Source organism: Kitasatospora sp. NPDC059973, assembly GCF_042737525.1.
GTDB lineage: Bacteria > Actinomycetota > Actinomycetes > Streptomycetales > Streptomycetaceae > Kitasatospora.
In genome coordinates, this window is sequence record NZ_JBHWUI010000006.1 from 15893 (window position 1) to 72522 (window position 56630).

Consider the following 56630-nt stretch of genomic DNA (forward strand, 5'->3'; position numbering starts at 1 on the left):
GGTCCTGTCAGGACCAGGCACGACGATCGGCCGGCGCGGGGCGGTCGTGCGGGGGAACCGGTCGGTCGGCCCGGTCCGCTGCCGGGGCGTCGCCGGCCGGGCGGCCGTCGGCCCAGGTCAGGGTGGAGACGAGGGAGCGGAAGGCCGCCCGGTAGGTCCGGGGGCTGGTCCCCGTGTGGTGCTGGAAGTGGTGGCGCAGGTTGGCGGGCGTGCCGAGCCCCGTGCGGGTGGCGATGCGTTCGACCGGCTCGTCGCCGCGCTCCAGCAGGCGCTGCGCGAGCTGGATGCGCGCGCGGAGCAGGTACTGCAGCGGCGGCAGCCCGGTCTCGGCCCGGAAGCGCCTGGTCAGGCCGCGGACGGTGAGTCCGGCGTGGTCGGCGAGGTCGTTCAGCGTCAGCGGGCGGTCGAGGTGGGCCTCCAGCCAACGGAGCGTCGGCCCGAGCCGGGAGCCCCCGGGGTCCGGTGCGCGAGCGGTACCGGCGGTGGCCGCCGACCCGGTGGTGGCCGCCGGCCCGGCAGGCCCGTGCAGCTCCAGGAAGACCTGCCGCTCCGTCTCGATGGCGACCGGCTCGCCGTGGTCCAGGGTGATCAGCCGCAGGCAGAGGTCGACCCCGCCGAGCACCCCCGCCGCGCTGTGGAACGGCGCCGCGTCCGTGACCGAGCCCTCCGGATCGACCTCGATCCGGGGGTGGCGCGCGGCCAGTTCGGCGGCGTACCGGCGGCCGGTCGCGGCCCGCCGCCCGTCCAGCAGCCCGGTGGCGGCGAGGGTGAACGTCCCCGTCCCGATCGCACCGATCCGGCTGCCCCCGGCCGCCGCGGCCCGCAGCGCGTCGACGACCCCGGGCGGCGGCTCCGCGCGGAAACCGTCGTGGCCGGGCACCAGCACGGTGTCCGCACCCGCCAGCCCCTCCAGACCCCACGGTGTGTCGAGCCGGAACGGTGCCGGCGCCCCCGTCGTACGGAACCCGGGGCCCGCGCAGTACCGCACCTCGTACCCGACGTGCGGGTGGTGGCGCGCGGCGGCGCCGAAGGAGATCCCCGGCGCGGTGAGCTGGTGGCCCGGTACGCCGTCGAGGGCGAGGACAGCGATCACTGGCATGTCCAGAATTTAGCCGAGGGTGACATCGGAGCCGCTGTTCCGGGCGCGGGCCGGTGCGAAGGATGGGCGGTACGCGGCACCCGCACCGCCGGGGCGCCCGCGCCCACCTGATCCGAACACCCCGAAGCGCGCTCACGCGCACCCCGAACGAAGGACCTGCCATGCCCGCTTTCAGCTCCCTGGCCCGCCGAGCGGCCCGCGTCGCCACCGTCGCCCTGGCCGCGACGGTGTGCGCCACCGCCATGACCGGCAGCGCCGGAGCCATCGTCAACGGGACGGACGCCACCGGGCGCTACCCGTACATGGCCTCGATCCCGCTGACGGCCCCGACGCACGGCCTGCTCGACGGCGTCTGCGGGGCGACGCTGATCCACCCCCGGTGGGTGCTGACGGCGGGCCACTGCGTCGACACCCGGCCCGAGGTCGGCGTCGTCCTGGACGGCACCGTCCGGATCGGCTCGGACCGGCGCACGTCCGGCGGCACCGTGCGCACCATCGAGCGGACGATCACCCACCCCGGCTACGGGATCGGCACCGGTGGCGGCGGAGCCAACCAGGACGACCTCGCGCTGATCCGGCTGGACCGCCCGGTGAGCGAGCAGCCCGTCCGGATCGCCGACCGCGTCGCCCGGCCCGGCACGCCGACCCGGCTGCTCGGCTTCGGCAGCGTCGCCGACGTGGACACCCCGCAGCGGGCCGAGTTCGCGAACCGGCTCCAGCAGTTGGAGACCCGCCGGGGAGCCGTCGACGAGTGCGCCCCCGGGCGGGCGGGGTGGCTGCGCCTGTGCACGGTCAGCCAGGTGCCGGGCGCGATGGCCTGCTTCGGGGACTCCGGCGGCCCGCAGCTCCAGAAGGGCCGGGGCGGGCGCTGGGAACTCGTCGGCACCACCTCGGGGGACGGCGACACCGACCCGACCTGTTCGACCGGCCCGGGCCTCTACACCAGCGTTCCGGCGTACGCGGACTGGATCCGGCAGACGATCCACCAGAACGGCTGACCCCCGGCGGCGGCAGCACCCGGCGCTGCCGCCGCCCGGCCCCCGGCCGCCAGGGCAGTATGGGAACGCCGCCCCACCGGTCGCCGAAGAGTCGGAGAGAGCCGACCACGTGGCACGAACCGAGTTCTACGACGATCCCGGCGCGCCGGAGCCGAACCGGCTGGTGGTGGCGGCGTCGGCCGTGGTGACCGACGAGGACGGGCGCGTGCTGCTCCAACGGCGCACCGACAACGGCCTGTACGCGCTGCCGGGCGGCACGATGGACCTCGGTGAGTCGCTTCCCGGCGCCGCGGTCCGGGAGGTCCGCGAGGAGACCGGGCTCGTCGTCGAGATCACCGGGCTGGTCGGCACCTACACCGACCCCCGGCATGTGATCGCCTACTCCGACGGCGAGGTGCGGCAGCAGTTCAACGTCTGCTTCACCGCCCGCGTCACGGGCGGGGAGCTCCGGATCTCCGACGAGTCGACCGACCTGCGGTTCGTGGCTCCGGACGACATCGGGGACCTGCCGATGCACCACACGCAGCGGCTCCGGCTCCGGCACTACCTCGACCACCGGGCGACGCCCTACCTGGGGTGACCGCCGGGAGGGTGGCCACGCCGCCCCGGGCTTCGGGTACATTCCGGGTATGTCGGTCATCGCCGTCCTCGTGCCCGACGGGCTGCCCGGACACCACCTCACCACGCCGGGGCTGGTGTTCGGGACGGCGGCGCGTGAGCACCCGGGGGTCGCCTACGAGGTGCGGTTGTGTGCCGCGCCCGGGCCGGTCGGGATCGGGCTGCCGGCGCCGCTGGGCATCACCGTCCCGCACGGGCCGGAAAGCCTCGCCGACGCCGACATCGTGCTGCTGGCGGGGCGTGACGGCGCCCCGGCGGAGCCGCCGTCCGAGGTCCTCGACGTGCTGCGGGCCGTCGCCGCGCGGGGCGGCCGGATCGGCGCGATCGGCACCGGGGTGTTCACCCTCGCGGCCACCGGCCTGCTCGACGGCCGGCGCGCCACCACCGGTTGGCGGCACACCGCGGAACTGGCCCGGCGGCACCCCCGGATCGAGGTCGACCCGGTCGGCGCGGCGGTGGCCGACGGCCGCTTCCTCACCTCGGCCGGGATCTTCGGCGGGCTGGACGTCTGCCTGCACCTGCTGGCCCAGGACCACGGGGAGCGGACGGCCGGCGAGACCTCGCGGGAGCTCCTCACCCCCCTGCTGCGGCACGCGGACCGCGTCCAGGAAGGCATCGACCGCGAACTCGCCGACAGCGCGGGCCTCGAACCGACCCTGCGCTGGCTGAAGGCCCGCCTCCACCTCCCGCTGACCCCCGCCGACGTCGCCGCGCACGCCGGAATCAGCGTCAGCAGCCTCCACCGCCGGTTCCGCGCCCAGGCCGGCGTCAGCCCGCCGCAGTACCTGCTCCGGCTGCGCCTGGACCGCGCCCGCGAGCTGCTCACGGAGACCGACGAGCCGGTGGAACGGGTGGCGGCGCTGGCCGGTTTCGCGTCGGCCGCGAGCCTGCGGCAGCACTTCGCCCGGCTGACCGGCACCACGCCGCGCTCCTACCGCGCACGGCACCGGGCGGCCGCCGGGGCGCCCGCCCCCGGGTCTACCCCGTAGCCAGGACCCGCGCGAGCGCCGCCCGCCCGGCCGGACCCCAGGTCCGCTGCCCACCGGGGAGGCCGCGCTCCCCGGCCAGGCCGATGCCGATCAGGGAGAGGCAGCGCAGCAGCGCCCAGCCCCGTGCGCGCAGCACCGTCGCCGTGTCCACCTCGGCCGCGGTGGCCTCGGCGTAGGCGTCGAAGAAGCCGTCCGCCGCGCCTTCGGGCAGGAGCAGCCAGGCCGCCGCGAGGTCCGCCGCCGGGTCGCCGGCGCAGAGTTCGCCGAAGTCGAGCACGCCGGACAGCGTCCCGTCCGTGACGACGACGTTCGCCGGGTGGAGGTCGCCGTGCAGCCAGCGCGGCGGGCCCTCCCGGTCGGGCGCGGCGACGGCCTCCGCCCAGACCCGCCGGACGTCTGCCGCGACGTCGGCGGCGACGAGGTGGAACTGCGGCTCGAAGCCGCCGACGGCCTCCCTGGGCGGAGCGCCCCGGTTCGAACCGGGGAACGCCCCGGCGGGCGCCTCCCGGTGGAGCGCCGCGAGGAACTCCGCGAGCACGCCCGCCGCGTGGTCGCCACGCTCGATCGGCGCCCGGTCGGCCGGCTCGCCCGGGACCCAGCGCACCACGCTCCACGGCCGGGGGAAGAGCGCGGACGGCTCACCGGCCCGGACGTGGACCGGGATCGGCAGGGGCAGCCGCGGGGCCAGCACGGACAGCCACTCCCGCTCCTTGCGCAGCAGCTCCGGCGCCCGTTCCGTGCGGGGGATCCGTACGGCCAACTCCCCGCCGAGCCGCCACTGCTGGTTGTCCCACCCGGCGTCCACCCGGCGGATGTCCAGCCCGGCGAGGTCCGGGTGCTGCTCCCGCAGGAGTTCCCGCACCAAGGTCTCGTCGATCGCGAAGTCGGTCATGCGCGGCCCCGGGTTCCTGTGCTGTGGAGGGCCATTGTGCCCCGGGCGGGGGAGTCCGATCGCCTCGTTCGGGTGGTGTCGGGGCGATTCCCTGGCGGAGGTGGCGAGTTGGGTATTACCGTGCGGCCATGACCGAGCTCGTCCGCCGTCGTCACGTCGACTACGGCCGCCTGTCCAGCGCGAGTTGTCCGCTCGACCGCTGACGTACGGCCTGCCGCGCGCGCCTCTGCCGTGCCCCGCGCTGTCGCCGTCCGGTCCCCGTCGGTCGCCGCGGTCTCCGTGAGCGGGCCCGATGTCCCGAAGTGCCCGAGGCGGCCACGCCGTTCCGGCAGACCCGCCGGTGCCCCGCGCCCGGGCGCCTCCCGCGGTGAAACCCTGTCCTCACATGTCCTCGAATGTCCTGGAACGTCATCGAACGTCCTGAACATCCTGAACGTCCTCGAAGGAGACAGTCATGACCGAAGCCGGTGCCGCCACCGAGCACTACCTCCGCAACAACGCCGCCTACGCGGTCGACTTCCAGGGGCCGCTGCCGCTCCCGCCGGGCCGCCGGAGTGCCGTCCTGGCCTGCATGGACGCGCGGCTCGACGTCTACGCGGCGCTCGGGCTCGACGAGGGCGACTCGCACGTGATCCGCAACGCCGGCGGCGTCGCCACGGACGACGCGATCCGCTCGCTGGCGATCAGTCAGCGGCTGCTGGGCACGCAGGAGATCATCCTGATCCACCACACCGACTGCGGCATGCTGACCTTCGGCGACGATGCCTTCCGGGAGTCGATCCGGGAGGAGACGGGCATCAAGCCGCCCTGGGCGGCCGAGGCCTTCGCCGACCTGGAGGCGGACGTCCGGCAGTCCGCCGCCCGGATCCGGAACAGTCCGTTCGTCCCGAGGACCGACGCCCTGCGCGGGTTCGTCTTCGACATCGCGACCGGGAAGCTCGCGGAGGTGGTGCTGTAGCGGGGTGAGCGGTCCCGGTGCCCCGCCGTCGTGCCACGTCGCGCGGGCGGGGTGTGCACGTCGCGCGCGGAGTGTGCACGTCGCGCGGGCGGGGTGCCGGGGCCGTCACCAGGCCTGGGCGGCCAGCCAGTCGGCGATCGCGCCGCCGATCGCGTCGGGCCGGTCCTCGGGGGCGTGGTGCCCCGCCGGGCCGCAGTGCTCGACGGTCAGATGGCTGATGTGCTCCCGGCTCCAGGCGATCATGGCCTCGTCGATCAGCAGGGTCGGCGAGGAGTCGAAGGTCAGCAGCAGCTTGGGCACGTCCGTGCTGTCCGCGAGCCAGGCGCCGTAGGCGGTCATCCGGGCGACGACGTCGGCCGGCTCGCCGTCGATCGGCATCATGCGCGGCCAGGCGAGCAGCGGGCGCCGGCTCGCGGGGGTGGGGTAGGGGGCGCGGTACGGCCGGACGTCCGCCTCGGCGAGCGGGGTCAGCACGCCGCCCGTGAACGCGGTCTCGATGAGGACGTTCTGTTCGAGGACCAGTCGCTCGCCGACCCCGGGGTGCGGAACGCCTCGAAGCGGGCGCGGGCGGGCGCGGGGAGTTCCGCGGCTGCGAGGGGCTTGGGCATGGTCTCCAGCAGGACCACGCCCCGTACCCGCTCGGGATGGCGGGCGGCCCGGTCGAGGGCGAGTGCGCCGCCCCAGTCGTGGCCGACCAGGACGACGTCCCGCAGGTCCAGCGCGTCGAACCAGGCGTCCAGGTAGCGGGCCTGGTCGGCGAAGTCGTAGGCGATGTCGGGCTTGCCGGAGGCGCCCATGCCGATCAGGTCGGGGGCGAGGGCGCGGGCGCGGCCGGCGACGTGCGGGGTGACGCCGCGCCACAGGTGGGAGGAGGTCGGGTTGCCGTGCAGGAAGACCACGGGCGGGTGGCCCGGGCCGCTGTCGGTGCCGCCGGCGGGGGCGCTGTCCGTGTAGGCGATGTGGGAGTCGATGACGTCGACGGTGGGCATGGTCGGTTGGTCCTCTCGCGGTGCCGCGTGATTCGTTTGCCGCATTAACGTTCGTAGCACTAACGGTTTCGATACGCTCCCCACCGTATGTCGTTAGTGCGACTAACGCAATGAGTAGAATCAGGGCCATGGACACCCAGGGCGCCAAGGGCCCGACCCCGAGCCGGACCCCGACCCCGACGGGCGCCGCTGCCGCCGTCCGCGACGACGGCCCGGCCGACCATCCGGCGCCTGCCCGGGTGCGCGCGCTGCCGAGCAGGCTGCTGGCGATGAACGCGATGTACGCCGACCGCCTGGTGGGCGACGGCCTCGCCGCCGAGGGCGCCCGCAAGTGGCACTTCGTGGTCCTGGTCGCCCTCGCCGAGGCCGGCCCGGCCAGCCAGTCGACGCTCAGCCGGCGCACCGGCGTCTACCGCAGTGACATGGTCGCCGTCGTCAATGACCTCGCCGACCGCGGCTTCGTGGAGCGCACGCCCGATCCCGACGACCGCCGCCGCAACGTCGTCACGGTCACCTCGGAGGGGCGTGGCTATCTGCGCCGCCTCGACGCGATCGTCGACGCGGCGCAGGAGGAGCTGCTCGCGCCGCTGAGCGCCGCCGAGCGCGGCACGCTGACCGAGCTGCTGGCCAGGCTCCTGGACCACCACGCCAAGGTGGCGCCGCCCGCCGGCTGAGCGCGCCCCGGGCCCGGCCGGTCAGAGCAGGCCGAGGTGGTCCAGGGCGAGATAGGCCGCAGCGGCGTCGGTCAGCTCGCGTCCGCACCGAGACCAAGCAGGCCCCGGAGGACGAGAAGCGGCTGCGGAGGACCATCACCAAGCTCAAGGAGCCGGTTACCGACCTGACGGAGGAGAACACCGGGCTGAAGGGCCAGGTCACCCAGCTCGCCCTCGCGGGAGCCTTCCTGACCGGCGGTTGCGCAAGGCCGAGGAGCAGGCGCGGCTGCCCGACAACGTCCTGCGCTTCCCCAAGCACTGACCGGACCGGTCGACGGTCGGCCCGCTGGTCCCGGCAGCACCGCTGTCGGGACCAGTCAGGATCAGGCGGCGACGGTGAGCTCGCTGCGGGTCCGACGGAGGAAGTCGCGGACCGCTGTCTCGCGGCGCCAGGGGGTAAGAGCGGCGTTGAACTCGCGAACGTAGTCCTTGGCCCGGCTGGACTGGACGCGGGCGAGGATGTCGACGGCTTGGTTGCCGAGTTCCAGGCCCTGGTCGAGGTCCTTGCTCTGGAGGTGGGCGGTTCCGACGATCGCCAGGCGCATCCCGACCGAGCGGGTGAACACCCCGGGCTGCATGGCGGCAGCCTGAGCGTTCCAGGCCAGGGCCTCCTTGGGCTTCTCAAGATCGCGGAAGACCTCGGCGGCGTCGGCGGAGAGCCGGGCGTGGTGATAGAAGTCGATCCACGCCGGCTCGTCGGCGCGGTCGCGGGCTCGGTCGAGCAGTATCTCGGACGCCGCCAGAGCGGAGGCCGCCGCCTTCGCGTTGTCGTCGCGGGCATGGGCGCGGGCCTCGATGAGCTTGGTGAAGGCCAGCACCCGGGGGGCGGCCTGGCCGTTGGCGCGCGCGAAGGCGCCCTGGGTCATGTCGATGGCCTCGCTGGGGAAGCCCCGCAGCAGGGCCTGCATCGCCATGGTGGTGAGCACATAGCAGCCGAGCTGCACGTCGCCGCCGGCCCGGGCGAGGCGGAGGGCCTGGATGAAGTGGCGCTGGGCGACGTCGTGCTGGCCGATGTCGAAAGCGGTCCAGCCGGCCAGGCGGGACAGCTCGGCGGTCACCGAGAACAGCTCGCGGCCCACCTCGTCGGAGAACGTGCCGGACAGCAGCGGGGCGGCCCGGTGCTGGAGGCAGTCGGTGACGGAGTTTGCCTTCCAGCTGCCGCCGCCGTACTTCGAGTCCCAGCGGCGGGCCTCGTCGGCGGCGTCGCGGAGCTCGTCCAGGTCGGCCCGGCCGACGCGGGCGCCGCCGCGGTGGTCGGCACGGTCGTCGGCCGGGCTCACCAGCCACCGGGTCACCGGGGTCGTGAACGAGGCGACGGCGAAGCTGGATCCGGTGAGGAAGTCGCGGCGGTTCACGGAACTCCAGAACGAAGTGGCGACGCGCACGGCGTCGGCGGGCTCTCGCGGGAAATCCAACCCCACCGCGGCGCCCGGTGTCTCCGCATCCGCCATACCGATCTCCGCCAACTGCACGGGCCGGCCGAGCCGTTCGCCGATCGCCCGTGCAAGGAGCTTGGGCACCGGCCAGTCGGGGACCATGCCCCTGCGGCACCAGTTCGCGACCGAGGTATGCGTATATGTGGTGGTCAGCCCGGCCTCGTCGGCCAGCTGGTTCACGCGGTGGGCCAGCGACTTGTGGCTGGCGCCCTCGCATTGTTCGATCATCCGGGCCAGCGCGTCGTTCGGCGGCTTGGCCCGGCGGGTGGTCGACGCCACAGCGTCCCCCTCAATCCGTTCCCCGGCCGGGCACGGGGAGTCGTACTCGACTGGGCACGAGAATTCGTACGCCCGGCACCTGACGCCGGATCACCGAGGCAAGGGCGCCGCGAACGCCTTCCTCGCCACCAGAATCTCCTTCATCAACGCGATGGCAGAGCTCTGCGAGAAGACCGGCGCCGACGTCCGGCAGATCGCCCTCGCCCTGGGCTATGACCACCGGATCGGAGCCAAGGGCATGCGGCCCGGCCTCGGGTTCGGCGGTGGCTGCCTGCCCAAGGACCTGGCCGGCTTTACCCACCGCGCCGAAGAACTCGGCGCCGACACCGGTCTGCTCCGCCAGGTCGCGGCGATCAACCGGCGCCGGCGCGAGCACACCGTCGAGCTCGCCCGCGAGGCCCTCGGCGGCACCGTGACCGGCAAGCGGATCGCGGTCTGGGGCGCCGCGTTCAAGGCCCACACCGACGACATCCGCGACTCCCCGGCCCTCTCGGTCGCCGACGCCCTCCAGCGGGCCGGCGCCGAGGTCATCGTCCACGACCCCGCCGCGATGGAGAACGCCCGCAGGGCCTACCCCCAGCTCGACTACGCCGACGACCCCACCGGGGCCGTCACCGGCGCCGGGCCGCTGCTGCACCTGACCGACTGGACCCAGTACTCCGACGCCGACCCGGCCGACCTCGCCCGGCACATCGCCGTCCCCAAGGTCATCGACGCCCGCGGCAGCCTCGACGCGAACCGCTGGCGCGCGGCCGGCTGGACCTTCCGCGCCCTCGGCCGTCCCTGATCCGCACCGGCCACGCGGCTCATCCACAGACTCCCGGCCCGGCCGCCGCACACGGATGCACGGCGGCTGGGCACGGGCCTGGCACCATCCGAAACAAGAGATCAAGGAGGAGCACCATGAGTGACCCCCTCACCAGGTCGCGCGGCGCCGAGCTGCTGGCCGGCGCTCTCTCCGAGTTCGCGGCCGACCTCGCCGCCCCTCGTCCCGGCAGCGACGTCGCCTCCATTTCAAGACAGCGTCGCGACGCTGGACGGGCAGGACACTTACACCGTGAGGCGAGGCCAGCTCCTCCAGTGAGGGCGAGGTTGTGCAGCCTGGCTATTCCGAGCATCGCCGTGTAGACACTGCCGATCCCGACGCCGCCGTGATCACCAGCCACGTGAAGAGATCGTTCCACACCCGTGGACCTCGGAGAGCCGCGCATCAGCCTCAGCGGCTCTCCCGTGGCTCCAGGGAACCCACCTGTTCCATGCGCCGGATCTCCCGCTCTGCCGCTTCCAAGTGCCCGAGGTCGAGGGCCATCGCGGCACGCCCGGCGATGTAGAAGATGTCCTCGCGGATCCGACAGTCCAGCCCCGGTTGGCGGCACAAGGCCAGGAACCCCACCTCGAGACTGAGTTCGATGCGGCCCATCTCGTCCCGGACGTGGACCGGGAGTGCGGCGTGCCGGAGATCCTTGGCGTAGTCACGCGTCTGCCGGTCGGCCTCGTCAGGCCGGCCTTCCACGGGACGATAGGGGTGACCGGCCCACTCCGTGTCAGCCCACCAGACGAGTTCGTCCAGGCACTCCGAGGCGACCACCAAATCCGGGGGCGAGGCGGAGAAGGCCGCGTCGGCGCCGGCAACCAGCTGGGCGAGACGGCGTCGCGCGTCGTCGTCACCCGCCACGCACATCGCGACGAAGCCCGACAACACGTCGAGCCTGCGCGACACCTCCGCCCGCTGCCAGATCTCGTACAGTCCCGCCATCCACCATTCCCTCTCCACCGACCGCGTCTCCGCGCCCCGAACCCTACGACGCACCCCTGTCAGCCGGTCCAACGATTTTCCCGGGCTCAACGAACGAACCTCATGCAGGCTCGGTGCAGCGCGCGATCACGCGGCGAGTGCGTGGGCCCGCTGAGACCAAGCTGTCGCCTCGTCATACGGTGTGCCGGTCTTGAGGCAGCCGTGCAGAATGCCGACAAGCCGGTTGGCGAGTTGACGCAGGGCGACGTTGAATTCGATGCCGCGGGACCGTTGCTTCTCGTAGGAGGCCCTGGCACCGGCGGAGATCCGAAGTGCGGAGAAGGCCTGGGCGATCAGCGCGTCGATGAGCCGGTCGTTACGGACGTGCTTGGCGGTCACGACCTTCTTTCTGCCGGAGGCGCGGGTGATCGGGCTGGTGCCGGCGTGGTTCTTGCGGGCCTTGGCGCTGGCGTAGCGGTGCGGATCGTCGCCGAGTTCCGCGAGTACCCGGGCGCTGAGTATCGGGCCCAGCCCGGGCTGGGAGCGGATGATCTCAGCGTTGGGGTGCCGGCCGACGTGGTCCTCGACCGCCGTCCGGCAGTTGGAAGTCGACCCGGTCGACGGACCGGCCGAACTTGCCGAAGACGGTGGCGCGTTCGAGCTCGCGCCAGGGTGGGGTGGGGGTGTCGGTCGCCGTGGCCAGGACTGTACGGCCCCGGCCGGGTGACTCGGCGGACGACGGCGAGCGGGTGCACGGTGGCGGGCGGGCGACGGCGGGTGGCGGGGGCGGGCAGGATGGGCGGATGGACACGGTGACGATCAGCGACGAAGACCGCCGGCTCCTCGGAGCCTGGACCGCCGACTGCGCCGAGCGCGTCCTGCCGCTGTTCGAGGCGCGGGCCCCCGCCGACACCCGCCCGGGCGAGGCGATCGACGGCATCCGCGTCTTCACCCGCGACGGGAAGCGGACGGGGCGGCTCCGCGCCGTCGCCCTCGCGGCGCTCGCAGCCGCGCGTGACGTCGCCGACCCGGCGGCCACGGCGGCCGCCCGCGCCGCGGGCTACGCGGCGGCGAGCCCCTACATCCACCCGCTGGCCACCCCCCACCAGGCGAAACACGCCCTCGGCCCGGCGATGTACGCGGCGCACGCGCGGGAACTCGCGGCGGCCGGCGACCGGGCGGCCGGTGATGCGGAGATCCGGTGGGCGATCGAGCACGCACCGCCCGCCGTCGGCGCGATCCTGCGCCAGCTGCCGCCCTTCACCCCCGGCCGCAGCCGCCTGGACGCCTTCCGCGACCGCCTCGAAACCGAGCTGCGGGGCTGATCGGGGGCCCGGCCCTGGGGGCGGACGGCCGCTCGGGGGCAGGCCGGGCCGCGGAAGGTGCCGAACAACCAGCAGCGGGAGCGGTGTTCGGCGCGGTCCGGCTACGGGCCCTCGATGCCGACGACGGTGCCGAACGGGTCGCGCAGCTGGGCGATCCGGCGGCCCGGCGCGATCGTCAGCGGCCCGCGGTGGTGCGTGCAGCCTGCCGCCAGCAGCCGTTCACGGACGTGGTCGACGTCGTCCACGCCCCAGTACACGACCGGGCTGCCGCCCCGGCGATTGAGCGCGTCATCCGCGGGGTGGAACCCGACCTCGACCCCGGCGATCTCCACCCAGGCGTAGACGGACCCGGTGTCGCTGACGTCCGTGGTCACGGGCACGCCCAGGAACTCCCCCCACCAGCGGGCCGACGCCGCGGGGTCGAGCGCGAAGGTCATCACGGTGGTGACGCTCTTGAACACCGCATGCCTCCAGGGAGCTCGTCCACCCGTCCGGGAGCACCGCCGGCGTCGACGCGGAGCACCATCGTGTCAGACCGGGAGAGCGGGCCCCGCCGGTGCCGGTGCCCTGTGTACCGTGGAACTCCGCCGCCGACGCGGCTGACACGATCCGGCGGGGGAGCACCTGTGGAGCAGCGTCCGGATGCGGCTGACGGTCTCGGCATGTTCGGGTGCGGCCTCGTCCTCATGCTCCTCGTCTGGCTGGCCCTGGCGGGTCTCGCCCAGCTGCTCGGACTGGCCGACCGCATGAACTGGGTGGGATGGCTGATCGTCCCCCCGGCCGGCATCGGCGGTGTCCTCCTCGGTCGCGCGTACTTCGCGCGTCGCGGCCGGTCGTAGCGGCTCCGGCGGTTCGGTCGGCGCGGCCGGAAGCCGACCGTGCCGTGCGTCCGGTCGTCGTCATCGGTTGGGGGTTGCCCGGGTCGCTGGTTAGCGTGGCGGTATGACTGAGAACCCGGGAGCCGCTGACTGGCGCGCGGTGAATCGTGCCAACTGGGACGAGCGCGTCCCGATCCACACCGCCGGGGCGTTCTACGACGTGCCCGGCTTCCTCACCGGCAAGGACCCGCTGCGGGACTTCGAGCTCGCCGAGGTCGGCGACGTCACCGGGAAGACGCTGGTCCACCTGCAGTGCCACATCGGCCTGGACACGCTGGCGTGGGCCCGGCGGGGCGCCACGGTCACCGGGCTGGACTTCTCGGCGCCGGCCGTGGCCGAGGCCGAGGGGATCGCCAAGGAGATCGGCGCGGCCACGGCCCGCTTCGTCACCGCCGATGTGTACGACGCCGTCGAGGTGCTCGACGGCCGCACGTTCGACATCGTCTACACCGGCCTGGGCGCGCTGTGCTGGCTCCCCGACATCGACCGGTGGGCCCGGACGGCGGCCGCGCTGGTCGCCCCGGGCGGATTCCTCTACCTGGCCGAGTTCCACCCGTTCGCCGACATCATGGCGGAGGACGGCCGGACCGTCGAGACGGACTACTTCCGGCGCGACCCGATGGTCTGGGACGAGCCCGGTACCTATGCCGACCTGGGCGCGGCGACCACCGCCAACGTGACGATCGAGTGGCAGCACGGGATCGGCGAGGTGCTCAGCGCCCTGGTGGCGGTCGGCCTGCGGGTGGAGTTCCTGCACGAGCACGACTTCACGCTGTTCCCCCGCTTCCCCGTGCTGGAGTCGGAGGACGGCGCCTACCGCTACCCGGCCGGGCAGCCGCGCGTGCCGCTGATCTACTCGATCCGCGCGACGAAGCCGGTGTAGGGACGGGCACGAGCGCCGGCGCAGTCGGCCGGCTGGGACCGGGCGGCGAACCGAGCGGTCCTTCGGCCAGGCTCGGGGCATGGTCTCGGTGTTGCAGAACGTGGCGATCGACTGTGCGGATGCCTGTGCGTTGGCTCGGTTCTGGAGTGAGGTGCTCGGCCGTCCGCCGCATCCGGGAGGACAGGCCGGGTGATCCGGAAACCGAAGTGATGCTGCCGGAGGGCCCGCTGTTGCACTTCAACCAGGTGCCGGAACCGAAGACGGTCAAGAACCGGCTCCGCCTGTGCCTGCGTCCGGAGACCACGCGCGAGGAGGAGGTCGAACGCCTGCTGAACCTCGGGGCCATCCTCGTCGATGACCGCCGGGAGCCCGAAGGTCCCGGCTGGGCCGTCCTCGCGGACCCCGAGGGCAATGAGTTCCGCGTTCTCCGCGGTGCGTCCGACCGGGCGGCGATGTCCTCCTGAGGCTGGAGCAGGCAGCCGTCGTGGGCCTTGCTCGCGGCGGGCTGGGCCGTCTCGATGGCCAGGACTCCAGCCCTCCGAAGCCCCCTGACAGGGCTGAGCCGGCGCTCAAGCCCCATGGAGCGTGGCGCCGTCCGCCGGGCCTTCCAGGGCCGCCCCGACCGGTGTGTGAGCCGAGCCGGAATCTGTGGGAAAGACGCCGGGGCCGCGCTCGGTCGAGCGCGGCCCCGGGGTTCTCGGTGCGATGTCAGTAGGTGGAGGTGTAGAGGGTGTAGGCGACGTCGGCGCGGCCCGCGTAGGCGTTGCTCAGTGCGAAGACGTGGGTGCTGGGGCGGAAGACGCCGAAGGTGGTGCGGCCGGTGCCGAGCCAGTCGCCGACGACGGGGAGGTCGCCCTTCTCGCCGTAGGTGGCGGTGGAGACGCTGCCGTCGTCGTGGCGCAGGATGAAGAGGTTGGGGTCGCCGGCGTTGCGGCCGGGGCGGAGGACGCCGAACTGGGCGTGCTGGACGCCGTCCCAGTCGCCGACGACGGGGAGGTCGCCGGGGTCGCCGAAGCGCAGGGTGGTGACAGTGCCGTCGTCGTGGCGTACGGCGAGGAGGCCGGCGCTGGGTCGGTAGACGGCCAGCTGGTCGTTCCGGCCGCGGTCCCAGGCACCGACCACGGGGACGTCCCCCGGATCGCCGAACTGGACCGTCGACACCGAGCCGTCACCGTGCTTCAGGGCGAAGGTGGAGGTACTGGGACGGTAGATGCCCGACTGGCACTGGCAGGTGTTGTCCCAGTTGCCGACGACGGGGAGGTCGCCCGGGTCGCCGAAGCTCCAGTTGCTGGAGGGCGTCGAGTCGGACTTGTTGTACGAGAGCGCCCAGCGGCCGTTGTCGAACAGGCCGTTGTGGCTGGTCGGGCCGCCGAAGTAGCCGGTGAACGGCACGCCCGCCTGCGGGCCCGCGACCCGTACGGCCCGCGAGCTGCTCGCGGAGCGGCCGTGGTCGTCGGTGACGGTTTCGGTGATCGTGTAGGTGCCGCCGACGCCGTACTCGTGGGTGAGGGGCGCGGGCGTGTTCGGGCCCTGGACGACGGCGGGGGCGGTGCCGTCACCGAAGTCGAAGACGTGCCGGGCGACCGGCCAGGGGCTGGTGGTCTGGGCCGCCACCGTGACCTGGGCGCGGGACCGGTCGCCGTTGCCCCAGGTGAACTGCGCCCTGAGGTCCGGGACCGGGGCGATGGTGACCTTGCTGGTGGCCGTGCGGACCAGGCCGGATTGGCTGGTGCCGGTCAGCGTCGCCGTGTAGGTGGCGGCGGCCGGGTAGTCGTGGTCGGGGAAGCTGAACCCGGACCGGACGGCGAGGGGCGCGCTGCCGTCCCCGAAGTCCAGCGTTCCGGTGCCCGACCAGCCGGCCGAGAAGTCGCCCCAGAAGGACGCGTTGAGCGGGTGGTCCCGTACGGGCGCCGGGCGGCCGCTCAGCTCGACGTGCAGCGGGTCCTGGAGTTCGATGGCTCCACGGTCCCGGAAGCCCGCGGGGGCGGTGTCGGGGAGGGGGTGGTCGGCCGGCGCCCGGTCGTAGAGGTCGGTGGCCAGCATGCCGGGGGCGGTCGGGTCGGCCGCGTCCGTCAGGCCCACCGTGCCGGCCGGCTCGTACTCCATCGCCTGGTTGAACTGCGGGTTCGCGTCGTTGTCGTGCGCGCCCTGCCCGGTGGCCCGGAAGGCCTCGGGGGTGGCGTAGGACGTGCCGCCCCAGGAGTAGGAGACCGGGCTCGACCGCAGGACGGAGTTGTAGTCGACCTTGGTGCCCTGGGTGGAGCCGGCCGACACCACCAGCGGGGTCGCCGTGGGATAGGTGCCCGTGCACTGGGAGGCGGGCCACTTGTAGAGGATGTTGTTCTCGACCACGGCCCCGGTGGAGGTGCCGGCGAGCTCCAGGTCGGTCTGGCAGTTGCGGGCGAAGGTGTTGCCCACCACGATCGTGCCGGGCGCGTCGGTGGCGATCACGCCCCGGCCGGTGGCCTCCACGATCTGGTTGGTGGTGACGACGGTGCCGCTCACCCCGGCCTCGACGGCGACGCCGGCGACGGGCGCCCCGTAGGACCGGGTGCGGCTGACCGTGACGTCCGCGCTGGTCCCGGTGACCCGGATGGTCGGGGTCGCCTCGGGGTAGGCCCGGACGCCGTTGAAGACCGGGTTGCCGCCGGACACGTCGTTCCGGTCCAGGACGATCCGCGCGGAGTCCTTGACGAGTACGGCCTCCTGCGGGGCGGCGAGGCTGAGGCCGGTCAGGGTGACGTCGTGAACGCCCTCGAACACGAAGGCGTGCGCCGCGGGGGTCTCACCCTGGCCCCACGAGTCGGTCCCCACGAGCGAGGACGGCGTGTCGTAGGGGATGCCGCCCTTGAAGACGATCGGCTTGCCGGGCAGACCGGAGCGCTTGATCGTGACCTGGCCGACGAGCCGGAGGTTGGGTGCGATCTGGACGGTCTGCCCCGGTTCGGCCACGTTCGCGGCGGCCTGGACGGTGCAGAACGGCTGCGCCTGGGTGCCGGTCCCGCCGTCGGAGCAGTTCGCGTTGTAGGCGTTGTTCACGTGGAGCACGGCCGCGCTCGCGGCGTGGGCGGTGAACGGCAGCACGGTCCCGGCGACCGCGGAGCCGGCGATCGCGGCGGCCAGGCCGACGCGACGGGATATTGCCACGGGCGGAGTTCCCCCTGATATGACACGGCGTGAGGTGCGGCGCTGTCCCGACTGGCGCGCCGACAGAAGGCCCTTCCCAGGCAGACTGCAGGAAAGGGCGGCACAAGTATCCACGAGCCCTTCACGCCGCCTCAACCGGGTATCCCGTCGGTGCGGACGACGTCGGTGGGACACCGGGAAGCGAAGACGGTGCAGGTGGAGTCGGTGCGGCCGCTCGGGCGTTGCCGGGGCGAAGCAGTGGGCGCGACGGTGCGGCTCAGGGCCTTGGCGGGAACCTGGCCGGTACTCGATCCGTGCGACCAAGGCGGTGCAGGAGGGCGGACCCCCGCGCCGGTCGGAGCGGGGACGCCCCCGGAAACGGCGCTGCCGCGCCGCCCGGTGGTCCGGGCGGCGCGGCAGGCTCTCCGTCTGCGCGGAGCGGGCCGGGGCCGAGGGCTCAGGCCGAGAAGTAGCCGATCAGGTCGGCGACCACGTCGGTGGCGCCCCACTGGTTGGTGAACGACACCCGCCCGTCCACCACGGGCACCATCACCAGCGCGGACACGACTTCGCCCGGCCGGTAGTTGATGTTCGAGGCGTCCGGACGCTCCGTCCCGTGCGGGTAGACCGTCAGGAAGCTGGTGTCGGTCGGCCACACCACGGTGACGTTCATCAGCACCTCGGTGACGCCGGTCGAGGGCACCCCCTCGACCCCGGCCACCTTCAGGCTGACCACGTCGCCCGCCCCGCCCAGCGCGCCGATCCGGGCGCCCTCGCCGGTGCGGGTGTCCATCAGCCGCACCAGGTCGGACGCCGAGTAGGTGGCGCCCTTGGCGGAGTAGTACCCGACGACGTCGACCCCGAGGTCGACCTCGCCCCAGGCGTTGTACAGGTCCACCTTGCCGTCCGCGCCCACCGGGACGGTCACCAGGTTGGAGACGTTCTGCCCGGTGGTGAAGTTGACGTTCGACGCGTCGGGCACCCCCTGGCCGTGCGGGTACGCCGTGACGTACCCGGTCCGGGTGGGGTTGACGGCGGTCACGCTCATGACGACCGCCGTCACGCCGGTGGTCGGGACGCCGGCGACCCCGGTCACCTGGAGCGGCACCACGCCGCCCCAGCCGACCCGGCCGGCTGGCGCGCCGACGCCCGAGACGGTGTTGAGGATGCGCGTCGGGTTGATCGGGCTCAGCAGGGAGCCGGCGCCGCCGTCCGTGTAGTACCCGGCGATGTCGACGCCGAGGTCGACCTCGCCCCAGGCGTTGCGCAGGTCCACCTTGCCGTTGGACAGCGGCACGGTCACCAGGTTGGGCACGTTCTGCCCGGCCGCGAAGCTGACGGTCGGCAGGTCGGGCACCGGCCGGCCGCTCGGGTACACCGAGATGGCGCTGTTCCGGGTGGGGTTGACGGCCGTCACGTTCATCACGACCGCGGTGACGCCGGTGGCCGGGACCCCGCCGACGCCGGCGACCTGCAACGTCACCACACCGCCCTGACGGACCCGGCCGGCGGGGGCTCCGACGCCCGAGACGGTGTTGAGGATCCGGGACGGCGGGACGGGGACGAACCGGCCCTTGGCCGCGGCCTGGGCGGCCTTGACGGTGAACGCGTTGGCGAGGACCGTGCGGTAGCCGTCGGCCTGGATGTCATAGCTGCCCGGCGCGAGGCCGTTGGTGTCCACCAGGACGTGCAGCGAGGTGCCGTCGGCGTTGACCGAGAGCGGGGTCACGAGCGGCTGGGTCGGGCTGCCGTCGCGGCGCAGACCCAGCTTGCTGCCCAGGGTGAGGCCGCTGCCGCGGATCTCCACCTGGACCCGCGTCCCGGCGGCGCCGGTGGCGGGGTTCACCGCGCCCACCGTCAGGGGGTTCGCCGGACCGGTGCAGTTGGGGTACTCGCAGGTGCCCTGGAAGCTGTACTCGATCGGCGTCGCGGCCCGGCCCGGACCGATCACCAGGATCGCCCGGCCGCCCTCGGCGGAGGTGGTGCTCTGGCAGCGGGCCCCGAACACGCCGGAGTTGTTGCCGCACTGGTAGCTGAGGTCGCCGGTGGTCCACTTGCCGGGGCTGAGCAGCCAGACGAACGGCTGGACGCCCGAGGTCGCGCTGGTGACGCCGGACACCGTGAAGGACTGCGAGGGCTGCATGTCGATCACCGCGCAGTACGCGGTGGACGACTCGGTGAACACCCCGCTGCGGGTCGGGAACCCGGCGATCGACGCCTGGTGCGCGGTGCACTCCGGCGCCCAGCCGCTCGACGTGCCGACCGTCCAGGTGTCCACGTTGGCGTGGATCGCGGTGCCGCCGTACCCGGCCGCGACCACGACCATGGTGTACGAGGTCGAGCCGGTGAGCTGGCAGGGGTTCACGGCGCCGGCCCACTGGGTGCAGACGTACTTGCCGTCGGCGTCGATGACCTGCGACTCGACCGTGCCGTCCGAGGAGCGCGCCGACAGCCACAGCTTGTCCGTGGCGGCGGCGGTGACCCGCACGCACCGGGCGTCCAGCGCCGAGGTGAGCTCGATCGGGAGGGACGGTCCGCCGAAGGCGGTGGACGCCGGGCCGAGGCAGTTCGCGGTGGGCGAGATGTCACGCCGCACCACCTTGTAGGTGTCGCCCCAGGTGCTGTTGGTCAGCAGCGCCGTGTACGCCACACCGGGGGTGAACCGGCAGTTGAAGGCCGAGCTGCTGCCGGTGGAGCAGACCACGGTGCCCTGCGGGTCCACCACCTGCACCGAGGCGTTGACCCGGTTGGCGGTGTTGGTGTAGTCGAACTGCTCCGCGGTGGAGTGCCGGTCGGCCGGCAGGCCCAGGCAGGCCTGCTTCACGGTCGCGGTGAGCGTGAACTCCGCGCCCCAGCTGCCGTCGTAGGGGCTCTGCGGCCAGGCCAGGCAGCCGGCGGTGTCGCCGGTCCGGTGAACCACCAACTGGTAGGCCTGGCCCGGCGTGCCGGTCAGCACCACGCGGAACGGCGCGGTACCGGTCAGCCGGCAGATCGCCGACGGGTAGCCCTCGTTGACGCACTGCTTGGCGCCGGCCGCGTCGAAGACGGCGGCGGTGGCGTACCCGTCCGTCGTCGGCGGCCGGTTGAGCAGGTAGACGCCGGTCCCGGTGGCCGTCGGCAGGGTCAGGCAGTCCGCCCGGCCGCGCGCGCCGAAGGTACCCGCGGCCGCGCCGGAGACCAGTCCGTCGTCCTTGCCGGCGGTGCAGCCCCGGGTCTCGCTGTCCGAGCGGAACACCATGCCGAACGCCGGGTTCTCGAACGTCCGGGCCTCAAGTGCCCAGGTGTAGGTCCCGGGTGTCAGGTCGCAGCCGACGCCCTGGTAGCAGTCGCCGGTGAGCCGGACGCCGTCGGCCGTGTACAACTCGCCGGACAGGGTGGTGCCGTCGGCCGTGACCGGCGCGAAGGAGTACTTGCCGGCGGTGGGGACGTGGAGGAGGCGGCAGCGCACCGTCGAGGTGAGGTCCGGTGCGGACCCGAACGCCTGCGGTTCGACCGTCAGGCAGCCCTCGGCCGGGGCGAGTCGCTCCACGGCGAGGTTGTAGGCCACCGAATCGCCCCAGGTGCGCTGCACCAGGACCCGGAACGGTGCCGGGCCGGCGAGCTTGCAGACGACCGGGTCGCCGAAGCCGTGCGCGCACAGCTCGGTGCCGGTGGCGTCGAAGACCTGCTCGTTGGGCAGGCCGGAGACGTACGTCCGCAGCGTGTCGCCGGCGGCGAGGTCCAGCGTGTAGCAGTCGCCCGCGGAGCCCTGGGGCAGCGTGCGGGAGAAGGCGTTCCGCGCGCCGAGCCTGCGGTCGGCGGCGGTCACCGCGGTGCAGCCGGCGCCGGAGAGCAGCGGGAGGTAGGACAGCGAGACGCCGTTGGACCGGAAGTCGCCGTTGCGGACCGCCAGCGTGTACGTGCCCGCCTGGCCGGTGGCGCAGCGCAGCACGGTGGAGAGGTTGGCGCAGCTGACGGCGGTCCCGTCCGGCGCGGTCAGCTGCGGGTAGACCGGCGAGTAGACCGCGACGGCCTGGACGAAGACCACGTCCTTGGGCTGCGCCAGCGTGAAGGTGACGGTGGCCGTCTTGTCCGGGTCGATCGCGCAGGTGGCGACCGTGCCGGGAGCCAGCGACGCCGGACAGGGACCGGTCGGGTCGGCCTCCTTGAGCGCTTGGACGGCGGCGTCGCGCGCGGCCTTCGGGTCCACCGCGGGCGGTGCCGGGGCCGTCGGGCCGGCGGTGGGCACCGGCTCCGCGGTGGTGCTCGGGCTCTGCCCGGCGGGCTCGCCCGGTGCGGCGGTCGGCGTGGTCGTCGGCGCGGCCGCCGGCTCGCTCGCGGACGAGGTGGCCGCGGGCGGATTCACCGCGGCGGCGGCCGGGTTGATCTGGCCCATCAGCGTGGCCAGCACGGCGAACAGCAGGACGGCCGGCGTGGTGGTGACCGCTCGTATCCGTCGGTGTCGCACACGTCTGCCTGACGGCAGCATGCTCATCTCTTCCCCCATCTCAGGACGTGCCTGACTGACTTCCATGGACCGCTGCGGGAGCTCAGCGCAGCCGGGAGTCTAGCGAGCCGGACCGACATCGTGATCATGGGCTCCGGCAGGGACGAGGGTGCCACGGGAGCCCCGCGTGCGCGACGGGATTAATCCGGCCGGGCCGGCCTGGCGCGCCGTGCTGTCGCTGTCGTCGGCGGACCCTTGAGGCGGGAGTTCAGGGATGCTCTGACGCCCCGTCCGCGGCCACCTCCGTGAGCCGCCGGAACCGCCCCGGGCCGGGCCCCGCGCCGTCGCGGTGCCCGGCCCGGGAGCGGTCAGGTGTTGGTTCAGTGGCGGGGCGAGGACGACGGCGGCCGCGCCGACGCCGACCAAGGCCAGGGCGCGACCGGCTTGGCGGCGCAGGCCCGGTCCTGCGCCGGTGTCGGGCAGCGGGCCCGGTGAGGGCGAACCCCACGCGGTGGGGGACGGGGCGGGTGTGGGTGTGGGGGTCGGGCGGCCTGATGCCCTTGGTCTGCAGGAGGTAGTGCTCCTCCCAGCCGTCGTCCAACCACCAGGCGCCGGGGACGTGGTGGATGCTCCCGTCGTGGCGGTCCACCAGGTAGTGGCCGCCGTTGCCGACGGGGCGGTCGTGCACGTCGCGGGCGCGGAGGTGCTCCGCCGTGTTCCAGAAGACGAGCCAGCCGACCGAGTGTTGCTGCACCGAGTAGACGACCCGCTCGGGTGCCGGCTCCTTCCAGGGCCACGACGACTACTCGTCGGCCAGGAATGACTCGACGAGTTCGACGGCGCGCTCCTCGGAGATCACGCCTTCATCCTTCACCACGGGTCAACCGGGCTATCGTCGGCGGGCCCTGCCCGGGGCGGGCAGGGCCCGCCGCGTCGGTCAGGCGGTGAAGTTGGGGGAGTGGGCTTCGATGGCCTTCACGAAGGCGCTCCACTCGGCCTGGTCGAAGGCGAGGTGGGGGCGGGTGAGGTCCTTGTCGTCACCGAGCCAGACGTCGCCGTTGGGGAAGCGGGCGATGATCACGCAATCCCCGTTGCCGTCACCGGAGAAAGGGGACTTGACCCAGGCGGCGGTGGCGGGATCGTGGTCGTAGGGGTTGTGCTTCTCGCTCACGTCAGCTCTTCCAACTTACGTTCAAGGGCGGCGATGGTGTCCTCCGGAGACAGCGCGTGCCGCTTGACTCGGCCGATGACTCGCTCGGCCCGTCGTACGTCACGTCCCGTTCTACGCGGGAGCATACCGCCGACGGCCTCGATGAATACGAAACCGTTTTCGGGGTCGTCAGGGAAGCGCATCAGGGTGATTCCGGACGAGAGGATGCCGGGGCGCCCCGCGCTCAGAGGCACCATGCACAGGGCGACGTTTGGGTAGCGGGCGACCTTGATCGTGTGTCGGATCTGCTCGGTCAGGGTTGCTCGATCGCCGGCCACGAGAAGGGCGACTTCGCCGAAATAGGCTTCGAACGTCAGCACCGGATCCTGCGTCAGGCGACGTTGGCGAAGGATCCGGACCTCCGCTCCCGCCTCGACGCGTTCCTCATTCGGAGAGTCGAGCCCGGCGGCGATCATCTCCTTTGCGTAGCGCTCCGTCTGAACCAGGCCGGGGAAGGCCGAAGGGAAGTAGTTCAGTATGTGCGACGCGTCGGCTTCGAGAGCAAGGTACTCGGCGAAGGCCGGGGTGATGGCCTCGGCGTAGTCGAGATCGCGCCACCACTGCTTGGGCGGTCCTGCGCCAAGGAGGTTCTCGAAGTCTTCCCTCTCCTGGCCCGTGACACCGACGTGGTCCAGCAGTGTGGCCAGGTCGGCGGCCGTGATCTGTTGCTGGGCCCGTTCGATCCTGCTGAGCCGACCGGGGCTCCATCCCTTCAGGCCAGTCGTCATGCCGGTCAACGTCTTGTTGTTCTCCAGCCGCCAGGCGCGCAGTTCATCGCCGAGGCGGATCTGCCTGATTGCTGACAGGTCCTTGCTCAAGTCGCGCCCCTCCGTTCGGGTGTGGGCGACCAGTCTCACCAGATGGAGGGTGCGGACTCAAGTCCATTTCAAGATCAATTAATTTCTTCGAGCATTGCGGTTGCGGTTTCGAATTCGCATCCCCCACACTCAACGTGACCGCACGAACACGCTCCTGACGGGGTGTTGAGATGCGAAGGGGCGAACTATGTCCACTTTGAGCAGACCTGTCCTCCAGACCTGGGAAGCAGTCCTCACCGAGCACGCGGGCTCGGTGCGGACGGCTCGCCATCAGGTCCGTCAACGACTCACCGAGTGGGGGTGGCAGGGCGAGCGCGTCGACGATCTCGTCCTGATCACCTCGGAACTCGTCACCAACGCCGTGGTGCACGCCTGCCAGGGCCACGGTGAAGTCCGGATCTACCTCCAGGAGTTCGGCGGCGATTGCCGCCTGGAGGTGTGGGACCCGCGTTACGACCTGCCGCTCCAGGAGCGGCGGCCGCGCCGCTTCAACGAGGGCGGGCGCGGGATCGAGCTGGTCCGGGAGCTGGCCTTCGACTTCGGCGTGGTCGTGCGTCGCGGAGCGGGCAAGCGCGTCTGGGTGCGCGTCCTGCTCGCGGACGCCGATCCGCCTCCCCTTCTCAGGAATTGAGCACCATGCAGTGCCGAGCGAAGCACCGCCGCCGTCCCAAGCACCGCCGCCGCATCCTCACCGGACGTGATCACGCCTCGCGCGAAGGTCATCCGGTCCCGCGAGCCGGCTCCGCCGGTCGCCCCGCCAACCGCCCCTCGACCGCCGAACTCGTCGCCGTCGCAGTCGTGTTCGTCATCAGCCTCGGGCTCGCCTTCGTCGCCGCGGCCCTGGTCGGCCCCGGTGAGCCCGCCACCGCCCGGGTCGTCTGGTGGACGACCCTCGCCGCCGCCCTGATGCGGGGCGTCACCTGGTCGGACACCCTCCTCGACCGCCGCCACCAGGAGAGGGGGTAGCCCATGGAGCCGCGCATGTCCGACACGCAGCTGCCCACCCGACACGCGGCGGTCGTCGTCGCCCGTGACTCCTGAGGCCTGGTCGCCGTACCGACCGCCCCGTCTCCTCTGCACGGTGGCGCGTACCTGTTCCTCCCCGGCGGGCGCCAGGAGCGTGGGGAGACCCCCGAGGGGTGCGCGAGGCGTGAGCTTCGCGAGGAAGTCGGGATCACCGCCGAAGCGTGGCGCCCGCTCGGCTCGTACGCCATCGTGCCGGGCTCCACGGCGCGGCTCCACCTCCTCGGGGCCCGTGGCCTGACCGTCGGCCCGCAGGAGCCGGTGCCCGGTGAGGGCGGGTTCGAGCGGATGTGGGGGTCGATGGCGGACGCCCGTGCCGCCGTCGGCGAGGGGCGGTTGCTCCTCCAGGGTGGCCCGCCGGCCCTGCTCCTCACGGACCGGTCGCCGGTGGCGGCCGGGGCCGCTCGCCCGGTGTCCGTCACCCTCGGTGAGAGCTGCGGCGGTGGGCCCCGGGGAGGGGCCACCGCAGGGCGGGAACAGCGCTCCGTCACCGCCTCCCGGTCGGGGCACGGTGTTCGGTCCGCTGATCCGACCGGTGCCCACACGGGTGTGTCAGGCTTGTCGGAGAGGGGCTGGAGCACGACCGCGGTCGGGAGGCTCGCGATGGCCGAGATACAGGTGAACGGGGTGTCGCTGTACTACGAGGCCCGGGGTGCCGGGCCGGGCGTGGTGCTGGTCCACGGGTCCTGGAGCGACGCCGACAGCTGGGCGCGGGTGGTGCCCGGGCTGGCCGAGCAGGCCACCGTGGTCGCCTACGACCGGCGCGGGCACAGCCGCAGCGACGACCTGCTCACCCAGGGCTCGGTCCACGAGGACGCGGCCGACCTCGCCGGGCTGATCCAGGGCCTCGGTCTCGCCCCCGTCTTCGTCTGCGGGGACTCCTACGGCTCGCTGATCACGCTGCGCCTCGCCGCCGCCCGCCCGGACCTGGTGCGCGGCGTCGCCGTGCACGAGCCGCCCGGGACGTCGATGCTGCTGGCCGACCCGGACCTGCGGCCCATCGCCACCGCGTTCGCCGGCCGGATCGCCGACGTGCGGGAGCTGCTGGAGCAGGCGGAGTCGGCGGCCGCGGCGGAGCTGTTCGTGGAGACGCTCGCCTTCGGTCCGGGGGCGTGGGCCCAGCTGCCCGCGCCGATCCGGCACACCTACATCCGCAACGCCCCGACGTACCTGGACGAGTTGCGGGACCCGGACGCGCTGGACCTCGACCTGACCGCGCTGTCCCGTTTCACCGAGCCCGCGCTGCTCACGCAGAGCGATGACAACGCGCCGATGTACGGCGAGGTGCTGGACATGATCGATCTCGCGCTGCCGAAGGCGGAGCGGCACCTGTACGCGGGCGCCGGTCACGCTCCGCATCTGTCGCAGCCGGAGGAATGGGTGCGGGTGACCCTCCCGCGCATCCTGGGGTGAGGCGCGCGTGGGGGGCGTGCACCCATAGCGCGCACGCCCCGTGATGGTCGCCGACCGCGGTGGGCGGCCGGCGGGACGGCGGCGGGAGGCGGCCGGGGCCGGGTTCTGCATGCTTCGTCTCCAAAGGTCGTACGCACCGGAACTCGGTGCCGGGAGAAGAGTCGCAGGGTGCTGCGTCCACGAACAGCTGTCGGGCGCTGGTTCGCCTGATGGAGGGAAGGATGTTTGCGGTCCCGCCGGAACTCCGCCCCCGTGGGTGGGACTCGGCGGAGCGCCTCACGCGGCTCCGGGCGTCCTGCGGGTAGCGACGTTCATCCGGTTCCAGGTGTTGACCGTGAAGATCAGCGCGATGAGCTGGGCCAGCGCCTTCTCGTCGAAGTGCGCGGCCGCCTCGTCGTAGACCGCGTCGGAGACGCCCTGCGGCAGCAGTGTCACCGCCTCGGTGAGGGCGAGCGCCGCGCGCTCCTCGGCGGTGAAGAGGCTGGAGTCCTCCCAGGCGCTCAGCTGGTAGATGCGCTCCTCGCGCTCGCCCGCCCGGCGGGCGTCGCCGGTGTGGTAATCGATGCAGTAGGCACAGTGGTTGAGCTGCGAGGCGCGGATCTGCACGAGTTCGACCAGGACCGAGTCGAGGCCCTGGCGGGAGGCGGCGTCCAGGGCCAGGACGGCCTTGAAGACCTTCGGGGCGACGGCGGAGAGGTTCATGCGCTGGGGGATCTGAACGGGTGTCATGCGTCCGAGCCTAGGAGCGGATGCGGCCCGCGAGATGGTGCTTTCCGTAGGGGATTCGGTGGGTCAATTCTGCGCGGGATCCCCTGCGTCGCCGCCCCGCAGCCGGTCGCGCTGCACCTGGTGGGCGAGGGCGCGGCGCACCGAGGCGGAAGCGGCGGCGGTCTTCGGCGAACCCGCCGGAGGCGCCGTGCGCGCGGCGGGGACGTCCAGGGCCCGGCTGATCGCGTCGTAGGCCGCGCGGTGGCCGGCGGGCAGCCGCTCCCGGTGCACCCGCAGGTCCTCTTCGAGCAGCCGGCGCAGCTCGTCGACGCCCTGGGGGGTGAAGCGCTTGCGGCCCCGGGCGAGTGCGGTGACGTGCCGGGTGCAGTGGGCGCGGTCGTCGAGGGTCTCGGAGACCTCCTCGGCGAGGCCCCAGAGGCGCCCTTCGAGCCAGGGCGTGTCGTGCTGGTCGAGCGAGACGTCCAGCGGGGGGTGCGGCTCGCCGCTCCCGTGCCTGGCCACCTGCTTGGAGACGGCCGGCTGGCTCATCTCGGTGAGCCGGGCGATCCTGCTCTGGCTCCAGCCGAGGCCGACGAGCACCTGGATCATCTCGGTGCGCAGGGTCCGCATCTCCTCACCGGCCCGGATGACCTCGTTCATGCCGGCGATGATCCGCTCGGCCTGGTCCTCGGTGAGGGCCTCGTACGTCGGGTGGGTGTCGCGCTCGCCTGCCATGACTCGGTTATACACCTGCGGCGGCGCTGCCCATAACCGGGTTGTATAACCTGGTTATGAGTGCCATGATCCCTGCCATGCCCACCTACTCCGCACCCGACGGCACCCGACTCGCCTACCGCGTCCACGGGGCCGGCGACCCGCTGCTCTGCATACCCGGCGGTCCGGCGGACTCCCGCTACCTCGGCGACCTCGGCGGCCTGTCCGCGCACCACCGGCTGATCGTCCCGGACCTGCGTGGCACCGGTCGGTCCGCCCTCCCCGAGGATCCCGCCTCCTACCGCTGCGACCGCCTCGTCGACGACATCGAGGCCCTGCGCCGCCACCTCGCACTCGACCGGGTCGACGTGCTCGGCCACTCCGCCGGCGCGAACATCGCCACGCAGTACGCGGCCCGCCACCCGGCGAACGTCCGCAGGCTGGTGCTCGTCGGCCCCGGGACGCGGGCCGTCGGCATCGAGATCGACGGGGGGACCCGACGCGAGGTGGCGCGGCTGCGCAGCGGCGAGCCGTGGTTCCCGGCGGCGTACGCCGCGCTGGAGGCGATCACCGAGGGGACCGGCACCGACTGGGCGGCCGTCGACCCGTTCTTCCACGGGCGGTGGGACGCGGCGGCGCGCCAGGTCCAGGAGGCCGGGCGGCCCGGCAACCCGGAGGCCGTCGCGCGGTTCGCGGCCGACGGCGCCTTCACCCCCGGGGCGACCAGGGCGGCGCTCGCCGCCCTCCCCTCGCCCGCGCTGCTGCTGACCGGGGAGTTCGACCTGAACAGCCCGCCGCGCCCGGTCGCGGAGTTCGCCGCACTGTTCCCCGACGCCGAGCCGGTCGTCCAGCCCGGGGCGGGCCACTACCCGTGGCTGGACGACGCCGACCGGTTCGTGGCGACGGTGGCCGGCTTCCTGGGGTGACGGGCCGGCGGGTGGTCCGGGCCGGGCTTCCCGGGGTGGCGTGGGCCGGCTTCCTGGGGTGACGGGCCGGCGGGTGGTCCGGGCCGGGTCCGGGCCGGGTGCGGGCCGGTGCGGGTCAGCGGCAGAGGGCCGTGCGCACCACGTCGTCGACGCGGGACCGGGACGGCTGGTCGGTCAGCTGGACGGTCACCGCCACGTTGGCGGCCCGGCCGTCGGTGGTGACGCCGCCCCGGGTCTCGAACCCGGGGAAGCTGCCGCCGTGACCCCAGTAGACGCCGGGGCCGCACGGCAGCGGCATGCTCACCAGGCCCAGTCCGTAACCGGCGCCGGGGCCGAAGGTCTCCTCGGCGGGAACGGTGTCCTGCATCTGGCGGAGCTGCTCGGGCAGGAGGAGGCGGCCGGGGGTCAGCAGCGCGCTGTAGAAGCGGTTGAGGTCGGAGTTGGTGGAGACCAGCTGACCCGCCGCCCAGCCCCAGGAGGGGTCCATGTCCGTGATGTCGACCAGGGCGCCCGCCTCGTCCCGGTAGTAGCCGTGGGGGTGGGCCTCCCGGATGGTCGCGTCACCGGGGGCGGGGAAGTAGGTGTGGCGCAGGCCGAGCGGCTTGATGATGCGTCGCTCGATCTCCGTGGCGAGCGACCGGTGGGTGACGCTCTCGACGATCAGGCCGGCCAGCACGTAGTTGGTGTTGCTGTACGCCCAGCCCTTCCCCGCGTCGAAGTCGGCCGGGTGCCGGAGCGCGATGCCGACGAGCTCGCGGGGGTCGTAGTAGCGGACGTCGTCGTCGAGGTACTTGCTGTAGTTGGGGAGTCCGCTGGTGTGCTGGAGGAGCTGGCGGACGGTGATGCCGTTCCCGTCGATGCCCGCCCCGGCGCCCTCGCCGCGGACCAGGCCCGGCAGGTAGTCCTCGACCTTGGCGCCGAGGTCGATCCTGTGCTGGCCGACCAGCTGCAGCATGACCGCCGCCGTGAAGGCCTTGGTGTTGCTGCCGATCCGGACCTGTCCGTCGTCGGGCACCTTCGCGCCGGTCGTCACGTCGCCCACCCCCGCGGTGTAGGTGCGGGTGCGGCCGTACCGGTCGGTGACGCTCGCCAGTGCACCGGGAGTGCCGTCCGACCGCAGCAGTGCGGTCAGCCCCTGCTGGACGGCGTCCGGCCGGGACGTCCCGGAGGTCGCGGACGTCCCGGAGGCCGCGGAGGCCGCGGGCGCCGCGAGGAGCCCCATCGTCATGGCGCCCCCGGCCACGGCGGCCGCGGCCCGCAGGGCCCTGCGCCGGCCACCGCCCTGCTGCCGGTCGGAAGAACGGAACCTCTGCGATGCCTGCTCGCGCACGGGGCAACTCCTGGGTGGTCGTCGGGAATCCAGCGGTAGGTGCTGGTCCCAGCATGTCCAGGGGCGACCGTCCGGGGCGATCCTGCTGTCCGCCCAGGTGAGGGTAGGGCTAACCCCCCGTCATCCCGGTCCGATCGGGCAGCGGTGGAGAGGGGGCGGAGGCCAGGTGCGGGGTGGCGGCGTCAGTCGGGCGTGCCGGGCGTGCCGGACGTGGCGGGCTTACCGGGAGTGTCGGGGACGGCGAGGGCGTCGGGGACGGCTCGGGTGTCGGGCGTTCCGGGGGTGGCGGCGGCGGTTCCGGTGGGGCTCGGTCTTCTGCACATGAGGGGCTCTCCACGGTTCGACGGCGTGTGCCCGGGACTCTAGTCATGGACGCGTCAGGCCGGAAGGGGGCGTACGGGCGCAGCCGCGCGGGCCCCCGTGCGCCGGGGCCCGCGCGCAAAGGTGAGGTGGTCAGTCGCCGAGGCTGTCGCGGACGGCCTCGACCAGGCGATCGGCCCGCGCGTCGCCGTGGCCGATCATGCGGTTCGCCGTGTAGGCGAAGCCGATGCCGAACTCGTCGTCACCGAAGGCGAACTGGCCGCCGGCGCCGTCGTTGCCGAAGCTGCGGGCGCCGAGCATCGGCCGGAACGACGGCGAGGGGAGCAGGACCCCCGAGCCCCAGCGGGCGCCCAGGTCGAAGCCCAGGAAGCCGGGGCCGGAGGAGAGTTCACGGACGGCGTCGGAGACGGTCGCCGGGGAGAGCAGCCGCTCGCTCCGCCCGCCCGTGGGGCGCTCGACGCCGGTGACGGCGGCCGCGTACAGGCCGGCCAGACCGGTCGCGGAGGCGACGGCGCCCGCCCCCGGCAGCTCGACGGCGTGCAGCGCCGGGTCGTTCCACCCGCGCGGCTCGTCCAGGCCGGGGAAGACGAGCGCGCCGTTCATCGTCACGATCCGGGTCAGCAGGTGCTCCGGGCCGGGCAGCGGGCGGCGGCCCTCGGCCTCCACCAGCCGCGCCAGGCGGCCGAGTTCGGACGGCGGAAGGCCGAGCCAGGCGGACAGCCCGAGCGGCTCGCCGATGGTCCGGCGGAAGAAGGCGCCCGGGGTGAGGCCGGTGATCCGCCGGACGACCTCGCCGAGCAGGAAGCCGAAGACGTGGCCGTGGTACTCGAAGGTCGTACCCGGCTCCCAGAGCGGCTGTTGCTCCCCGATGGCGCGGACGACGGGCGCCCAGGCGGCGATCTCCTCGAAGGAGAGCGCGGCGTCCAGGGCCGGGAGCCCGGCCCGGTGGCCCAGGACCATCCGGCAGGTGATCGCGTCCTTGTCGTACCGGCCCGTGCGCTTCGGATCGGCGTCCGGGCCCGCGAACTCGGGCCAGTAGCGGCTCACCGGGGCGTCGAGGTCGAGCAGGCCCTGCTGCGCGAGGAGGTGGACCGAGATCGCCACGAGGCCCTTGGCGCAGGAGAAGACCGGGACGACGGTGTCGGCCTCCCACGGCCGGCCGGTGCGCTCGTCCGCGACGCCGCCCCACAGCTCGACCACCTTGCGGCCGCCGGCGAACACCGTGACGGCGGAGCCGAGTTCGGGGAAGCCGGCGTAGTTGCGCGCGAAGGCGTCGGCGACCGCCCCGAACCCTTCGTCGGCCCACCCCTGGTGCTGCTGCATCGGTCCGTCCCTCCACGTGCGACCGCACCCGGCGGCCAAGATCATCGACCGGCCCACGGTACGGCGCGGGGCGGCCCGGCCACGAACGATTTACGGGGGCGGGGGCGGGGGCGGGAGCGGGGTCGGAGCGGGGGAGCGGGACCGGGGCGGGGGGCGGGAGCCGGGGCGGGGGAGCGGGGCCGGTCGGCGGTGGTGGCGGGTCGGGGCCGATCCGTGCTGCCGGGCCGGTCAGTCGAGGACGGCGACGGCCTCCACCTCGACCAGGTGCTCCGGCACGTCCAGGGCCGCGACGCCGATCAGCGTGCCGGGCGGCACGGGGGTGACGCCTAGTGCGGCGGCCGCGCGGCCGACTCCCGCCAGGAAGAGGGGCAGCTTGTCGGGGGTCCAGTCGACGACGTACACGGTCAGCTTCGCCACGTCGTCGAAGGAGGCGCCGGCCCCGGCCAGCGCGGTGGCGACGTTGAGGTAGCACCGCTCCACCTGGGCGGCGAGATCGCCCGCGCCGACGGTGACCCCGTCGGCGTCCCAGGCGACCTGCCCGGCCAGGAAGACCAGCCTCGATCCGGTCGCGATCGACACCTGCCGGTAGGCGCCGATCTCCGGCAGTCCGGTGGGATTCAGCAGGGTGATGGCCATGGTGCCGGTCTCCTTCGCCTTCGTCGCGCAGGGTCGGGCGGGCCTGCCCCGCCCCGGTCCCGCGCCGTCCGTGGTCACTTGTGGTTACTCAGGAACCATAGGAGAGTGAGTTCTGACATGGAAGAACGCACTTTCCAGTGACGGGGGAACCTCATGGTGACCAAGCAGTTCGGCGACTCGGCCGAGGAAGCCGACCTCCGGCGGGCGGACTCCCTGGCGCGGGAGATCTTCTCGGACGTCGCCAACAAATGGGCGCTCCTGATCATCGAGGCCGTGGGTGAACGCACCCTGCGGTTCAGTGAGTTGCGTGCCGAGGTGGAGGGCATCAGCCACAAGATGCTGACCCAGAACCTGCGCATGCTGGAGCGCAACGGCCTGGTGGAGCGGCGGGTGTTCCCCGTGGTGCCGCCGCGGGTCGAGTACACGCTCACCGAGCCGGGCCTGGGCCTGCGCGACACCGTCCACCGGATGTGCGACTGGACCCGCCGCAACCTCGACCACATCGAGACCTCGCGCAGCAGCTTCGACGCCTGAGGTGTCGCGTCCGGCCCGTGTTGTCCCGGACTGCCCTGGCCGGTGCGGGGTTCGCCCGGCGCCTGGCGCCATACCAGCCGGACCTGCCGGACCTGCCGGACCCGCCGGACCCGCTATCCGGTCTGGGGAATGTGCTGGACAGCGGGGCCGGTGCGGCAGATGGTGGGCAGCATGGAGTTCACCCATCTCGGCCGTACCGGCCTGACCGTCTCCCGACTCTGCCTGGGCACCATGAACTTCGGCCCGCACACCACGGAGTCCGACGCCCACCAGATCATGGACACCGCCCACGAGCGGGGCATCAACTTCTTCGACACCGCCAACTCCTACGGCCGTGACGAGGAGGGCAACCAGAAGGGCCGCACCGAGGAGATCATCGGCAGATGGTTCGCCCAGGGCGGCGGCCGCCGCGAGCGGACGGTGCTCGCCACCAAGGCGTACGCGCCGATGGGCGACTGGCCGAACGAGGGCCGGCTCTCCGCGCTCGCCATCCGCCGCGCCGTCGAGGCCAGCCTGCGCCGCCTGAACACCGACCACATCGACCTGTACCAGATGCACCACATCGACCGGGACACGCCCTGGGAGGAGATCTGGCAGGCGATGGAGGTCCTGGTCGCCCAGGGCAAGATCATCTACGTCGGGTCCAGCAACTTCGCCGGCTGGCACATCGCCCAGGCCCAGGAGGCGGCCCGCTCCCGGCACTTCCTCGGCCTGGTCAGCGAGCAGTCCCTCTATAACCTGATCGACCGCACGATCGAGCTGGAGGTCGTCCCCGCCCTCCAGCACTACGGCCTCGGCCTGCTGCCGTGGTCCCCGCTGCGCAGTGGTCTGCTCGGCGGCGTGCTGCGCAAGCTGCGCGAGGGCGCCGCCGTCCGCGGCGCGATGGGCCACGCGAGCGAGGTCCTGGAGGCCAACCGCGAGCGCATCCAGGCCTATGAGGACTTCGCCGCCGAACTCGGCGCCGACCCGGCCGACCTCGCCCTCGCCTGGCTGCTCAGCCGCCCCGTGGTCACCGCGCCGATCATCGGCCCGCGCACCGCCGCCCACCTCGACGCGGCCGTCGCCGCGCTGGACCTCAAGCTCGACCAGAAGACCCTCGACCGCCTGGACGAGATCTTCCCCGGCCACCGCCCCGCCCCGGAGGACTACGCCTGGTAGGACGGGCCGGCCTCTGGCGCGGTGTCACTCGTCCCGTCCCTCTCGTCTCATCCCGCTCGTCGCGCCCTTCGCGCCGTGCCCCGGTCCCGGGCGCGGCGCGAAGGGCTTCGGCGCGGCGCGCACGCGTGGGCCGCGGGCCTTCGGCGTACCCGCCGGTCACCCCGGTGGGCTGTGGTAACACTGGCTGACATGACGGAAAGGCCTGCCGAGCGCAGTAGTTACCACCACGGGTCCCTCCCCACGGCGCTGGTCGCTGCGGCGCTGGCGCTGCTGGACGAGGAGGGACAGGCGAAGGTCACCATGCGGGAGGTGGCACGGCGGGCGGGCGTGTCCCCGGGCGCGCCGTTCCGGCACTTCCCCGACCGGCAGGCGCTGCTGACCGAGCTGGCGGACCAGGTGCTGGCCGACTTCGAACGGTGGCAACTGGCCGAGATCCGGCGGAGCGAGGGCCCCGCGATGAAGGCGATGGGGCTGGGGTTCGTCCGCTACACCATCCATCACCCGCACCGGTTCGAGCTGGTCCGCTCCCGGGTGTTCACCGCCTCCCGGCAGCCGGAGCTGCGGGAGCGGCTCGCCGGGATCGACGAGGCGCTCACCGGCTTCATCGTCGCGGACCAGGAGGCGGGCCGGTTGCGCCCCGGGGACCCGGCCCTGGTGGGCCTGGCCGGGCAGGCGCTGGTCTACGGGCTCGCGCAGATGATCCTGGACGGGTACCTGCCGCCGGAGAAGGCGGAGGAGCTGGCGGTGCAGGTGCTGGACACCTTCGGCCAGGGGATCGCCGGCCGGAGCTGACCGAGCGTCAGTCCTGATCAGCAACGACCTTTCCCGCTAGCGGATTTGATGGCACGCGGAGCCTTGACCGGACTCCCGCTCGCTGATGTAATCACCGATTACATAGGTGGAGCAGAGAGCTGGGGGCACGCATGTTCGCCAAACCGACTCCGGGATACACCACCGCGGCCGTCACCGGGGACACCGTGGTGCTGCTGATCGGGATGCGCATCAACCGCTTCTGGGCCGTCCACCACTGGATGCCGGTGATGGCGGCGATGTTCCGGATGCTCCACGACCTGGCCAAGGAGCCGGAGCGCGGCCTGCGCGGCCGCATCCTCCTGACCGCCTCGCCGCGGACGTACTACATCGTCCAGTACTGGGAGTCCAAGGAGAAGCTGTACGCCTACGCGTCCGCGCCGGACGCCTTCCACCACAAGGTGTGGGGGATGGTGAACCGCAAGATACGCGCCGGGAAGGTCCGCGGGCACGTGGGGCTCTGGCACGAGACGTACATGGTGCCGGAGGGGTCGTACGAGGCGATCTACTTCGACATGCCGCCGTTCGGGCTGGCCGGGGCGCACGGGTCGCTGCCGCTGGAGAGCCGGGGGCGCCGGGCGTCGGACCGGCTCGCCTACCGCTCGGCGGCGGGGGGCCAGAAGGCGCCGGGGGAGACACCCGGGGGCGGGACGGCGTCCGGGTCAGCGCCGCAGTAGTACGCCGGGCGGCCCCCGGGGGTCCGGCGGGCCGCCCGGGCCCCGGCCTGAGCGAGTGTGTGTCGCGGGCCCGTGGCGGCCGGGCGGCGTGAGAGCGTCGGGGGATGGTGGAGAGCGGTGGCCGGGCGGCCGTGGTGCACGAGGTGCCGTACTACGCGCAGTGGGAATCCCCGGAGCTGGTACAGGAGATCATCGACGGATCGGTGGGCGCGGCGGACGACCCGCGCTGGGGGCAGTCGGGGGCGCAGACGCCGGAGGACTACGCGTACTGGTCCTGGCGGCTCTGCGGAGTGGCGTGCCTGCGGATGGCGCTCGACCGCTGGTGGGGGGTGGCGCCGCCGCAGGTCCCGCTGGCCGCGGAGTGCCTGGCGGCCGGTGCGTACGAGCGGGACGGCGAGCGGCTGCACGGGCTGATCCACACGCCGTTCGCCGCGTACGTCCGGGAGCGGTGGGGACTGGCCGCGCAGGCGCGGGAGCTGACGGCCGACGAGGTCGCGGCGGAGGTGGCCGCGGGGCGCCTGGTGATGCTGTCCGTGCACCCCGCGATCCGCGAACCCGAGGGGCCCGAGCCGCACCGGCGCGGCGGGCACCTGGTGCTGGCGGTGGGCGTCACCGGCACGGCGCTGGTGATCCACAACCCGTCCGGGTTCGCGGGGGAGTCACAGGCCTACGCGCACGTGCCCTGGCGGCTGTTCGACCGGTTCTACGCGGGGCGCGGGATCGTGCTCGGCCCGCCGGCGCACGGCCGGTCGGCCGAGGCCGGAGAGCCGGAGGCGGCGGAGGGGGCGGGGGCGGCGGGGGCGGAGGACGCGGGGAGTTGAGCGGCGGCCGGATCGGGCGGCCGAGGAGAACCGGCCATCGGCCCGGCCGTCCGGCACTGGCCGTCGAAGTAGCCGGTGCCGGGCGTCCGGTGTCGATGAGTCAGGTCCTCGGTGTCAGGCCGTGGTGGCCGGCAGGCCGATCGGGTTGATCGGGGGCAGCGCACTGCGACAGAGCGCCGAGATCGGCGTGAGCGCGGCGGCGAGCCGGTCGAGTTCGGTGCGCGGATGGCTCTCCCACACCCGGGCGGCGGCCAGGTCGGTGGCGGCCTCCAGGGACTGGTGACGGATCCGGCCGCACTCGGTGATCGTGCCGCGCTCCGTCAGCCAACCGCGTTCCACCAGACGGGCGGTGGCGGCCGCCCACTCCTCGTCGGTCCAGCCGCGCATCGGCTGCAGCACCTCGCGGCGGACGTCCAGCGCGCAGCGCACCACCAGCGCCTCGCAACCGTCCAGCCCGGCGGAGACCAGCGCCGCGACATGGCCGTCGCCGCGGTGCTCGCGCATCACGGTGGCGGCCTGCCAGAGCCGTCCGTACAGGCCGGCCGGGCGGGGGACGGCGGCGTTGGCGGCGGCCAGCACCCGGCCCGCGCAGTCCAGCCGGTCGACGGCCCGCTCCAGCAGGTCGGCCACCCGTTCGACCTGTTCCGGCTCCACGTGCTCCAGCAGCCGGGCGAGCGCCGCCGAGGCGCCCGCGACCCGGGCCGCCAGGGCGCTGTCCGGGTCCGCCCGCTTCCAGACGTCCGGCAGGGCGCGTTCCACCATCGAGGGCGCGAAGTTGAAGAACGCGGCGACCACCGGCGGTGCGTCGACCGCGCCCAGCGGCGCCGCCCGCCCGGCGAAGTAGCCGCGCCAGCCGCCGCGCAGTCCGGCCTCCTCGAACGCCGCGCGGCCCTCGGGGGAGAAGTAGGTGACGGCGTGCACCGGCTCGAAGAGCCACCACAGGGCCCGGGCGGGATGGACCAGATCGGCCAACGGAGGACCTTCCTCGGAGTGAGCACGAAGAGTGCGTGAGGGGGGTGGGAGGGGGGTGCTTCTGTGGAGCTCGGAGGGGGTGGTTCCGCGACTGCGTGAGGCGGCTGGGAGGGGGTGCTTCCGCGGAGCGGGCCGGGCCCCGCGGGGGGAGTTCCGGTGCGGGATCCGCGGAGGGAGTGTGGCGGAAAAGGGGCGGGAGCGAGGGCGGCCGGAGGTGCGAACGACGGGTTTCACAGGGCTGATGACCACGGCGGCGCTCGCGCTAACCCCCGAGCGGGTGTGATGCGGGTCACGGGGAGGGTTCGCCGTTCAGTTCCCGCCCGCTCCCCGCGAGATGATGGGGCGAGGTGGCCGTGTCGGGCGCCGGGAACCCTCGTAGGAAGCGAAGCATCGGAAATGGCGCAGATCAACCCCAGCATCCTGTCCGCGGACTTCGCCAGGCTCGCCGACGAGGCCGAGGCCGTCAGGGGCTCGGACTGGCTGCACGTCGACGTGATGGACAACCACTTCGTGCCCAACCTGACCCTGGGCGTCCCGGTGGTCGAGGCCCTCGCCCGGGCCACCGGCACGCCGCTCGACTGCCACCTGATGATCGAGGAGCCGGACCGCTGGGCCCCGCAGTACGTCGAGGCCGGCGCCGGCTCCGTCACCTTCCACGTCGAGGCCGCGGCCGCGCCCGTCCGGCTCGCCCGGGAGATCAAGGCCAAGGGCGCCCGCGCGTCCATGGCGCTGCGGCCCGCCACGCCGATCGAGCCGTACGAGGACCTGCTGCCCGAGCTGGACATGCTGCTGATCATGACGGTCGAGCCGGGCTTCGGCGGCCAGGCGTTCCTGGACATCATGCTGCCGAAGATCCGCCGCACCCGGCAGCTGATCGACAAGCACGGCCTGGAACTGTGGCTGCAGGTGGACGGCGGGGTCTCCGCGAGCACCATCGAGCGCTGCGCCGAGGCCGGCGCGGACGTCTTCGTGGCCGGCTCGGCGGTGTACGGCGCGGAGGACCCGGCCGAGGCCGTCGCCAAGCTGCGCGCGCTCGCGGACGCGGCGACCGCGGACTCCTGGTGGGCCTGCAAGCACTGAGTCGTCGGGGACACCGCCCCCGGGCCGCGGTGACGAGTTGTTGATCAGCTGTGACGGACACGGTGCGGCCCGCGGGCCGGGCCCGACGTACAGTGCCGGCTGACTGTCGGAGGGGAGAACCGTGGACCTGGACCAGCAGGGGAGTGGACACGCCGGAGCGGTGGGTGCCGGAGCGGTGGGTGTCGGGGTGGCGGGCGGCGTTCCGGTGCCGCCGCCCCCCGTCGCCCCGCCGCCGCCCGTGATGGCACCGCCGCCCGCCGTGCCGCCCGTGATCGGCGTGACCGGCCGGGCCCGCACGGGCTTGTTCGGCCCGGGGGCGTTCGGCCCCGGGACGCTCGGGCGGCGCCGGCTGCTCAGGGCGGGCCTCGGCCTCGGCGGCCTCGCCGTCGTCGGCACCGGTACCGCGGTGGCCCTGTCCGGCGGTTCGGACGGCTCGGGCAGGGGGTCCGGCGGCTCCGGTGGCCCGGGCGTGCCCTCCGCCGCCGGTACGACCCCCGCCACGGCGCCCACCGGTACGGCGGCACCGTCCGGCGCCACGGCCGTCGTCCCCTCGCTCCGCAGCGAGGAGCAGCACTCGGCGGCCCGGAACGGCGCCGCGGTGAAGATGATCACGATCGTCCCGGAGGGCATCGCCCGCCCGGCCGACCTGCCGGTCTGCGTCGCCCTGCACGGGCGCGGCGCCACCGCCCAGGCGTGGACCGACCTCGGACTGCCGCAGATCCTGGTCGCCGCCATCGCGGCCGGCGTCCCCCCGTTCGCGGTGGTCGCCGTCGACGGCGGCGACGCCACCTACTGGCGGCGCACGCCGTCCGGCGACGACCCGCAGAAGATGCTGCTGGAGGAGCTGCCGGGCTGGCTCGCCAAGCAGGGGCTGCGCGCGCCCGACGCGGCGATGGGCATATCCATGGGCGGCTTCGGCTCGCTCCGCTACGCCCGCAACCGGGGCGCCGGCTTCGGCCCGGTCGCGGTGCTCAGTCCGGCGCTGTTCCGCAGCTGGGGCGACGCCAAGGCGGTGGGCGTCTTCAAGGACGAGGCCGACTGGCGCGAGAACGAGCCGCTGCTCCACCAGGACCAGCCGCACGGCCGCCCGATCGGCGTCTGGTGCGGCACCGAGGACCCGTTCTGCGACGCGGCCCGCAAACTGGCCGGCGACACCGTCCAGGCCCGCTTCACCCCCGGGGTCCACGACGCGGCGTACTGGCGCAAGGTCCTGCCGGACGCGGTCGCCTTCCTCGGCCGCGCGCTGGCGGGCCGCGGCGCCGGCTGACGGGGCGGGGCGGGTGGCCGGCTGATCGGCTCAGCGGGGGCCGGCCGTCCGGAGTGGGTGGAGCGCCGTCCCCGCATGGTGGATGATCATTGTCGACGCCCCTCCGGCCCGGACCGCACGGCCCCGGCCGGCCCCGACCCGTACGGTGGTGGATCCGCGACATGAGCAACCTCAACCAGAAGCCCGCTCCGACCCCCTGCGGCGGCGAGTCCGGCGCCGGACCGGTCCGCGAACTGCTGACCGGACGCCAGGTCCCGCTGGGTGAGAGCACCGTCGTGCGCCGCCTGCTGCCCAACCTCGGCCGCCGGATGGTCGGCGCCTGGTGCTTCGTCGACCACTACGGCCCGGACGACATCGCCGACGAGCCCGGCATGCAGGTCCCGCCGCACCCGCACATGGGCCTGCAGACGGTCAGCTGGCTCCACCAGGGCGAGGTCCTGCACCGCGACAGCCTCGGCAGCCTGCAGACCGTCCGCCCCTACGAGCTGGGCCTGATGACCTCCGGCCGTGCGATCTCCCACTCCGAGGAGTCCCCGCGCGCGCACGCCCGCTTCCTGGAGGGCGCCCAGCTCTGGGTCGCCCTCCCGGACGCCCACCGGCACACCGCCCCCGCCTTCGAGCACCACGCCGACCTGCCCGTCGTCACCGCCCCCGGCCTGCGCGGCACCGTCATCCTGGGCAGCCTCGACACCGCGACCTCCCCCGGCACTGCCTACACCCCCCTGGTCGGCGCCGACCTCGCCCTGACCGAGGGCGCCGACCTCAAGCTCCCCCTGGAGCCCGGCTTCGAGTACGCCGTGCTCGCCATGTCCGGCAGCGTCGACGTCGACGGCGTCCGCGTCGAACCGGGCTCCATGCTCTACCTCGGCACCGACCGCCGCGAACTCCCCCTCCTGGCCCGCACCGACGCCGCCGTCCTCCTCCTCGGCGGCGAGCCGTTCGAGGAGAAGCTGGTCATGTGGTGGAACTTCATCGGCCGCTCCGGTGAGGAGATCAACCAGGCCCGCGAGGACTGGATGACCACCACCCGCTTCGGCGAGGTCCACGGCTACGACGGCGCCCGGCTCCGCGCCCCGGAACTCCCCGCGCTGCCCCTCAAGCCACGCGGACGGGTGCGCTGACCCGCGGAAATAGAGGCCATTGACTTCGTCTGTCTTTGCCGCCAGTCGGTCCTTCTGCTTGTTTCCGGTAGTCGCTGCAAGGGGGGCGATGTGGGACATTGCGTGGGGGTCGGGAGGTTGCAGGATCGGCGTGGTGGTTGCGGGTGTGGCTGAGTTTGACAGAGTTCAGTCGGATCGGTGCTGACCTGTTGCTGGCTTTCCTGACGTCGGATCATCTGCGGAACTCGTTCGGCCCCGCAGGCACGGCGTCGGGGAACAGGTGGGAGGGCGGCACCATGCCCGCGTCGGCTGCCTGAACGCACCACGGTGGTGACCGCCGGGTGCCGGCGGGCGCTGTCGAACGTGCCGTCCGTGGAGGAGCCGTCGACCAGGATCATCTCCACGTCGGCCGTGCACTACCGGGCGCTGATCGCATCCAGCACCGTCGGCAGGGCGAAGTCGGTGTTGCCGGCGTGGATCACGACCGACAGCGCCTGGCCGTCACCGGCGTCGGCGGGGGGTGGGCTGGTGCTGGCCGAGACCGGTGTGCTGGGCGGATCCCGTCGTGAAGTACCGGTGGGTGACGGCCTGGGGCTTGAGCGTGTCCGCGAGGCTGGTGTGCGTGCGTCACGGCCAACTCCATTCGTCGAGTACGGCGGCGGCCTGGGGTCAGCCGTGGTGGGTCGGGGATTCAGTGCAGAGCCGACTGTTCCGGCAGTGCGAGGAGGTCGGTGAGCAGGACCAGTCCGGCCGGCCTCCGGTGCCTTGCGGTGGGAGCAGCCCGTGATCACAAGGTGCCGATCACGCGGGTCTCCCCACCCGGAAGCCGATGCCTGGCGAGGTGGACTCGGCCGGCGCGGCGTTCGGGAACGTGCACCTGGCGTACAGCGGAGAGGAGTTGCCCCGCGGATGACGAACCCGCCGCCGATCGTCTTCGACGCGGTCCACTCCCAGCAGTTGCCCGCCATGTCCCACAGACCGGTCGGTGTCCGCCCGCGCGGGTGGGAGTCGAGGGGAGTGCGCCGCCCGCAGACGTCGTGCAGATTCGCCCGGCTCTCGTCCGGTTCATCTTCGCCCCACGGGTCGGGACGGCGTTCGGTGCCCGAGACCGCCCACTCCCACTCCTTCGACAGCGGCAGCCGGCCGCCCGGATCGGCCGCGATCCGGGCGGCCTGGGCCTGAGCCAACCCGACCGGCGGCCGGGGGCGGAGGCCGAGCTGAGCAGGCGTGACCGGGGTCGCCGTCCACTCCAGGTCGACCACTTGCAGTGGCCGTTGCCAGTCGCCGAACAGGCACACGCCGCCCGGTGCGGGACCCAGACGATCGCGAGCCCGGCTGGGTCAGCCGTCATCGCTTCCCGTTCATCCGGCGATCAGGAACAGGTCTTCGGCGCTCGCCCCGGCCCGGACCCCACCCTGGCTGCGGCGGTCACGGTGCCCGATGGCCGGCCACCGGACGCGGTCGCCGTGCTCTGGCCCGCGCTCGGCGTCAAAGCCGCCCACTACGGGGCCGTTCGGCGCCGAACTGGCCCGCGCCGGGCCACAGCCTCGGCGGACAGCTCTCGCTGCTGCACGCGGCCGCCCACCCCGGCGAGGTCGACGGCGTGGTGCTGGTCGCGGCTGGCTCCGTCGACCAACGCGGCTTCCCCGGCCTGGCCGGCCCGCGCGTGCTCGCCGCCACCCACCTCACGGCGGCCGCGGCCGGCGCGGTCGGCTACTGGCCCGGCGACCGGCTGCGCTTCGCCGGCCGCCAGTCCGCCATCCTGATGCGCGACTGGGCCCGGATCTGCCGCACCAGGCGGTTCGAGCCCGCCGGCGCCGACTGGGACTACGAGGCGCTGCTCGCCGCCGCCGGGCCCGTGCTGGCCGTGTCAGTGGCCGGCGACCGGCTGGCGCCCGTCCCGGCCGTCGACCTGCTCTGCGCCAAGGTCCCGGCCGCTCCGCTCACCCGGCACCACCACGGCCCCGACGCCACCCGGACGCCGGACCGGCCGCTGGACCACTTCCGCTGGGTCCGCGACTCCGGCGCGATCGCGGACCGGATCCGCGCCTGGTCCGACACCCACCACTGAGACCGGGGGCCCGCCCGCCCCCGCTCCCTACCCCCTGCTCCCCCCGAGAGGAAACGCATGCGCGCAACGGCCATTTGGCGCCGGCCGAAAGCCTGGCTGACCGCCATCGTCGGCGCCCTGCTCGCCGTCATCTGCACGTCCACCTACCTCGGGTCGAGCATCGACCCGCAGGGCCGGCTGCACGACCTGCCGGTCGGCATCGTCAACGCCGACACCGGCGCCACCACCGCGAGCGGCGAACGGGTCGAACTCGGCCGGACCATCCTGGACGGCGTCCTCCAGCAGGGCGCCACCAGCACCGAATCGCCTGGCAGGACCTCGGCCCCGGCGCTGCGCCTGCTGCTCGCCGACCCCGTCCAGGTCACCACTGTCCCCGGCCACCGTCCCGGCGAAGTCCGGCGGCGACACCCTGCCCCTGTACTGCGCGATCATGCTGCTCCTGGCCGGACTGCTCCCTGCCATCATGGTCACCACCGGCCTGGACGTCGCCCTCGGCTACCTGCCGATGGAACTCGGCCCGAAGCGTGTGCTCCAGCTGGCCGCACCGATCTCCCGCACCCAGACCCTGCTCGCCAAGGCCGGCATCCGCGCCGGAGCCGTCGTGCTCAGCGGCACCGCGGTCCTCGCCACCGCCGCCGGCCTGCTCGGTCTCGACACCGCGCACCTGTTCCAGCGCTGGCTGCTCTCCATCGGCAGCATCGTCACCGTCGCCACCCTGACCCTCTGCCTGGTCGCGGCGCTCGGCACCCCGTGCCAGCTGCGGGCCCTGCTGCCGGTCACCCTGTTCGGCGCCCCCCGCCCGCCACGTCGTCGACGGCGTCCGGGCCGTGCTCCTCTTCGACGCCCGCGCCACCGCCCGCCTCTCCTCCGCCTGGCTCACCCTCGGCTGCTACCTCCTCCTCGCCCTCGCCATCGGCTTTGCCGCTACCCGCTACCCGCCACTACGACCACCGCGGCCACACCCGCACCCACCCCCTCGACCCCACCCCCACCCGGGTCCCCGTTCCGCAGGCCGGCTGTGGATCGATTCGGCGTCCGGTCCGGTCGACGATCGGGGATGATCGTCCCGGACCGGACCTGGCCGGATCGTCGAAGCAAAGATGTTCGAACGCGGCGCAACCGGTGTTGCCGGCGGCTTCCGGGAGTGCGTCGTGTGCGTCACAACCGTCGACTGCTGCCGATGGGAGATGCGATCATCGACGCTCGGGGGGCCCGCTCGGGTCACTCTCTCCCGACGAGCACGAACGGTGATCATGGAGGAACCCCACCCCGAACGCCTCAGCTGCCTCGCCGTGTGCGCCGGTGCAGGGGGCCTCGCGCTCGGCCTTGAACAGGCGGGCTTCGACCCCGTTCTGCTCCTGGACAACCGACCCGTGGCCTGCGAGACCCTACGGCTGAACCGTCCCGACTGGAAGGTCCTCGAAACCGACCTGCTGGACTTCGACCCGTTGGACTATCAGATGGTCTACGACGTTGACCTGCTGGCCGCCGGCCTGCCCCGGGTGAAGGCGAGCGCCGCGGTGAAACGAGAGGACAGCACCGAGGAGCTCCGGCTCCTCGAAGCGACGATCATGCTCATGCACGCCGTACGGCCGCGGGCCCTGCTCATCGAAAACCTTCCCGAGCTGGCCACCAAGCCCGCGTTCGACCCCATCCGCACCACCGTCGCGGCCGAGCTGGAGCACCTCGGATACCGGCACCGGTGGTTCGTCCTCAACGCGATGCACCACGGCGTCCCGCAGGACCGTAAGCAAGGGATCCTGGTGGCGCTGAAGGGGGACGCCATGGACGGCTTCGTCGAGCCGGCGCCCGAAACCGCGCCGCCGATCACCGTGGGGGAGGCGCTGGGCACCTCCATGGCCGCACGTGGCTGGCCCCACGCGACCGCCTGGGCCGCGCAGGCCGACCGGGTCGCCCCGACGTTGGTCGGGGGCTCCTGGAAGCGTGGTGGGGCGGATCTGGGGTTGACCGGGTCGAAGCGGGCCTGGGCTCGGATGCGCGTGAACGGCGGTACCGTCGCCGACGAGGTCCCCGGACCCGACTTCCCCTGGGACGCCTCACTCGGAGTCAAGGAGATGACGCCGCTGACCGTCGAGCAAACGGCGCGGCTCCAGGGCTTTCCGGCGGATTGGGCCTTCGCCGGTGGCAAGACCGCCCGCTACCGCCAAGTGGGCCAGGCTTCGCCGCCCCCGGTGAGCCGGGCCCTCGGGCTTGCGATCCGGACGGCGCTCGGGCGCCCGACGGATCCGGAGCACCGGTGAGCCGGGGTGGGACGGCACACACGGCGGTCCCACCCCGTGTCACTTCCCGAGGCTCACCGGCCGAGCAGGTGCGAGAAGAAGCCGATCGACGGGTCCTCCGGGGTGCCGACCAGGAGCGCCCGGTCGAGCAGGCCGTTGTTGTGCTCGCAACTGGTCTCCGGAAGCATGACGCAGGCGTGGCAGGCCGCCAGGTTGGTACCGCCCGCACCCGAGGTCTCGGTCTCGATGCAGAGCGGGTCGGCGGAACACCATTCGGCCCGATGTGCCGCCGAGTGCACGGCCCGCGCGAGGCGGTCGATCTCGCCCTGGGCGACCAGGCCGCCGAGGCTGCCGGCCGAGTCGCTGGTGGCCGTGTAGATCAGCACACCGGCCATCGTCTCGCCCGAGTAGATCCGCTCGCGGAGCGAGGCGGCCGGGTAGCCGGAGTCCAGGCTCCACTCGTTGATCATCACGTGCGCGAAGGTGTGCAGCAGCGCCATGCGCGGAGTGGCGGGGGAGACCGGGACCCGGGTTGGGTCCGAGGCCCGCTCGGCGAGGACCCGCTGGTGTCGGTGTCGGATGCGCTCGACGCGTGCGGCCACGGCGGGCAGTTCGGCCCAGGCGTCGACCCGCTCCTCGTCGAACCGGAGGAAGACACCCTCGCCGTGGACCTCCATGGCGGGCAACCAGTCGGTGGGGGTCAGGGAGAGTGCCGCCTCGTGGCCCTCGTGCGAGGTCTCGGGATCGATCACCCGGGTGAACGCCTGGAGAGCGCGGACCTCGCGAAGCTTCTTCACCAGCATCGGTCCGGCCAGCCCGAGGCCGGCCGGCGGCTTCGGGTCGCCCGTCGGGGGCTCACAGACGAACTGCTCGGTGTGACCGCAGGATTCCTCCGGGTTCCCCATGCACAGGCGCTCGTACTCCACCTCGCGCAGGGCGCGGTAGCGCTGCTCCTGGTCGAGCTCGAGACCCTCCTCGCCGTCGAGGTCCTCGGCTTCCATCGCGGAGAGCAGTTCCACCACCTGCTCGGGGGTCACCGGGGGGCGGGAGCCCTGGAAGATGTAGCCCAGATGGATCCCGATCTCGGCGAGGGTGGAGCAGGCGCGGAGCTTCTCCCAGTGCTCGCCCAGCGCCTGGACCCGGGTGTCGCTCCACGGGGGGATGGACAGGGCCGAGCGGAGCACCGGCTGCCACACGGAGGAGGAGCCGCGCTGCAGGGTCCGGGGCGTTAGGGAGCAGGCGTCCTTGGGGGCGTCCTTCAACCACGGACGCTCGCCCCGGCAACCGATGTGCAGCTCCTTGAGGGCACCGGCCCGGAAGGAGCCCTCCATGGACACCTCGGGCACTCCGCAGGAACAGGAGAGCACCACCGAGCGGAGCGAGGAGGTGCGGCCCGAGGACCGAAGGCTCATCCGGCCGCCGCAGAAACCGGCCTCGCCGTCGCCGCGGCGCCCCCGATGCAGCCACGTCCAGTACGGGAAGTCGGAGAGGTGCCCGTCCTCGCACGCCACCACGAACCGGGAGGGCACCAGGGTCTCGGCGCACTCGCCGCACTCGTTGCGCCCCGCCGGGGAATTGAACTTCCGGACGTGGTCCAGCGCGTGGCACCCGGGGCAGTGGTGCCACAGTGGGAAGCGCCGGACCCGGATGCCGTCGCGACTGTCGTCGCCCGAAGCGGGCGGCAGACGGAAGTGGCTCACGTTCAGTACGCGGGCGAGGCGAGGCTCGTGGATCACGGGGGATTCGTCGCGGGGCCACTGCTCCTGCGCGGCGTCGATGCCCGCGACGATGAACGACTCCTGTTCCACGGCGATCAAGGAACCCACGCCGTAGGTCGTGATTGCCTGGGCCCGGCGGATCGCCCCGCGGCGGGGCAGCGTGCGGGCCGGTGCGGCGGAGCTGATGCCGGCGCGTCGGCGGCGGGAAGGGGGCGGGGTCATCGGGATGCCTCCACGAAGAGAGCGGACTCGGCGTCGACGTCGCGGAGGGACCACAAGGTCTCCCACGCCTCGACGTCCTCCAAGGCGTCGTTGTAGGGCTTGAGCAGCGAGCGGGTGGGGTTTCCGCGCTTGGGCTCGTAGAACAGACCGTTGTGCGCCTCGGCCTCGTCGTACCACCAGTCGACGAACTCATCGAAGGCCGCGGCCACGTGGGCGACCTCCTTGGCGGCGCTCTCCGGCGGGGAGACCTGCTCGACCCGTTCGAGGATCCTCGGGCGGATCGTTTCCCTAAGCTCGTCCACGAAGAGGTCGATGTCACCCGCGTTCTCGTTCTCGCGGGCGGCGGGGATCAGGATCCGGGCGAGGGCGACGATCACCGCGTGCAGGCCCCGGGCGCGGGCGCGGGCCGAGAACGGGGTGACCGAGGTGGATTCGACCTCGCGGTAGAGCGCGGAGTGGAAATGCTGGAAGTTCTCGTAGTGGGATCGGTCACGGGAACGGCCCGCGTTGAGCATCACCGCCACCAGGCCGGGGTGCGCGCGGCCGACCCGGCTGGTCGCCTGGATGTACTCGGCGGTCGTCTGCGGCTGGCCCATGACGGCCATCAGTCCGAGCCGGTTCACGTCCACGCCCACGGCGATCATGTTCGTGGCCAGAAGGACGTCGACCACGTCGTCGCCCGGGAGCCGCCGCTCGATCTGCTTCAGGCGGGCCGGGATGTCGCTGGCGTCGACCCGACTGGTCAGCTCGGAGTAGTTGTCGACGGGACGGGGCTCGCAGCCGTCCCGCTCGGCAAGGTGTTCCAGGTAGGCCACGACGTCGTCGTGGACCTGGAGTTCGGCGGCGGACAGCAGCCGCAGGCTGTTGAAGTAGCCGACCAGGGTCCAATAGGCGTCGCGCACCCGGTCGGTGGTGTCGGCCTGCATCGCCTGGTGGAGCAGCGTGGCGTAGGTACGGATCAGCAGCGTGGACTGGCTGGTCCCTGGCGCGAGCAGACCCACGAAGCGGCGGGACGCCTTCTCACCGGCGGAGGTCTCGACGGCGAACCAGGAATCCCGGGCGTCCAGACCGGCCGGCGGGAACTGCCGGACCTCACGGGAGAACAGCGCCCGGCCCTGCTCGGCGGCGCGGCGGATGGTGGCGGTCGACGCGATCACCTTGGGACGGTCGGCGAGCACGTCGACGGCCGTCTCGTACAGGCCGGTCAGGGTACCCAGCGGACCGGAGATCAGGTGCAGCTCGTCTTGCACGATCAGCTCCGGGGGCGGGGTGGAGTCCTGCCTGTCCCGGTTGAACAGGGCGGCGGTCTCCTTCCGCCAGGGCATCGAGGCGAACTTGTCGACGGTGGCGATGACCAGGGTCGGCCGGGCGTGGTAGATGGTCTGGTCGACCAGGTGCACGGGCAGTCCGTCGGAGAACGCGCAGTCCGGGCCGGAGCAGCGGACGTCCATGCGGACGGCCTCCTCGTCGACCGAGTAGTGATGGGCGTCGAGGGCGGACCCGCACCACGGGCAGGCGTGCAGCTGGACCGGGTTCTCCTTCTGGAGCACCCGTCCGGCGCGGGCCGCGCCGAGCTGTTCGGCGGCGGCCTTCAGGGTGTTCGGGGTGGCGGACCGTCCCACCCACATGCCGAGCGAGATCTCCTCGTGCCCCAGCTCGGCGGAATTCTCGCGGCGCATCCGTTCCATGGCACAGATCAGGATCGCGGCGCGCTCGAACTGCTGGAGGGTCAGGAGGCGCAAGGTGTACCGCATCAGTACGGTGACGCCGCCGCCCGCAGGCCCCAGTCGCATCCGGCGCAGGAAGGTGGTCAGCGCGATCAGGCCCAGGTACGCCTCGGTCTTGCCACCACCGGTGGGGAACCACAGCAGGTCCGACACACCGCGGTCGGGGTGGTTCGGGTCGTCCACCCCGGCCAGGCACAGCAGCACGAAGGAGATCTGGAACGGACGCCAGCGCGCGGATGCCAGGTCCGGCTCGCCTTCCCGACCGTGCCGGACCCAGTCGCTCCGGGCCCGCTGGGTCGCCATGGCTCGGTTGGCCAGGCGGAACGCGCGCATTAGGTCGGGCTTGTCGCGGAGCAGCGCGATGCCTTCCCGGATCCGTTCCAGGGCCTCACCACACGATCGGATCGCCTCGGACGCGGCCTGTTCGTACGGCGTGCCCGCGAGCTCCGCGGCCTCGTCCCGCTTCCGTCCGATCCACCGCTCGTAGCCCGAGGCCAGGCCCTCCAGGGCGGCGATCACTTCGACGTCGGGGGCCTCGGCGAGGCCGAGCATGGTGAGTGCCTCGTCGTCGATCTCCGGATTGGAGTCGGTGAGCAGCACCTCGTGCGTGGGTACGAACTCGGTGCGGACCTCCGCCACGGCCGCGTCCGTCTTGTCCGTGAGGCCGACCGGGGCGGGCGTCCAGTCCCACACCGCCGCACAGCCGTGGCCGGTGGCGAAGGTAGGGGCGTGCCGGTGCAGCAGTCGGCTGGTCTCCAGTTCCGCGTCCACGGCGGACAGGGCGGCGGGGCGCTCCACGAAGGCGCTGGAACCGTCGGCGGCGCGGACCGTCAGGCCGGTCTGGAAGAGGGCGAAGGCGTCCTGCAATTCGCGTTCGCCCACCTTCCGGACGTTGACCAGGGCGACGGTGACGGTGACGGTGTCGGTCTCCGGGGACGGGCGGCGCACGTGGACCTCCAACCGCGCCGTCCCGTCGAACAGGTCACGGGACGCGCCACGACCCGGGCGTGTGACGTCGATCGTGGTGTCCGGCAGGTCCAGCTCCACCCGGCGCCAGCGTTCCCGCTGGTCGGAGGTGGTGCGGGCCTCGCTGCGCCGGGCCGAGACCTTGCGACCTTCGGCGTCCTCCGGCTCGTAGACCGCGGCGCGCGCCGATACCACGATCTCCCGCGCCTCGTCGAGGTCGACCGCGAAGGTCAGGCCGACGGAGGAGGGGCGTCGGTCGCCGGCATTGGGGCGCTCGGTACCCGGGCCGGACTCGTCCGCGCCGTCCGCCCCGGTGACGGGTTCCTCGTCCAGGCCCTCCTCCTCGGCGGCGTCCTCCTGGATGCGCAGGCGGGCGTCGGTATCGGCCGGGCGGGGGAAGAGCACGCCGACGGGGTAGCGGGTGATCGGCGCGTCCTGGTCCAGGACCTCGGCGCGGTCCTCGGCGGCGGCGTCGACGTCGGGGCCCAGCAGCTCCCGGCGGAGCCGGGCCACCAGGTCCTCGCGGACCTCGTAGTGCGCCTCGTGGCGCCCTGCATGGATGGTCATTCCTGCTCCTCCTCGGCTCCGGCGAGGTGCCGGAACCGTCCGATTCCGCTGATGCGCGGGGCGATCCACACCCCGCGGTCGCCGATGCCCGCGTTGGCCCCGGCGGCCGTGCTGCCCGCGACCGACTCCAGACAGTCGACGCGCAGGCCGGAGATCTCCTCGGGCCACCGGATGTCCCAGGTCGGGCCCACCTTCAGAACCGCGTACAGGTGGCATCTGAAGACCTCGGAGGCGTCCCCGATCTCCCGTCCCTCGTGCAGCAACGCGTACCCGGGACTCTGCTCGGGGCCCAGGGGGAGGGCGTCCCGCAGTCGGAACGTCACCGCGTCCCCCGGCCGCACCCGTTCCAGCAGGTGCGACTGGGCGGCGGGGGCGTCGTGTGCGGCGTCGGCCGGTTCCCGTGTGCAAACGTCGCCGGCCCGCACCTCGATGCCGTCGCGGCGCCACTTGAGGCGTGGGTTGAGGACACCTCGGTACCAGCGGCCGGTCGGCCTGTGCTTGAGCAGCGTCGCGGTCACGGGCGCCGCGATCCGGTACAGGTCCTCGCGGGCCCGGGTCATCGCGACGTAGAGCGCGCGGGCCTCGGCGGGCGTGTCGAGCTCGTTGTCCTGTCGACGCAGTTCGGTCACGGTCGGCGGGGTGAGGAGCACCACCCGGTCGAACTCCAATCCCTTGGAACGGTGAACCGTGGACACGATCAGCCGGGCAGGCTCCGGGTCGGCCAGCTCGTCCGGGAACCGGCGCTCCGCCACCAGCCCGCGCAGCCGCGCCACGTCGAGGGTGCCCCGTCCGTTGCCGCGGGCCGCCCCGCGAAGGGCCCGCCACACCCGGTCCGGGTCGGTGCCCTCGGGCAGTGGCATCGCGAGGAGCAGTTCGCGCAGCCGTGCCTCGGTGAGGGTGGCGGCCTCGGTGCTGCGCAGCAGTTCGGCGACCCAGTGCGGTACCGGCCGGTCCTGGAGCGAGCGGCGCAGGGCATGAGGTACGCCCTGCTCCTGCAGCAGCTGCGAGACGAGCAGGGCCTGTCGGTTGTCGCGGGTCAGGATCGCGCAGGTGCCGGGGAAGGAGCGCAGCGAGTCGAGGGTGTACGAGTCGGTGAGGGGACCCAGGTCCGGGAGGTCGAGCAGCAGTTCGCGCAGCTCGCCGTGGAGCCGTTCGGCCGCCGCGTCGACGCCCTCGGGCGCGCTGCCGATGCCCTGGACGACGCGGCCGAGCGGGAGCGCCGTGCGCGCTTCGGGCGTGACGGCCCGGAAGTTCCGGGTCAGCACCAGTTCCACCAGGTCGTCGGCGTACGAGGCACGGACCCAGCGCAGGAAGAGGTCGGTCCGGTCGGCGTACTCCTCCGGGTCCTGGATCTGGAAGTCGTAGATCGCCTGGGCGGGATCCCCGATGAGGGTGAATCCGCAGGAGTCCTGGAGGCGGTCGAGCAGTGCCTCCACCATCTCGCGGCGCGCACCCACGAGGTCCTGCACCTCGTCGACGATCAGGTGGGCGGGCGGACCTGCCTCCAGGGCATCCAACGCGCCCTTCTCGATCGCGTCGGTGGCGGCTCGGATCCGCTCGTCGAAGGAGAGCGCCGACCACTCGCCGTCCGGGTGAACCTGCACCAGGAGGGAGTACGCCCACGAGTCGAAGGTCTGCACCCGCACCCGTCGGGCGTGCTCGCCGTGCCGGGCGATGCGGTCGCGAAGCTCGCGGACGGCGGCACGGGAGAAGCTGAGGACCAACAGCTCGCCGGCCTCCAGCGCCCCGTCCGGGTCGGCGTTGCCGACGAGCGCGTCCATGCGGCGCACCAGGGTGTGCGTCTTGCCCGTACCTGCTCCGGCGGTGACCAGCAGGCGGGTGTCCCAGGGCTGGTCCACGACGGCCTGTTGCTCGGCCGTGAGGACCGGGCCGTCCTCGGAAGGAAGGGTGGTCACTTCTTGCTCCAGAGGTGCTCGAACGCGGTGAAGGCGAGGGCGGTGTCGAAGTTCCGGATGTTGTCTCTGACGTTGAGGATCAGGCAGGTGTCCTTGCCGCCGTTGCGTGGGCCACGCAGACCGCGCCCGATCATCTGCTGATACACGTTCGGGCTGTAGACGGGTCGGGCGACGACCACGGCGCGGGTGGCGGGGGCGTCGAAGCCCTGGGTGAGGACACCGTAGTTGGTGAGCACCCGCACGCGACCGTCACGGAAGTCCCGGATGCGGGCGCGGCGGTCGTTGTCGGAGGTGGTGGCGTCCACCGAGGAGGCGGAGATGCCTTGGTCCCTCAGCTTGGCCGCCAGATACTTGGCGTGCTCCACCGAGGTGGCGAACACCAGCACCGGCCAGTCGTCGTCCATCGCCGTGATCTCCGCGATGATGCGTCGGCTGCGGTCGTGGTCGTCGGCCAGTCGCTGTTCGGCGGCCTTGGAGAGCAGGCTGAACTGTTCGGCGCTCGCTCGCTCCTGGCGGTCCAGCACGATGGTGCCGCCGATCAGTTCCTTGTGTTCGACGCGTGCGAGCACGCCCAGCTCCTGGAGGTGCCCGTAGGCGTCGCCGGAGGGGAAGACGCCCTCGTCCAGCCGGCGGGCGCCGAACCGGTTGACCAGCCGGCGGGTCTCCTCCTCGTTGTGGCCGCGGAACGGGGTGGCGGTGAGGCCGAGCAGGTGCCGTTCGGTCCGGTGCTGAGTCAGGCCGAGCAGACTCAGGATCTCGGTGTAGCTCGGGCTGGTCGCGACGTGCGCCTCGTCCACCACCACCAGTGCGGCGGCGCGGAGCCAGGCGTACCGGTCGGTGCCCAGGCACACCCGCAGTTTGGCGTCGGTGGCCACCACGAGCTGCGGCCCGTCGGTGACCGGGGCCGCCTCGTTGGAGGTCCACAGCCGGTTGATGGTCAGCCGGTCCTGTGCCCCTGCCCTGCTCCAGACGAACTGCCAGCTCTGTACGGCCTGTTCGCACAGTTCCTCGGTCTGGGCGATCCACAGGATGGGGCCCTTGAGCACGCCGGTCTGCTTGACCCAGCGGATGACCGCCTCGGCGGTCACGCGCGTCTTGCCCGCGCCGGTGGGCAGGGACAGCATGGCGCGCTGTGGGGTGAACCGGTCCAGCATCTCGAAGATGTTGAGGGCGAGCCGCTCCTGGTAGTCGTGCAGGCGCGGGAAGTCCCGGGGGCCTTCCACGGTCAGGCTCTGTTCGAGGGCCGGGGCCCGGTAGCCGGCGAAGGGCGTGGGCAGACCGAGGTCGGCGACGAAGGAGACCGCCGACGGACCACCGGTGTAGGAGGAGGGAGCGCTCGGGAAGCGCTCCAGGATGTCGCGTGCGTGGATCTTGAGCACGGTGTCGCCGTGTGCGTTGAACGCCATCTGGGCGATCCGCAGACCGGAGGGCTCCTTGCCGTCCGACTCCTGGAGTTCGGCCTCCAGGAGTCCGGCGGGGAGCCGGTCGCGGAGCGCCTGCGCCCCGATCAGCAGTTCCAGCTTGGCCGTCACGTCCTCGGCCCCGCGGATCGCCTTCAGTGTGGATCGCACCTGCTCGTCCTGCTCCTGGCGGGTCTGCGCGTCCAGAACCGCCCGGCAGCCCGTCTCGCCCATGCGCAGACCCAGCTCCCGGTCCACGGCGCGGAGCACGCCGAGTCGGTCCAGGGAGTCCAGGACCTTGATCACATTCCCGTCGCGCGCACTCTCCAGGGACTTCGCCCGGGGGCGGTGCGGGGTGCGGACCACCTCCTCCAACGCGGTGCAGCGCAGCAACGTGTACGTGCCGACCGAGTTGCCCATCCTCTGGCGCAGCGTCGGGAACTCCTCGACCAGCGGGACCGGTTCCACGGTCGACTCGTGCCGGGTCTCCCGGGTGACGGCGTCGTCGTAGCGCAGCATGCCCCAGCGCTCGACCATGAGCTCGGCGGACTCCCGGTCCGGCATCAGCAGCGCCGGCACCCGCTCGGAGCGCAGCGAGCGGTATTCGTTCCGGTCGGCGGCGACGGCAATCTCGCCGTCCTCCCGGGTGTCCCAGGCGTCGCCGACCCGGCAGCGGGTCAGCGAGTCCTCGGGGAAGTCGATCTCCAACCGGGTCAACAGGGCGTAGGTCGAGCCGACGAACGCGTCGTCCTCGCTCTCCTGCAGCTTCCCGAGGAGCTGCTCCCACTGCTGCGGGCGGACCTTCTCGACGCTGCTCGCGAGTCCGAGCTTGCGCGCCTTCTCGGTACTGAGCGACGCCACCGGGAGCACGTCACGGTACGCGTCGAGCTGGGGTCCCACGGCCTCCTTGAGGAGCTTGAGCCCCTGGGAGGTCCTCACCCGACCGTGCCGACCGAGCATCCAGCGGATCGGGGACGCCACGGACTGGCGCGTGCCGGCCTGTGCTCCGATCTGCAGGGTCCAGCTCTCGATCAGGGCTTCCTCGGGCAGCGCCTGCAGGAAGGCCGCGCGGGCCTCGTCCGAGAGCAGGGGCAGCAGGTGCAGCGGCCCGCCGACGGGCGAGCCCTCGATCCTGGTCCTGGCCAGGGTGGGCCGACTCGCCTGGTCGTCGAGCCTGCGGCAGTACGCCCTGTGAATGGCCTCCCGGTACTCCTCGAACCAGGGTTCGTCCTTGGGCCGGTGGCCGGGAGTCGGACGGTCCCGCAGGCCCAACTCACGGAAGAATCCCGTGTCATCGGAGTGGAAGCGCATGTCCACCGCGATCTCGGGGTCGCTCTCCGCGGTGACGACGACCCCGGGAAGCAGACAGTCGCGGACGAGGCGGAAGCGACCGTCCGCGGTGCGCACCATCAGGGTGTCCGTCGGGGCCGGCACCCGGTCGGTCACCTCGTGGCCCACCACCGAGGAACCCGCCCGGTGGAACAACTCCCAGAAGCGGGTCCACTTCTGCGGACCGTACGAGGCGAAGCCCTGGTCGAGGACGCTCACGAAACGCCCCCGGACGTCGGCCTCCTGGATGCCGAGGGTGGTGAGGGCGGAGTAGAGCGATGGGTCGTCGGACAGGGCGCGGTCGACGTAGACCAGCGACTCCCGCAGCCCGTCCTCCTCGGTACGCCGGTACACCACGCCGCCCAGTGGGGCGACCAGTCCGTGCTCCTCGGTGAGGACGATCCTCGCCTTCCGGGCCTCGGCGGCACAGGCGGCGTTCGAAACGATCATGTCGGCGACGATCCGGATGGCGGCCGCCGAGGCCGGGGCCGAGCCGTCCGAGGCCAGCGCCTCCAACCAGGTGACGACCGAGGCCCGCGGCCGTCCGGCGGCGGCCAGGATGTGTTGGACCTTGCCCGATCGCAGGTCCGTGACCTCGACCGAGGGGTGCACCCAGTCGCGAGGACGGTCGGCGTACGCGTGCCAGATCCGCAGCCAGCGGTTGACCGCGCTGCTGTCCTTGCCCAGGTCGGGATGGATGTTCAGGTCACGGGGCGTGCGCAGCACACCGTCCTGGTCGGGCAACGACGGGCGTGCCGCCGCGGCGGCCCAGATCTGCTCGGTGAGCAGGCGGTCGGCCCAACTGATCGTCTCCACGCCCTTGCTGCGACCGGGCAGCAGCGGGAGGTACGCGCCGGGGTCCTCCGCCGGGGCGAGCTCGGGCAGCGACTCCACCACCAGCCGGGCCGCGACCCGGATCATCTCGACGTTGAACGGCGAGGAATCGAGCAGGTTCTGGCGGTCCTCGTTGGTCTTCCAGGCGCCGTTCAGGATGCCGCTCAGGGTCATCTCGTACTTGGTCGGGAAGAAGGACCAGAACCTGCCCCGGCCTCGGGCGTCGGCCGCGCTGAGCACCCCGGTCTTCTCGTCGGCGCGGTAGGCCGGAACGGCCCAGGACAGGTCGATGGAGACCCGATCGTGCAGCTCGCCGGCGTCGCGGCGGGCCGCCTCGGTCGGTTCGTGGGCGACGGTGAAGACCCGCCACTGCGAACTCGCCGGCTGCTTGCCGACGCGGTCCTCGTGGATCGTGTGCAGGCTGCCGTCCTGCTCGGACCGGAGGGCACGGCGCGCGATCCGGCCCGGCCGGCGGTCCTCCAGCACCACCGGGCCCACGTGCGGGGAGAAGAGGTGGAAGCCCGAGGGGAACTCCTCGCGGGTGTCGTGGCCGGCCACGCCCTGGTGGCCGTGCATGTCCTTGCCCAGCCGATCGGCGGCGCCGGGGAGCAGCGGAAGGCGGACCACCGTGGTGGCCCACTCCAGCAGCTCGTCCAGTACGGGGTCCCGGCGGCGCTCGGCGGCCATGTCCAGCTCGCGGGCCATTCGCAGCACGGGCGCCTCGAAGTCCTTGCCGAGCCGCTCGCAAACGCCGGGGACATTCCGGATCAGCTCGTACGACCAGGCCCGGTCGAAGCCGAAACTGCCTCCGCTGCTGAAGAATTCGGGTGCGTCGGTCACCACCAGGACCGACTTCACGCCCACGCCGAAGCGGCCGATCTGCCCGCCGCGCTTGCGGGACATGCTCATGCGCAGGATGGTCTCGGCACCCTCGGGCGTCACGGGGTCACCCTGGTTGGCGCAGTAAAGGTGGGTGCCGGTGAGGACGACGTGGATCCGGCCGCCGGGCTCGCCGCGCAGCTCGTCGGCCGCGTTCTGGACGAGCTCGAAGAGCTGCCGGTCGCCGTACCCACCCTGGGTGATGCGGCGTTCGCCGTTGGCGTGTTCGGGGATCAGGCCCGGATCGATGCCGTAGGTCTCCAGGACGCGGAGGGACTGCTCGACGACGGTACGGATCACCGGGGACTGCGGATCGGCCACGAATGGTTCCACTTCGGATGCGGTGGGCGGTGGGAACGTATGCCGGAGGCGCCGTCAGCGGGCGCGGCGCACGGTGATCCTGACGATGCGCTGGCAGTGACCGGGGTTCCGACGCGGGCGACGCGCCCGGGCCTCGGCGTCGCAGATGGCGTTCCGGTAGGCAGTGACCATGTCGTGGTCGATGCCGTAGAGGTAGAGGTAGGCGCCGAGGTCCTGCGGGGCCTCGGCGGCGAGCCGGTCGTACGTGGTGACGAT

49 protein-coding genes and 1 pseudogene (1 of these 50 cut by a window edge) are annotated in these 56630 nt (G+C 72.9%); 25 read left to right on the top strand and 25 right to left on the bottom strand.

Annotation, left to right across the window (positions count from 1 at the left end; translation table 11 throughout):
• Positions 1-7: 7 nt before the first annotated feature.
• Positions 8-1099 (bottom strand): GlxA family transcriptional regulator, encoded by a 1092-nt coding sequence (locus ACFWA9_RS02970; RefSeq protein ID WP_380382598.1) that lies wholly within the window; start codon positions 1097-1099, stop codon positions 8-10.
• A 161-nt stretch (positions 1100-1260) separates the two neighbouring features.
• Here ACFWA9_RS02970 and ACFWA9_RS02975 point away from each other — a divergent pair, with 161 nt between their 5' ends.
• The 3 genes from ACFWA9_RS02975 (at position 1261) to ACFWA9_RS02985 (ending at position 3704) form a co-directional block, all read left to right on the top strand.
• Positions 1261-2097: a S1 family peptidase gene (locus tag ACFWA9_RS02975; protein ID WP_380382600.1), complete on the top strand. Its 837-nt coding sequence runs from the start codon at positions 1261-1263 to the stop codon at positions 2095-2097.
• A gap of 109 nt (positions 2098-2206) precedes the next feature.
• Positions 2207-2677: an NUDIX domain-containing protein gene (locus ACFWA9_RS02980; RefSeq protein WP_380382602.1), complete on the top strand. Its 471-nt coding sequence runs from the start codon at positions 2207-2209 to the stop codon at positions 2675-2677.
• Positions 2678-2726: 49 nt separating this feature from the next.
• Positions 2727-3704: a GlxA family transcriptional regulator gene (locus ACFWA9_RS02985; RefSeq protein ID WP_380382604.1), complete on the top strand. Its 978-nt coding sequence runs from the start codon at positions 2727-2729 to the stop codon at positions 3702-3704.
• Here the strand turns inward: ACFWA9_RS02985 and ACFWA9_RS02990 are convergent.
• Positions 3694-4596, bottom strand: a complete 903-nt coding sequence (locus ACFWA9_RS02990) for an aminoglycoside phosphotransferase family protein (RefSeq protein ID WP_380382606.1) — start codon at positions 4594-4596, stop codon at positions 3694-3696. The two genes, ACFWA9_RS02985 and ACFWA9_RS02990, sit on opposite strands and share 11 nt — an antisense overlap.
• 454 nt (positions 4597-5050) lie before the next feature.
• Between ACFWA9_RS02990 and ACFWA9_RS02995 the strand changes: the two genes are divergently transcribed.
• Positions 5051-5554, top strand: coding sequence for a carbonic anhydrase (locus ACFWA9_RS02995; RefSeq protein WP_329486750.1), 504 nt, complete (start codon positions 5051-5053; stop codon positions 5552-5554).
• Between the two features lie 105 nt (positions 5555-5659).
• Here the strand turns inward: ACFWA9_RS02995 and ACFWA9_RS03000 are convergent, their stop codons facing one another.
• Positions 5660-6028, bottom strand: a complete 369-nt coding sequence (locus ACFWA9_RS03000; protein ID WP_380382608.1) for a hypothetical protein — start codon at positions 6026-6028, stop codon at positions 5660-5662.
• Positions 6022-6543 (bottom strand): alpha/beta fold hydrolase, encoded by a 522-nt coding sequence (locus tag ACFWA9_RS03005; RefSeq protein ID WP_380382610.1) that lies wholly within the window; start codon positions 6541-6543, stop codon positions 6022-6024. Before ACFWA9_RS03005 ends, ACFWA9_RS03000 begins: the two co-directional genes overlap by 7 nt.
• Before the next feature lie 128 nt (positions 6544-6671).
• On the opposite strand from ACFWA9_RS03005, the gene ACFWA9_RS03010 reads away from it, so the two are divergent.
• Entirely contained in the window at positions 6672-7217 is a 546-nt protein-coding gene (locus tag ACFWA9_RS03010; RefSeq protein WP_380382612.1) for a MarR family winged helix-turn-helix transcriptional regulator, read from the top strand.
• 362 nt (positions 7218-7579) lie between these two features.
• On the opposite strand, the gene ACFWA9_RS03015 is transcribed toward ACFWA9_RS03010, so the two are convergent.
• Entirely contained in the window at positions 7580-8971 is a 1392-nt protein-coding gene (locus ACFWA9_RS03015) for a sporulation protein (RefSeq protein ID WP_380382614.1), read from the bottom strand.
• Between ACFWA9_RS03015 and ACFWA9_RS03020 the strand changes: the two genes are divergently transcribed.
• Positions 8958-9758 (top strand): nucleotide sugar dehydrogenase, encoded by an 801-nt coding sequence (locus ACFWA9_RS03020; protein ID WP_380382615.1) that lies wholly within the window; start codon positions 8958-8960, stop codon positions 9756-9758. The two genes, ACFWA9_RS03015 and ACFWA9_RS03020, sit on opposite strands and share 14 nt — an antisense overlap.
• 429 nt (positions 9759-10187) lie before the next feature.
• Here ACFWA9_RS03020 and ACFWA9_RS03025 read toward each other — a convergent pair whose 3' ends face one another.
• Together ACFWA9_RS03025 and ACFWA9_RS03030 are read right to left on the bottom strand one after the other, a co-directional pair.
• A complete protein-coding gene (locus ACFWA9_RS03025) occupies positions 10188-10727 on the bottom strand; it encodes a hypothetical protein (protein ID WP_380382617.1) in 540 nt (179 codons plus the stop codon).
• Positions 10728-10853: 126 nt separating this feature from the next.
• Positions 10854-11258, bottom strand: coding sequence for a transposase (locus ACFWA9_RS03030; RefSeq protein WP_380382717.1), 405 nt, complete (start codon positions 11256-11258; stop codon positions 10854-10856).
• Between the two features lie 251 nt (positions 11259-11509).
• On the opposite strand from ACFWA9_RS03030, the gene ACFWA9_RS03035 reads away from it, so the two are divergent.
• On the top strand, positions 11510-12031 hold the full coding sequence (locus ACFWA9_RS03035; protein ID WP_359836568.1) for a putative immunity protein: 522 nt from the start codon (positions 11510-11512) through the stop codon (positions 12029-12031).
• A gap of 101 nt (positions 12032-12132) precedes the next feature.
• Here the strand turns inward: ACFWA9_RS03035 and ACFWA9_RS03040 are convergent, their stop codons facing one another.
• The gene (locus ACFWA9_RS03040) at positions 12133-12492 is read right to left on the bottom strand and encodes a VOC family protein (protein ID WP_380382619.1); all 360 of its coding nucleotides are present in this window, start codon (positions 12490-12492) and stop codon (positions 12133-12135) included.
• A 201-nt stretch (positions 12493-12693) separates the two neighbouring features.
• Between ACFWA9_RS03040 and ACFWA9_RS03045 the strand changes: the two genes are divergently transcribed.
• The 3 genes from ACFWA9_RS03045 to ACFWA9_RS03055 all read left to right on the top strand — a co-directional run bounded on the left by ACFWA9_RS03045 (position 12694) and on the right by ACFWA9_RS03055 (position 14256).
• The gene (locus ACFWA9_RS03045; RefSeq protein ID WP_380382621.1) at positions 12694-12870 is read left to right on the top strand and encodes a hypothetical protein; all 177 of its coding nucleotides are present in this window, start codon (positions 12694-12696) and stop codon (positions 12868-12870) included.
• Positions 12871-12973: 103 nt separating this feature from the next.
• Positions 12974-13792, top strand: coding sequence for a class I SAM-dependent methyltransferase (locus tag ACFWA9_RS03050; RefSeq protein ID WP_380382622.1), 819 nt, complete (start codon positions 12974-12976; stop codon positions 13790-13792).
• 119 nt (positions 13793-13911) lie between these two features.
• On the top strand, positions 13912-14256 hold the full coding sequence (locus tag ACFWA9_RS03055) for a VOC family protein (protein ID WP_380382623.1): 345 nt from the start codon (positions 13912-13914) through the stop codon (positions 14254-14256).
• Between the two features lie 244 nt (positions 14257-14500).
• Here ACFWA9_RS03055 and ACFWA9_RS03060 read toward each other — a convergent pair whose 3' ends face one another.
• From ACFWA9_RS03060 to ACFWA9_RS03075, 4 genes are all read right to left on the bottom strand, one after another.
• Entirely contained in the window at positions 14501-16939 is a 2439-nt protein-coding gene (locus ACFWA9_RS03060; RefSeq protein ID WP_380382625.1) for a PKD domain-containing protein, read from the bottom strand.
• 436 nt (positions 16940-17375) lie between these two features.
• Positions 17376-21365 carry a hypothetical protein gene (locus ACFWA9_RS03065; RefSeq protein WP_380382627.1) on the bottom strand — a complete coding sequence of 1330 codons (3990 nt, stop codon included), beginning with the start codon at positions 21363-21365 and terminating at the stop codon, positions 17376-17378.
• Positions 21366-22281: 916 nt separating this feature from the next.
• On the bottom strand, positions 22282-22515 hold the full coding sequence (locus tag ACFWA9_RS03070; RefSeq protein ID WP_380382629.1) for a DUF397 domain-containing protein: 234 nt from the start codon (positions 22513-22515) through the stop codon (positions 22282-22284).
• Positions 22512-23372 (bottom strand): helix-turn-helix domain-containing protein, encoded by an 861-nt coding sequence (locus tag ACFWA9_RS03075; protein ID WP_380382631.1) that lies wholly within the window; start codon positions 23370-23372, stop codon positions 22512-22514. The genes ACFWA9_RS03070 and ACFWA9_RS03075 overlap by 4 nt, the downstream gene beginning before the upstream one ends.
• A 196-nt stretch (positions 23373-23568) precedes the next feature.
• Between ACFWA9_RS03075 and ACFWA9_RS03080 the strand changes: the two genes are divergently transcribed.
• The 4 genes and pseudogenes from ACFWA9_RS03080 (at position 23569) to ACFWA9_RS03095 (ending at position 25808) form a co-directional block, all read left to right on the top strand.
• On the top strand, positions 23569-24003 hold the full coding sequence (locus ACFWA9_RS03080; protein WP_359836564.1) for an ATP-binding protein: 435 nt from the start codon (positions 23569-23571) through the stop codon (positions 24001-24003).
• 167 nt (positions 24004-24170) lie between these two features.
• The gene (locus tag ACFWA9_RS03085; protein ID WP_380382633.1) at positions 24171-24338 is read left to right on the top strand and encodes a hypothetical protein; all 168 of its coding nucleotides are present in this window, start codon (positions 24171-24173) and stop codon (positions 24336-24338) included.
• Positions 24339-24464: 126 nt separating this feature from the next.
• Positions 24465-24572, top strand: a pseudogene (locus ACFWA9_RS03090) (NUDIX domain-containing protein); the annotation flags it as partial.
• A gap of 426 nt (positions 24573-24998) precedes the next feature.
• Positions 24999-25808, top strand: coding sequence for an alpha/beta hydrolase (locus tag ACFWA9_RS03095; protein ID WP_352290807.1), 810 nt, complete (start codon positions 24999-25001; stop codon positions 25806-25808).
• A gap of 276 nt (positions 25809-26084) precedes the next feature.
• Here ACFWA9_RS03095 and ACFWA9_RS03100 read toward each other — a convergent pair whose 3' ends face one another.
• Both ACFWA9_RS03100 and ACFWA9_RS03105 read right to left on the bottom strand, forming a co-directional pair.
• Positions 26085-26537 (bottom strand): carboxymuconolactone decarboxylase family protein, encoded by a 453-nt coding sequence (locus tag ACFWA9_RS03100; protein ID WP_380382635.1) that lies wholly within the window; start codon positions 26535-26537, stop codon positions 26085-26087.
• A gap of 63 nt (positions 26538-26600) precedes the next feature.
• Positions 26601-27251 carry a sigma-70 family RNA polymerase sigma factor gene (locus tag ACFWA9_RS03105; protein WP_352290809.1) on the bottom strand — a complete coding sequence of 217 codons (651 nt, stop codon included), beginning with the start codon at positions 27249-27251 and terminating at the stop codon, positions 26601-26603.
• A gap of 77 nt (positions 27252-27328) precedes the next feature.
• Between ACFWA9_RS03105 and ACFWA9_RS03110 the strand changes: the two genes are divergently transcribed.
• Positions 27329-28156, top strand: coding sequence for an alpha/beta fold hydrolase (locus ACFWA9_RS03110; RefSeq protein WP_380382637.1), 828 nt, complete (start codon positions 27329-27331; stop codon positions 28154-28156).
• Positions 28157-28271: 115 nt separating this feature from the next.
• Here ACFWA9_RS03110 and ACFWA9_RS03115 read toward each other — a convergent pair whose 3' ends face one another.
• The 3 genes from ACFWA9_RS03115 to ACFWA9_RS03125 form a co-directional block, all read right to left on the bottom strand.
• On the bottom strand, positions 28272-29486 hold the full coding sequence (locus tag ACFWA9_RS03115; protein ID WP_380382639.1) for a serine hydrolase domain-containing protein: 1215 nt from the start codon (positions 29484-29486) through the stop codon (positions 28272-28274).
• A gap of 453 nt (positions 29487-29939) precedes the next feature.
• Positions 29940-31130 carry a serine hydrolase domain-containing protein gene (locus ACFWA9_RS03120; protein ID WP_380382641.1) on the bottom strand — a complete coding sequence of 397 codons (1191 nt, stop codon included), beginning with the start codon at positions 31128-31130 and terminating at the stop codon, positions 29940-29942.
• Positions 31131-31358: 228 nt separating this feature from the next.
• Entirely contained in the window at positions 31359-31766 is a 408-nt protein-coding gene (locus ACFWA9_RS03125; RefSeq protein ID WP_380382643.1) for a RidA family protein, read from the bottom strand.
• Positions 31767-31919: 153 nt separating this feature from the next.
• Here ACFWA9_RS03125 and ACFWA9_RS03130 point away from each other — a divergent pair, with 153 nt between their 5' ends.
• The 5 genes from ACFWA9_RS03130 to ACFWA9_RS03150 all read left to right on the top strand — a co-directional run bounded on the left by ACFWA9_RS03130 (position 31920) and on the right by ACFWA9_RS03150 (position 35766).
• Entirely contained in the window at positions 31920-32300 is a 381-nt protein-coding gene (locus ACFWA9_RS03130) for a winged helix-turn-helix transcriptional regulator (RefSeq protein WP_380382645.1), read from the top strand.
• 171 nt (positions 32301-32471) lie between these two features.
• A complete protein-coding gene (locus ACFWA9_RS03135; RefSeq protein ID WP_352290815.1) occupies positions 32472-33458 on the top strand; it encodes an aldo/keto reductase in 987 nt (328 codons plus the stop codon).
• A 189-nt stretch (positions 33459-33647) separates the two neighbouring features.
• Entirely contained in the window at positions 33648-34250 is a 603-nt protein-coding gene (locus tag ACFWA9_RS03140) for a TetR/AcrR family transcriptional regulator (protein ID WP_380382647.1), read from the top strand.
• A 131-nt stretch (positions 34251-34381) separates the two neighbouring features.
• On the top strand, positions 34382-34945 hold the full coding sequence (locus ACFWA9_RS03145) for a DUF4188 domain-containing protein (protein ID WP_380382649.1): 564 nt from the start codon (positions 34382-34384) through the stop codon (positions 34943-34945).
• 104 nt (positions 34946-35049) lie between these two features.
• Positions 35050-35766, top strand: coding sequence for a C39 family peptidase (locus ACFWA9_RS03150; protein WP_380382651.1), 717 nt, complete (start codon positions 35050-35052; stop codon positions 35764-35766).
• 114 nt (positions 35767-35880) lie between these two features.
• Here the strand turns inward: ACFWA9_RS03150 and ACFWA9_RS03155 are convergent, their stop codons facing one another.
• Entirely contained in the window at positions 35881-36738 is an 858-nt protein-coding gene (locus tag ACFWA9_RS03155; protein ID WP_329486721.1) for a hypothetical protein, read from the bottom strand.
• A 396-nt stretch (positions 36739-37134) separates the two neighbouring features.
• Here ACFWA9_RS03155 and rpe point away from each other — a divergent pair, with 396 nt between their 5' ends.
• From rpe to ACFWA9_RS03170, 3 genes are all read left to right on the top strand, one after another.
• Complete coding sequence (rpe, locus tag ACFWA9_RS03160) at positions 37135-37818, top strand: ribulose-phosphate 3-epimerase (protein WP_352290819.1); 684 nt, start codon at positions 37135-37137, stop codon at positions 37816-37818.
• A 121-nt stretch (positions 37819-37939) separates the two neighbouring features.
• Positions 37940-39085 carry an alpha/beta hydrolase gene (locus ACFWA9_RS03165; protein WP_380382654.1) on the top strand — a complete coding sequence of 382 codons (1146 nt, stop codon included), beginning with the start codon at positions 37940-37942 and terminating at the stop codon, positions 39083-39085.
• 161 nt (positions 39086-39246) lie between these two features.
• The gene (locus ACFWA9_RS03170) at positions 39247-40206 is read left to right on the top strand and encodes a pirin family protein (RefSeq protein ID WP_380382656.1); all 960 of its coding nucleotides are present in this window, start codon (positions 39247-39249) and stop codon (positions 40204-40206) included.
• A gap of 395 nt (positions 40207-40601) precedes the next feature.
• Here ACFWA9_RS03170 and ACFWA9_RS03175 read toward each other — a convergent pair whose 3' ends face one another.
• Entirely contained in the window at positions 40602-41483 is an 882-nt protein-coding gene (locus ACFWA9_RS03175) for a formylglycine-generating enzyme family protein (RefSeq protein WP_380382658.1), read from the bottom strand.
• Positions 41484-41788: 305 nt separating this feature from the next.
• Here ACFWA9_RS03175 and ACFWA9_RS03180 point away from each other — a divergent pair, with 305 nt between their 5' ends.
• Positions 41789-42256 (top strand): hypothetical protein, encoded by a 468-nt coding sequence (locus ACFWA9_RS03180; protein ID WP_380382660.1) that lies wholly within the window; start codon positions 41789-41791, stop codon positions 42254-42256.
• Between the two features lie 361 nt (positions 42257-42617).
• Here ACFWA9_RS03180 and ACFWA9_RS03185 read toward each other — a convergent pair whose 3' ends face one another.
• Complete coding sequence (locus tag ACFWA9_RS03185) at positions 42618-43136, bottom strand: hypothetical protein (RefSeq protein ID WP_380382662.1); 519 nt, start codon at positions 43134-43136, stop codon at positions 42618-42620.
• A gap of 373 nt (positions 43137-43509) precedes the next feature.
• Here ACFWA9_RS03185 and ACFWA9_RS03190 point away from each other — a divergent pair, with 373 nt between their 5' ends.
• Positions 43510-44517 carry a DNA cytosine methyltransferase gene (locus tag ACFWA9_RS03190; RefSeq protein ID WP_380382663.1) on the top strand — a complete coding sequence of 336 codons (1008 nt, stop codon included), beginning with the start codon at positions 43510-43512 and terminating at the stop codon, positions 44515-44517.
• Positions 44518-44570: 53 nt separating this feature from the next.
• On the opposite strand, the gene drmB is transcribed toward ACFWA9_RS03190, so the two are convergent.
• The 5 genes in view from drmB to ACFWA9_RS03215 are tightly spaced (at most 54 nt apart) and all read right to left on the bottom strand, a layout consistent with a single transcriptional unit that may run on beyond the window.
• A complete protein-coding gene (gene drmB / locus ACFWA9_RS03195) occupies positions 44571-46436 on the bottom strand; it encodes a DrmB family protein (protein ID WP_380382665.1) in 1866 nt (621 codons plus the stop codon).
• Entirely contained in the window at positions 46433-49696 is a 3264-nt protein-coding gene (locus ACFWA9_RS03200; RefSeq protein ID WP_380382667.1) for a helicase-related protein, read from the bottom strand. Before ACFWA9_RS03200 ends, drmB begins: the two co-directional genes overlap by 4 nt.
• Positions 49693-51612: a UvrD-helicase domain-containing protein gene (locus ACFWA9_RS03205; protein WP_380382669.1), complete on the bottom strand. Its 1920-nt coding sequence runs from the start codon at positions 51610-51612 to the stop codon at positions 49693-49695. The genes ACFWA9_RS03200 and ACFWA9_RS03205 overlap by 4 nt, the downstream gene beginning before the upstream one ends.
• Positions 51609-56375 carry a DEAD/DEAH box helicase gene (locus tag ACFWA9_RS03210; protein WP_380382671.1) on the bottom strand — a complete coding sequence of 1589 codons (4767 nt, stop codon included), beginning with the start codon at positions 56373-56375 and terminating at the stop codon, positions 51609-51611. The genes ACFWA9_RS03205 and ACFWA9_RS03210 overlap by 4 nt, the downstream gene beginning before the upstream one ends.
• A gap of 54 nt (positions 56376-56429) precedes the next feature.
• On the bottom strand, positions 56430-56630 hold the 3' portion of the coding sequence (locus ACFWA9_RS03215) for a hypothetical protein (protein ID WP_380382673.1). Its footprint extends 9 nt past the window's final position; the window shows 201 of its 210 coding nt (coding positions 10-210); its start codon lies off the right edge, out of view; the stop codon is at positions 56430-56432.

Excerpts from the sequence above, each read along its gene's own strand:
- ACFWA9_RS02970 (WP_380382598.1), bottom strand. The coding sequence starts at position 1,099 with ATGCCAGTGATCGCTGTCCTCGCCCTCGACGGCGTACCGGGCCACCAG.
- ACFWA9_RS02975 (WP_380382600.1), top strand. The coding sequence starts at position 1,261 with ATGCCCGCTTTCAGCTCCCTGGCCCGCCGAGCGGCCCGCGTCGCCACC.
- ACFWA9_RS02985 (WP_380382604.1), top strand. The coding sequence starts at position 2,727 with ATGTCGGTCATCGCCGTCCTCGTGCCCGACGGGCTGCCCGGACACCAC.
- ACFWA9_RS02990 (WP_380382606.1), bottom strand. The coding sequence starts at position 4,596 with ATGACCGACTTCGCGATCGACGAGACCTTGGTGCGGGAACTCCTGCGG.
- ACFWA9_RS02995 (WP_329486750.1), top strand. The coding sequence starts at position 5,051 with ATGACCGAAGCCGGTGCCGCCACCGAGCACTACCTCCGCAACAACGCC.
- ACFWA9_RS03005 (WP_380382610.1), bottom strand. The coding sequence starts at position 6,543 with ATGCCCACCGTCGACGTCATCGACTCCCACATCGCCTACACGGACAGC.
- ACFWA9_RS03010 (WP_380382612.1), top strand. The coding sequence starts at position 6,672 with ATGGACACCCAGGGCGCCAAGGGCCCGACCCCGAGCCGGACCCCGACC.
- ACFWA9_RS03025 (WP_380382617.1), bottom strand. The coding sequence starts at position 10,727 with ATGGCGGGACTGTACGAGATCTGGCAGCGGGCGGAGGTGTCGCGCAGG.
- ACFWA9_RS03035 (WP_359836568.1), top strand. The coding sequence starts at position 11,510 with ATGGACACGGTGACGATCAGCGACGAAGACCGCCGGCTCCTCGGAGCC.
- ACFWA9_RS03045 (WP_380382621.1), top strand. The coding sequence starts at position 12,694 with ATGTTCGGGTGCGGCCTCGTCCTCATGCTCCTCGTCTGGCTGGCCCTG.
- ACFWA9_RS03050 (WP_380382622.1), top strand. The coding sequence starts at position 12,974 with ATGACTGAGAACCCGGGAGCCGCTGACTGGCGCGCGGTGAATCGTGCC.
- ACFWA9_RS03055 (WP_380382623.1), top strand. The coding sequence starts at position 13,912 with ATGCCTGTGCGTTGGCTCGGTTCTGGAGTGAGGTGCTCGGCCGTCCGC.
- ACFWA9_RS03095 (WP_352290807.1), top strand. The coding sequence starts at position 24,999 with ATGGCCGAGATACAGGTGAACGGGGTGTCGCTGTACTACGAGGCCCGG.
- ACFWA9_RS03100 (WP_380382635.1), bottom strand. The coding sequence starts at position 26,537 with ATGACACCCGTTCAGATCCCCCAGCGCATGAACCTCTCCGCCGTCGCC.
- ACFWA9_RS03105 (WP_352290809.1), bottom strand. The coding sequence starts at position 27,251 with ATGGCAGGCGAGCGCGACACCCACCCGACGTACGAGGCCCTCACCGAG.
- ACFWA9_RS03110 (WP_380382637.1), top strand. The coding sequence starts at position 27,329 with ATGCCCACCTACTCCGCACCCGACGGCACCCGACTCGCCTACCGCGTC.
- ACFWA9_RS03120 (WP_380382641.1), bottom strand. The coding sequence starts at position 31,130 with ATGCAGCAGCACCAGGGGTGGGCCGACGAAGGGTTCGGGGCGGTCGCC.
- ACFWA9_RS03125 (WP_380382643.1), bottom strand. The coding sequence starts at position 31,766 with ATGGCCATCACCCTGCTGAATCCCACCGGACTGCCGGAGATCGGCGCC.
- ACFWA9_RS03130 (WP_380382645.1), top strand. The coding sequence starts at position 31,920 with ATGGTGACCAAGCAGTTCGGCGACTCGGCCGAGGAAGCCGACCTCCGG.
- ACFWA9_RS03135 (WP_352290815.1), top strand. The coding sequence starts at position 32,472 with ATGGAGTTCACCCATCTCGGCCGTACCGGCCTGACCGTCTCCCGACTC.
- ACFWA9_RS03140 (WP_380382647.1), top strand. The coding sequence starts at position 33,648 with ATGACGGAAAGGCCTGCCGAGCGCAGTAGTTACCACCACGGGTCCCTC.
- ACFWA9_RS03145 (WP_380382649.1), top strand. The coding sequence starts at position 34,382 with ATGTTCGCCAAACCGACTCCGGGATACACCACCGCGGCCGTCACCGGG.
- ACFWA9_RS03150 (WP_380382651.1), top strand. The coding sequence starts at position 35,050 with ATGGTGGAGAGCGGTGGCCGGGCGGCCGTGGTGCACGAGGTGCCGTAC.
- rpe (WP_352290819.1), top strand. The coding sequence starts at position 37,135 with ATGGCGCAGATCAACCCCAGCATCCTGTCCGCGGACTTCGCCAGGCTC.
- ACFWA9_RS03170 (WP_380382656.1), top strand. The coding sequence starts at position 39,247 with ATGAGCAACCTCAACCAGAAGCCCGCTCCGACCCCCTGCGGCGGCGAG.
- ACFWA9_RS03190 (WP_380382663.1), top strand. The coding sequence starts at position 43,510 with ATGGAGGAACCCCACCCCGAACGCCTCAGCTGCCTCGCCGTGTGCGCC.
- drmB (WP_380382665.1), bottom strand. The coding sequence starts at position 46,436 with ATGACCCCGCCCCCTTCCCGCCGCCGACGCGCCGGCATCAGCTCCGCC.
- ACFWA9_RS03200 (WP_380382667.1), bottom strand. The coding sequence starts at position 49,696 with ATGACCATCCATGCAGGGCGCCACGAGGCGCACTACGAGGTCCGCGAG.